The organism is Amycolatopsis rubida (genome assembly GCF_900115345.1).
Classification (GTDB): domain Bacteria; phylum Actinomycetota; class Actinomycetes; order Mycobacteriales; family Pseudonocardiaceae; genus Amycolatopsis; species Amycolatopsis rubida.
The window spans coordinates 960,289-1,017,775 of the sequence record NZ_FOWC01000001.1 but is presented as its reverse complement, the minus strand read 5'-3'; the positions used below and the strand labels follow the sequence as shown (position 1 = coordinate 1,017,775).

Annotated in this window: 53 protein-coding genes and 1 pseudogene (2 of these 54 running past the window's edge); 33 read left to right on the top strand and 21 right to left on the bottom strand. The window is 69.5% G+C overall.

Annotated features, from left to right (window positions below; all coding sequences use genetic code 11):
- Together BM362_RS05005 and BM362_RS05000 are read right to left on the bottom strand one after the other, a co-directional pair.
- Window positions 1-1,115 carry the 5' portion of an MFS transporter gene (locus BM362_RS05005; RefSeq protein WP_093572322.1) on the bottom strand. 106 nt of this gene lie to the left of the window's left edge, so only the first 1,115 of its 1,221 coding nucleotides appear in the window; its start codon is at window positions 1,113-1,115; the stop codon falls past the left edge of the window.
- Window positions 1,112-1,597: a MarR family winged helix-turn-helix transcriptional regulator gene (locus BM362_RS05000; RefSeq protein ID WP_067578209.1), complete on the bottom strand. Its 486-nt coding sequence runs from the start codon at window positions 1,595-1,597 to the stop codon at window positions 1,112-1,114. The genes BM362_RS05005 and BM362_RS05000 overlap by 4 nt, the downstream gene beginning before the upstream one ends.
- Window positions 1,598-1,682: 85 nt before the next feature.
- Between BM362_RS05000 and BM362_RS04995 the strand changes: the two genes are divergently transcribed.
- Window positions 1,683-2,321 carry an HAD family hydrolase gene (locus BM362_RS04995; RefSeq protein ID WP_093572321.1) on the top strand — a complete coding sequence of 213 codons (639 nt, stop codon included), beginning with the start codon at window positions 1,683-1,685 and terminating at the stop codon, window positions 2,319-2,321.
- A gap of 107 nt (window positions 2,322-2,428) precedes the next feature.
- A complete protein-coding gene (locus BM362_RS04990) occupies window positions 2,429-3,286 on the top strand; it encodes an SAM-dependent methyltransferase (protein ID WP_093572320.1) in 858 nt (285 codons plus the stop codon).
- A gap of 70 nt (window positions 3,287-3,356) precedes the next feature.
- Here the strand turns inward: BM362_RS04990 and BM362_RS04985 are convergent, their stop codons facing one another.
- Window positions 3,357-4,445 (bottom strand): inositol-3-phosphate synthase, encoded by a 1,089-nt coding sequence (locus BM362_RS04985; protein WP_067578213.1) that lies wholly within the window; start codon window positions 4,443-4,445, stop codon window positions 3,357-3,359.
- A 65-nt stretch (window positions 4,446-4,510) separates the two neighbouring features.
- Window positions 4,511-5,068, bottom strand: coding sequence for a PadR family transcriptional regulator (locus BM362_RS04980; protein WP_067578215.1), 558 nt, complete (start codon window positions 5,066-5,068; stop codon window positions 4,511-4,513).
- Between the two features lie 247 nt (window positions 5,069-5,315).
- Between BM362_RS04980 and BM362_RS04975 the strand changes: the two genes are divergently transcribed.
- The 3 genes from BM362_RS04975 to BM362_RS04965 all read left to right on the top strand — a co-directional run bounded on the left by BM362_RS04975 (window position 5,316) and on the right by BM362_RS04965 (window position 11,428).
- On the top strand, window positions 5,316-5,717 hold the full coding sequence (locus BM362_RS04975) for a DUF5318 domain-containing protein (protein ID WP_037809062.1): 402 nt from the start codon (window positions 5,316-5,318) through the stop codon (window positions 5,715-5,717).
- Between the two features lie 319 nt (window positions 5,718-6,036).
- Window positions 6,037-8,685: a transglycosylase domain-containing protein gene (locus tag BM362_RS04970; protein WP_093572319.1), complete on the top strand. Its 2,649-nt coding sequence runs from the start codon at window positions 6,037-6,039 to the stop codon at window positions 8,683-8,685.
- A gap of 442 nt (window positions 8,686-9,127) precedes the next feature.
- On the top strand, window positions 9,128-11,428 hold the full coding sequence (locus tag BM362_RS04965) for a transglycosylase domain-containing protein (protein ID WP_067578707.1): 2,301 nt from the start codon (window positions 9,128-9,130) through the stop codon (window positions 11,426-11,428).
- Between the two features lie 65 nt (window positions 11,429-11,493).
- Here BM362_RS04965 and BM362_RS04960 read toward each other — a convergent pair whose 3' ends face one another.
- On the bottom strand, window positions 11,494-12,552 hold the full coding sequence (locus BM362_RS04960; protein ID WP_093572318.1) for a Gfo/Idh/MocA family oxidoreductase: 1,059 nt from the start codon (window positions 12,550-12,552) through the stop codon (window positions 11,494-11,496).
- A gap of 57 nt (window positions 12,553-12,609) precedes the next feature.
- On the opposite strand from BM362_RS04960, the gene BM362_RS04955 reads away from it, so the two are divergent.
- Together BM362_RS04955 and BM362_RS04950 are read left to right on the top strand one after the other, a co-directional pair.
- Entirely contained in the window at window positions 12,610-13,677 is a 1,068-nt protein-coding gene (locus BM362_RS04955) for an ROK family transcriptional regulator (protein WP_067578218.1), read from the top strand.
- A gap of 35 nt (window positions 13,678-13,712) precedes the next feature.
- The gene (locus BM362_RS04950; RefSeq protein ID WP_067578220.1) at window positions 13,713-15,275 is read left to right on the top strand and encodes a glycosyltransferase family 87 protein; all 1,563 of its coding nucleotides are present in this window, start codon (window positions 13,713-13,715) and stop codon (window positions 15,273-15,275) included.
- Window positions 15,276-15,334: 59 nt separating this feature from the next.
- Here the strand turns inward: BM362_RS04950 and BM362_RS04945 are convergent, their stop codons facing one another.
- A complete protein-coding gene (locus tag BM362_RS04945; RefSeq protein WP_093572317.1) occupies window positions 15,335-16,108 on the bottom strand; it encodes a deoxyribonuclease IV in 774 nt (257 codons plus the stop codon).
- 103 nt (window positions 16,109-16,211) lie between these two features.
- On the opposite strand from BM362_RS04945, the gene BM362_RS04940 reads away from it, so the two are divergent.
- The 13 genes from BM362_RS04940 (at window position 16,212) to dnaB (ending at window position 26,932) form a co-directional block, all read left to right on the top strand.
- On the top strand, window positions 16,212-17,045 hold the full coding sequence (locus BM362_RS04940; RefSeq protein ID WP_093572316.1) for a hypothetical protein: 834 nt from the start codon (window positions 16,212-16,214) through the stop codon (window positions 17,043-17,045).
- Window positions 17,046-17,178: 133 nt separating this feature from the next.
- Window positions 17,179-18,120, top strand: coding sequence for a hypothetical protein (locus BM362_RS04935; protein ID WP_202506400.1), 942 nt, complete (start codon window positions 17,179-17,181; stop codon window positions 18,118-18,120).
- Window positions 18,121-18,249: 129 nt separating this feature from the next.
- Window positions 18,250-19,170 carry a hypothetical protein gene (locus BM362_RS04930; protein ID WP_093572315.1) on the top strand — a complete coding sequence of 307 codons (921 nt, stop codon included), beginning with the start codon at window positions 18,250-18,252 and terminating at the stop codon, window positions 19,168-19,170.
- A 101-nt stretch (window positions 19,171-19,271) separates the two neighbouring features.
- Window positions 19,272-19,595 (top strand): 30S ribosomal protein S6, encoded by a 324-nt coding sequence (gene rpsF, locus BM362_RS04925; protein ID WP_093572314.1) that lies wholly within the window; start codon window positions 19,272-19,274, stop codon window positions 19,593-19,595.
- 29 nt (window positions 19,596-19,624) lie between these two features.
- Complete coding sequence (locus tag BM362_RS04920) at window positions 19,625-20,152, top strand: single-stranded DNA-binding protein (protein ID WP_009085240.1); 528 nt, start codon at window positions 19,625-19,627, stop codon at window positions 20,150-20,152.
- 34 nt (window positions 20,153-20,186) lie between these two features.
- Window positions 20,187-20,435 carry a 30S ribosomal protein S18 gene (rpsR, locus tag BM362_RS04915; RefSeq protein ID WP_009085242.1) on the top strand — a complete coding sequence of 83 codons (249 nt, stop codon included), beginning with the start codon at window positions 20,187-20,189 and terminating at the stop codon, window positions 20,433-20,435.
- 14 nt (window positions 20,436-20,449) lie between these two features.
- Complete coding sequence (rplI, locus tag BM362_RS04910) at window positions 20,450-20,914, top strand: 50S ribosomal protein L9 (protein WP_009085244.1); 465 nt, start codon at window positions 20,450-20,452, stop codon at window positions 20,912-20,914.
- Window positions 20,915-21,304: 390 nt separating this feature from the next.
- Window positions 21,305-21,487 carry a hypothetical protein gene (locus BM362_RS04905; protein WP_093572313.1) on the top strand — a complete coding sequence of 61 codons (183 nt, stop codon included), beginning with the start codon at window positions 21,305-21,307 and terminating at the stop codon, window positions 21,485-21,487.
- A 157-nt stretch (window positions 21,488-21,644) separates the two neighbouring features.
- Window positions 21,645-22,016 (top strand): hypothetical protein, encoded by a 372-nt coding sequence (locus BM362_RS04900; protein WP_093572312.1) that lies wholly within the window; start codon window positions 21,645-21,647, stop codon window positions 22,014-22,016.
- An 8-nt stretch (window positions 22,017-22,024) separates the two neighbouring features.
- On the top strand, window positions 22,025-22,627 hold the full coding sequence (locus tag BM362_RS04895; RefSeq protein WP_093572311.1) for a DUF3558 domain-containing protein: 603 nt from the start codon (window positions 22,025-22,027) through the stop codon (window positions 22,625-22,627).
- Window positions 22,628-22,669: 42 nt separating this feature from the next.
- Window positions 22,670-24,007: a hypothetical protein gene (locus tag BM362_RS04890; protein WP_093572310.1), complete on the top strand. Its 1,338-nt coding sequence runs from the start codon at window positions 22,670-22,672 to the stop codon at window positions 24,005-24,007.
- 11 nt (window positions 24,008-24,018) lie between these two features.
- On the top strand, window positions 24,019-24,813 hold the full coding sequence (locus BM362_RS04885) for an ESX secretion-associated protein EspG (RefSeq protein WP_244287044.1): 795 nt from the start codon (window positions 24,019-24,021) through the stop codon (window positions 24,811-24,813).
- A 715-nt stretch (window positions 24,814-25,528) separates the two neighbouring features.
- Window positions 25,529-26,932, top strand: coding sequence for a replicative DNA helicase (gene dnaB / locus BM362_RS04880; protein WP_093572309.1), 1,404 nt, complete (start codon window positions 25,529-25,531; stop codon window positions 26,930-26,932).
- 263 nt (window positions 26,933-27,195) lie between these two features.
- Here the strand turns inward: dnaB and BM362_RS04875 are convergent, their stop codons facing one another.
- Entirely contained in the window at window positions 27,196-27,681 is a 486-nt protein-coding gene (locus BM362_RS04875) for a MarR family winged helix-turn-helix transcriptional regulator (protein ID WP_167545205.1), read from the bottom strand.
- 47 nt (window positions 27,682-27,728) lie between these two features.
- Here BM362_RS04875 and BM362_RS04870 point away from each other — a divergent pair, with 47 nt between their 5' ends.
- Window positions 27,729-28,757 (top strand): zinc-binding dehydrogenase, encoded by a 1,029-nt coding sequence (locus BM362_RS04870; RefSeq protein ID WP_342029780.1) that lies wholly within the window; start codon window positions 27,729-27,731, stop codon window positions 28,755-28,757.
- 356 nt (window positions 28,758-29,113) lie between these two features.
- On the opposite strand, the gene BM362_RS04865 is transcribed toward BM362_RS04870, so the two are convergent.
- Together BM362_RS04865 and BM362_RS04860 are read right to left on the bottom strand one after the other, a co-directional pair.
- Window positions 29,114-29,416 carry a helix-turn-helix domain-containing protein gene (locus tag BM362_RS04865; protein ID WP_093572306.1) on the bottom strand — a complete coding sequence of 101 codons (303 nt, stop codon included), beginning with the start codon at window positions 29,414-29,416 and terminating at the stop codon, window positions 29,114-29,116.
- Window positions 29,417-29,476: 60 nt separating this feature from the next.
- A complete protein-coding gene (locus BM362_RS04860; protein WP_093572737.1) occupies window positions 29,477-30,070 on the bottom strand; it encodes a TetR/AcrR family transcriptional regulator in 594 nt (197 codons plus the stop codon).
- 52 nt (window positions 30,071-30,122) lie between these two features.
- Between BM362_RS04860 and BM362_RS04855 the strand changes: the two genes are divergently transcribed.
- A complete protein-coding gene (locus tag BM362_RS04855) occupies window positions 30,123-31,019 on the top strand; it encodes an SDR family oxidoreductase (RefSeq protein ID WP_232791544.1) in 897 nt (298 codons plus the stop codon).
- Here the strand turns inward: BM362_RS04855 and BM362_RS04850 are convergent.
- On the bottom strand, window positions 30,991-31,350 hold the full coding sequence (locus tag BM362_RS04850; protein WP_067578246.1) for an ArsR/SmtB family transcription factor: 360 nt from the start codon (window positions 31,348-31,350) through the stop codon (window positions 30,991-30,993). The two genes, BM362_RS04855 and BM362_RS04850, sit on opposite strands and share 29 nt — an antisense overlap.
- Before the next feature lie 88 nt (window positions 31,351-31,438).
- Here BM362_RS04850 and BM362_RS04845 point away from each other — a divergent pair, with 88 nt between their 5' ends.
- Complete coding sequence (locus tag BM362_RS04845; RefSeq protein ID WP_067578248.1) at window positions 31,439-32,671, top strand: MFS transporter; 1,233 nt, start codon at window positions 31,439-31,441, stop codon at window positions 32,669-32,671.
- Here BM362_RS04845 and BM362_RS04840 read toward each other — a convergent pair.
- Entirely contained in the window at window positions 32,610-33,149 is a 540-nt protein-coding gene (locus BM362_RS04840) for a YciI family protein (RefSeq protein WP_067578712.1), read from the bottom strand. The genes BM362_RS04845 and BM362_RS04840 overlap by 62 nt on opposite strands.
- Window positions 33,150-33,252: 103 nt before the next feature.
- On the opposite strand from BM362_RS04840, the gene BM362_RS04835 reads away from it, so the two are divergent.
- Entirely contained in the window at window positions 33,253-34,032 is a 780-nt protein-coding gene (locus BM362_RS04835) for a dioxygenase family protein (protein WP_067578250.1), read from the top strand.
- An 82-nt stretch (window positions 34,033-34,114) separates the two neighbouring features.
- Here BM362_RS04835 and BM362_RS04830 read toward each other — a convergent pair whose 3' ends face one another.
- Both BM362_RS04830 and BM362_RS04825 read right to left on the bottom strand, forming a co-directional pair.
- On the bottom strand, window positions 34,115-37,243 hold the full coding sequence (locus tag BM362_RS04830) for a beta strand repeat-containing protein (RefSeq protein ID WP_244287043.1): 3,129 nt from the start codon (window positions 37,241-37,243) through the stop codon (window positions 34,115-34,117).
- A gap of 192 nt (window positions 37,244-37,435) precedes the next feature.
- Complete coding sequence (locus tag BM362_RS04825; protein WP_093572303.1) at window positions 37,436-38,464, bottom strand: hypothetical protein; 1,029 nt, start codon at window positions 38,462-38,464, stop codon at window positions 37,436-37,438.
- Window positions 38,465-38,762: 298 nt separating this feature from the next.
- On the opposite strand from BM362_RS04825, the gene BM362_RS04820 reads away from it, so the two are divergent.
- The 3 genes from BM362_RS04820 to BM362_RS04810 are packed head-to-tail and all read left to right on the top strand — an operon-like array spanning window position 38,763 to window position 41,754.
- Window positions 38,763-39,968 (top strand): AI-2E family transporter, encoded by a 1,206-nt coding sequence (locus BM362_RS04820; RefSeq protein WP_067578255.1) that lies wholly within the window; start codon window positions 38,763-38,765, stop codon window positions 39,966-39,968.
- Window positions 39,965-41,101, top strand: coding sequence for a MacS family sensor histidine kinase (macS, locus tag BM362_RS04815; RefSeq protein WP_093572302.1), 1,137 nt, complete (start codon window positions 39,965-39,967; stop codon window positions 41,099-41,101). Before BM362_RS04820 ends, macS begins: the two co-directional genes overlap by 4 nt.
- Entirely contained in the window at window positions 41,098-41,754 is a 657-nt protein-coding gene (locus tag BM362_RS04810; RefSeq protein WP_067578257.1) for a response regulator, read from the top strand. The genes macS and BM362_RS04810 overlap by 4 nt, the downstream gene beginning before the upstream one ends.
- Before the next feature lie 2 nt (window positions 41,755-41,756).
- Here BM362_RS04810 and BM362_RS04805 read toward each other — a convergent pair whose 3' ends face one another.
- Entirely contained in the window at window positions 41,757-42,806 is a 1,050-nt protein-coding gene (locus tag BM362_RS04805) for a hypothetical protein (protein ID WP_244287042.1), read from the bottom strand.
- Between the two features lie 72 nt (window positions 42,807-42,878).
- Between BM362_RS04805 and BM362_RS04800 the strand changes: the two genes are divergently transcribed.
- A complete protein-coding gene (locus tag BM362_RS04800; RefSeq protein ID WP_067578261.1) occupies window positions 42,879-43,541 on the top strand; it encodes a DUF1707 SHOCT-like domain-containing protein in 663 nt (220 codons plus the stop codon).
- Window positions 43,542-43,598: 57 nt separating this feature from the next.
- Here BM362_RS04800 and ptsP read toward each other — a convergent pair whose 3' ends face one another.
- From ptsP to BM362_RS04785, 3 genes are read right to left on the bottom strand one after another with little or no spacing between them, the layout of a single operon-like run.
- Complete coding sequence (gene ptsP / locus BM362_RS04795) at window positions 43,599-45,272, bottom strand: phosphoenolpyruvate--protein phosphotransferase (RefSeq protein ID WP_093572300.1); 1,674 nt, start codon at window positions 45,270-45,272, stop codon at window positions 43,599-43,601.
- Complete coding sequence (locus BM362_RS04790; protein WP_067578265.1) at window positions 45,265-45,996, bottom strand: hypothetical protein; 732 nt, start codon at window positions 45,994-45,996, stop codon at window positions 45,265-45,267. The genes ptsP and BM362_RS04790 overlap by 8 nt, the downstream gene beginning before the upstream one ends.
- Window positions 45,997-46,024: 28 nt before the next feature.
- Window positions 46,025-46,897 (bottom strand): ribokinase, encoded by an 873-nt coding sequence (locus BM362_RS04785; RefSeq protein WP_093572299.1) that lies wholly within the window; start codon window positions 46,895-46,897, stop codon window positions 46,025-46,027.
- A 343-nt stretch (window positions 46,898-47,240) separates the two neighbouring features.
- Here BM362_RS04785 and BM362_RS04780 point away from each other — a divergent pair, with 343 nt between their 5' ends.
- Window positions 47,241-47,978 carry a TetR/AcrR family transcriptional regulator gene (locus BM362_RS04780; protein ID WP_067578266.1) on the top strand — a complete coding sequence of 246 codons (738 nt, stop codon included), beginning with the start codon at window positions 47,241-47,243 and terminating at the stop codon, window positions 47,976-47,978.
- Here BM362_RS04780 and BM362_RS04775 read toward each other — a convergent pair.
- The 3 genes from BM362_RS04775 to BM362_RS04765 form a co-directional block, all read right to left on the bottom strand.
- Entirely contained in the window at window positions 47,975-48,712 is a 738-nt protein-coding gene (locus BM362_RS04775) for a 3-oxoacyl-ACP reductase family protein (RefSeq protein WP_067578268.1), read from the bottom strand. The genes BM362_RS04780 and BM362_RS04775 overlap by 4 nt on opposite strands.
- Before the next feature lie 142 nt (window positions 48,713-48,854).
- Window positions 48,855-51,755, bottom strand: coding sequence for a leucine--tRNA ligase (leuS, locus tag BM362_RS04770; RefSeq protein WP_244287041.1), 2,901 nt, complete (start codon window positions 51,753-51,755; stop codon window positions 48,855-48,857).
- 158 nt (window positions 51,756-51,913) lie between these two features.
- Window positions 51,914-53,074 (bottom strand): esterase-like activity of phytase family protein, encoded by a 1,161-nt coding sequence (locus BM362_RS04765; protein ID WP_093572298.1) that lies wholly within the window; start codon window positions 53,072-53,074, stop codon window positions 51,914-51,916.
- Window positions 53,075-53,139: 65 nt separating this feature from the next.
- Here BM362_RS04765 and BM362_RS04760 point away from each other — a divergent pair, with 65 nt between their 5' ends.
- Window positions 53,140-53,559: an SdpI family protein gene (locus tag BM362_RS04760; protein WP_067578274.1), complete on the top strand. Its 420-nt coding sequence runs from the start codon at window positions 53,140-53,142 to the stop codon at window positions 53,557-53,559.
- 1 nt (window position 53,560) lies between these two features.
- Here the strand turns inward: BM362_RS04760 and BM362_RS04755 are convergent, their stop codons facing one another.
- Window positions 53,561-54,142, bottom strand: coding sequence for a YqgE/AlgH family protein (locus tag BM362_RS04755; RefSeq protein ID WP_037809108.1), 582 nt, complete (start codon window positions 54,140-54,142; stop codon window positions 53,561-53,563).
- A gap of 794 nt (window positions 54,143-54,936) precedes the next feature.
- Here BM362_RS04755 and BM362_RS04750 point away from each other — a divergent pair.
- From BM362_RS04750 to BM362_RS04740, 3 genes and pseudogenes are all read left to right on the top strand, one after another.
- A pseudogene (locus BM362_RS04750) lies at window positions 54,937-56,234 on the top strand (MFS transporter).
- 80 nt (window positions 56,235-56,314) lie between these two features.
- Window positions 56,315-56,617, top strand: coding sequence for a hypothetical protein (locus BM362_RS04745; protein ID WP_067578276.1), 303 nt, complete (start codon window positions 56,315-56,317; stop codon window positions 56,615-56,617).
- A 20-nt stretch (window positions 56,618-56,637) separates the two neighbouring features.
- On the top strand, window positions 56,638-57,487 hold the 5' portion of the coding sequence (locus BM362_RS04740) for a TNT domain-containing protein (RefSeq protein WP_167545204.1). It continues 521 nt past the right edge of the window; the window shows 850 of its 1,371 coding nt (coding positions 1-850); its start codon is at window positions 56,638-56,640; the stop codon falls past the right edge of the window.

The following is a 57,487-nucleotide window of genomic DNA, read 5'->3' as shown; positions in this document are numbered from 1 at the left end:
GCGGCGACCAGGAACGGGCCCTGCTCCCAGCCCATCCACTCGGCGATGTGGCCGACGAGCGTGGCCGCGACCGCGCCGCCGAACCAGCGGCAGAAGTTGTACCCGGCGCTCGCGACCGGCCGCGGCGCGTCGCTGATCGACATCGCGGTCCCGGTGAAGAGCGTGTTCAGCAGCCCGGAAACCAGCCCGGACACGATGATCCCGACGACCACCACCGGCTTGCTCGGAATGGCGAGCACCAGCATCAGCACTGTGTAACCGGTCACCGCCAGCGCGGCCGCGTGCCGTTCGCCGAAACGGGCGGCCATCTTCGGCGCGAGGACCACGCCGGCGATCGCCACGCACAGGCCCCAGCCGCAGAAGATCAGGCCGACCGCGATGGCGTTCCAGCCGAGCACGAACGGGGACCAGGCGAGCACGGCGAAGAAAGCGGCGGTGTAGAGCGCCGAGGCGATCGACGTCCGGAGCAGACCGGGGTGCTTGAGCGCGCGGATCGGGTCGAGCAGCTTGATCGGTTCGCGTTTCTCGGCCGAGTCGCTCTTCAGGAAGATCGAGCACAACACCAGCGCGGCGACCATCAGCACGGCGGTGCCGAGGAACGGACCGCGCCACGAGATCGTGCCCAGCAGCGCGCCGAGCAGCGGCCCGACGGCGAGTCCCACGCCGAGCGCGGCCTCGTAAAGCAGGATCGCACCGGATTGGCCGCCGGTCGCCGCGCCGACGATCACCGACAGCGCGGTGGCGATGAAGAAAGCGTTGCCCAGCCCCCACACCGCACGCAGGCCGACGAGCTGTTCGATCGAACCCGCCGCGGCGCACAGCGCGGTCGCGGCAACGATCAGGGTCAGCCCGACCAGCACGGTCCGCTTGGCCCCGAACCGGGCGGACATCGCGCCGGTGAAGAGCATCGCGATCACCTGCACGCCGAGATACGACGTGAACAGCAGTGTGACCTGCGACGGCGAAGCGTTCAGCCCCTTGGCGATGGACAGCAGGATCGGGTCGACGAGACCGATGCCCATGAACGCGATGACCGCGGCGAACGCGGTGATCCACACCTGTTTGGGCTGGCCCTTGACCGCGTCCAGCAGGCTCGAGTGGTGCTCAGCGCTCATCGCGGATCAGTTCCTCCTTCGGACATAACAGCGAGTTCCGCGGCGGGGTCGTCACGGTGGAAGTCGGCGATCAGCTTGGTGAGCGCGGGAAGCGCGGCGTCGATGGCGGCGCGCTCGTCCGGGTCGAGACGGTCGAGCCGCGCCCGCAGCTCCGCCTCCCGGCCCGCGATCATCTCGGCGTAGAACCGCTCGCCTTCCGGCGTGGCTTCCACGAGCACGGCGCGCCCGTCGTCGGGGTCGGGACGGCGGGTCACCATGCCGAGCCGTTCGAGCCTGCGCACGACGTCGGTCATCGACGGCATCCGCACGCGCTCAAGACGGGAAAGCCGGTTCATCCGGCTCGGGCCCCGGCCGACCAGCTCCGACAGCACCGACCCCTGAGTCAGGGTCAGCAGCTGCGCGGTTTCGCGGCGCACCAGGTAGTACAGCCGGAACACCACCGGCCGCAGCCGATGCGCCAGATCGCCCTTCGAGGAAGTCACTTAGCTAGGCTAACAAAAATTAGTTAGGGTGGCGAAGTAATTCGGCTCACAAGGTGGTCCAGTCCAAGACCCCTAGGCTGGACCAGTGGATGCGGTGATCTTCGACCTCGACGGCGTACTGGTGGATTCCGAGACGACGTGGGACGAGGTGCGCCGCGCCGTGGTCGCCGAGCACGGCGGGGCCTGGCGGCCCGAGGCGACCCGCGCCCAGCAGGGGATGAGCACGCCGGAATGGGCGAACTACCTGGTGGAAACCCTGGGCGCACGGCTCACCCCGGACGAGATCGCGAGCAAAGTGGTCGGCGAGATGGCCGCCCGCTACGCCGACCGTCCGCCGGTGATCGACGGCGCGGACCAGGTCGTCCGCGAGATCTCCCGGCACTGGCCGGTCGCGATCGCCAGTTCGTCGCCGCCGGTGCTGATCCACTCGTTCCTGACCGCGTGCGACCTGACGTCGCTGGTCCCGGTCGCGGTGTCGAGCGAGGAGGTGGCAGCGGGCAAGCCGGCGCCGGACGTCTACTTGCGCGCGGCGATGCTGCTGAACGTCGAAGCGTCCCGCTGCGCCGCGGTGGAAGACTCGACCAACGGCCTGCGCGCGGCGTTCGCGGCGGATATGACGGTGTTCGCGGTGCCGAACCCGCACTTCCCGCCGGACCCGGCGGTGCTGCGGGACGCCACCGTGCTGCCGAATCTGGCCGCATTGCCCGCCGCACTCAGTGAGTGACGCAGCCCACAGCGGCAAATAACCCCAAATCGGTCGCAGCCGGTATCCGTGCGGTCGCACAGTGCCATCCTGAACGCTTGCCAACGATATCGGCGCAAGGGGTGGAAATGGCTGCACCGGAACAGGATTGGGACATCGTCAGCAGCGTCGGACTGACCGCGCTCGGGGTGGCGGCGGGCCGGGCGATCGCGACCGTGTCCCCGGATCCGCTCATCGAAGACCGGTTCGCCGCGGAGTTCGTCCGCGCCGCGAATCCGCCCCGGCCGATGCCGGTCGAACCGGTCGACGACCCGCTCTGGACGGCCATGGCCGAGTACCTCGCGGTGCGGTCCCGGTTCTTCGACGAGGTGGTCACCGGCACGGACGCGCCGCAGGTCGTGATCCTCGCGGCCGGGCTCGACGCACGCGCCTTCCGGCTGGACCTCTCCGGCCGCGACGTCTTCGAAGTGGACCAGCCGCGAGTGCTCGAGTTCAAACAGGACGTCCTGGAGGGACTCGGCGCGGCCCCGCGCTGCCGCCGTCATCCGATCGGAGCCGACCTGCGCGAGGACTGGCCAGCCGCCTTGGAAAACGCCGGGTTCGACCGCACGCGGCCGTCAGTGTGGATCGCCGAAGGGCTGCTGCCGTATCTGCCCGCGCGGGCGGAGGAACTGCTGTTCGACCTCGTGCACGCCCGTTGCGTAGCGGGCAGCCGGATCAGGATCGAGCACATGCCCGATCTCGGCGGAGCCGAATTGCGCGACGCTCTTCAGGCCGCGGACGCCGAACAGCGGTTCGGCCTGGACATGAACGACCTGGTCTCGACCGAGCCGCGCCGAAACCCGGTCGACTGGCTGGCCGGACAGGGCTGGAAGACAACGGTGAACCGCTCGGGCGAACTCGCCGCCCGGTACGGCAAACAGCTGTCCGACCCGTTCGGCGACCTGATGACGAAAACCGAACTGGTCTCCGCCGACCTGCCCTGAACAGCCGTGCGGGGAATCCTGAGGGACTCGGCGTCCCCCAGGATTCCCCGCACGGACAGTGGAGCTGGGCTCAGCGCTCCAGTTCGCCGCGGATGAAGGCGTCGACCGAGTCGCGCGCGGTCGAGTCGTCGTACTGCTCCGGCGGCGACTTCATGAAGTAGGACGAAGCGGACAGGATCGGGCCGCCGATGCCGCGGTCCTTGGCGATCTTCGCCGCGCGCACCGCGTCGATGATGATGCCCGCCGAGTTGGGGGAGTCCCACACCTCGAGCTTGTACTCCAGGTTCAGCGGCACGTCGCCGAACGCGCGGCCCTCAAGGCGGACGTAGGCCCACTTGCGGTCGTCGAGCCACTGCACGTAGTCCGACGGTCCGATGTGGACATTGCCCTTGCCGAGCTCGCGGTCCACCTGCGAGGTGACCGACTGGGTCTTCGAGATCTTCTTCGACTCGAGCCGCTCCAGCTCCTTCATGTTCAGGAAGTCCATGTTCCCGCCCACGTTGAGCTGCATCGTGCGGTCGAGCTGCACGCCGCGGTCCTCGAACAGCTTCGCCAGCACGCGGTGCGTGATGGTGGCGCCGACCTGGGACTTGATGTCGTCGCCGACGATCGGGACGCCCGCGTCCTCGAACTTCTTCGCCCACTCCGGGTCGGAGGCGATGAACACCGGCAGCGCGTTGACGAACGCGACATTCGCGTCGATCGCGGCTTGGGCGTAGAACTTGTCGGCTTCTTCGGACCCGACGGGAAGGTAGGACACGAGCACGTCGACCTGCGCGTCGCGCAGCGCGCCGACCAGGTCGACTGGAGCCTCGTCGGACTCCTCGATGGTCTCGCGGTAGAAGCGGCCGAGGCCGTCGTAGGTGTGCCCGCGCTGGACGGTGACGCCGAGCGGCGGCACGTCGGCGATCTTGATCGTGTTGTTCTCGCTGGCGGAGATCGCCTCCGAGAGGTCCCGGCCGACCTTCTTCGCGTCGACGTCGAACGCGGCGACGAACTCGATGTCGCGCACGTGGTAGTCGCCGAACTGGACGTGCATCAAACCGGGGACGCGCGTACCGGGATCCGCGTCACGGTAGTACTGCACACCCTGGACCAGCGACGAGGCGCAGTTGCCGACGCCCACGATGGCCACCCGAACGCGGCGGTTCTCGCCCATGCCGGTTTCTCCTTCAATCTCATTCACTTGCATCTGCAGGTCTGCCGCCCCGTTGCGGCCGCCGATCAACCGCGTCCCGGCTGCTGCGGGCCGCGCTGCTCGGCTTGTTCGTGCGCGATCAGCTCGTTGAGCCAGCGCACCTCCCGCTCGCTCGACTCCAGCCCCAGCCGGTGCAGCTCGCGGGTGTAGCGGTCGATCTTCTCCTCGGCCCTGGCCAGCGCGTCCCGCAAACCTTCGCGCCGCTCCTCGACGCGGCGGCGGCGGCCTTCCAGGATTCGCATCCTGACGTCGGCCGGTGTCCGCGAGAAGAACGCCAGGTGGACGCCGAATCCCTCGTCGTCCCACGTCTGCGGTCCCGCGTCGCCGAGCAGTTCGGCGAAGCGTTCCTTGCCCTCGGCGGTGAGCTTGTAGACGCGGCGGCCGCGCCGGGACCACGCCCGGTCGTCCGCCTCGTCGAACTCCTCGACGAGGTAGCCGGCCCGCAGCAGCCGGCGCAAGGTCGGATACAACGAGCCGTACGAGAACGTCCGGAACATCCCGAGCGTCTCGTGCAAACGTTTGCGCAGCACGTACCCGTGCATGGGCGCCTCGTGCAGCAATCCGAGGATCGCGAGTTCGAGCACACCACACCCCATTCCGGGAATACGCCGCGGCCAGCCTCGTTGATCACCCGGGACCGGCTCAGCCAACCTACTCGCCGAGTATATCGCGCCGATACATCGAAGTGGCGGAAGTAACCCGCGACCAGCAGCCGCCCCCTCTGATCCGTGATCAGAGCGTTAGCTAACTTTCGGCGTGTCCGAACGGTCGCCCTGGGTACGGGGAAGCAGGGGGCACCGCGGACACAGAAAGAGCCCGTACTCTGTCCTCGTGCGAAACCAGCGGCAGGTTGTGGATTACGCCTTGCAGCGCCGTGCGCTGCTGGCCGGCGTCCGCTCCGGACGCGTCGGAGACCACGAGGTCTGCGACGCGAGCCCGTACCTGCTCCGCGCGGCGAAATTCCACGGCAGACCCGAGGACCGGGCCTGTCCGATGTGCCGCCGGGCTCCGCTGCACCTCGTCTCCTGGGTCTACGGCGACGAGCTGAAGCACGTCTCGGGATCGGCCCGCACCCCCGCCGAACTGACCCGGATGTCGGGGATTTTCGGGGAGTTCACCGTCTATGACGTAGAGGTGTGCCGGACGTGCCATTGGAACCATCTGGTCCTGTCCTATGTCCTCGGCACGGGAGAGCCCCAGCCGACCCGGCCGCGAAGGACTGCCGGGCAGTGACGAGTACCACAACCGCTGCAGAACGCGGGGCGGCACCAGTGCAGACAGTGCAGCCCTCGGAGGCCCATTCGTGAACGACGACCGCAACCGCTCCTGGCCGAGCCAGGAGCCAGATGCACCTCGCCGTGCCCGGCGACCGCAGGAGGACCCCGGTCCCGCCTGGCCATCCGATGACGCCCCCCGGCGCCCCGCACCGCCCCGCCGTCCTCCCGCGGGCGGCCCGCGCCCGCCACGCGCCCCGCAAGCCGGCCCCGAATGGCCGAGCGGCGACGAAGGCGGTCCGCAGTGGCCCGCCGACGAGCCGCGCCGTCCGCAGCGGATGCCGCAGAACCGCGCTCCGCAAGGCCGCGCTCCCCAGGGCCCCGGCCCGCAGGACCGCGGTTCGGGCACCCGTGCGTCGCAGATCCTCGACGGACAGGGCGCGCCGCCGCCGCGCCGCCAGCCGCCGGGCGGACGTCCCGGTCCCAACGGCGGTCCTAACGGGAACGCCACCCAGGGCTTCCGGCAGCCGCCGCCCGGCGGACGGCCGCCCCAGGGCCGCCGGGTCCCGCCGCCGCCTCCGCCGTCCTATCCGGAGGCAGAGCGCGAACCGGACCTGATCACGCACGCCGCGCACAACGGCTACGCCCCCTACGACGACCGGTACGACGACGGCTACGACCCCTACGACGAGGAAACCCGCCTCGCCCAGTACTCCGACGACGAGGACTTCGAGGACGACCCGGAAGGCGACCAGGACGGCAAGAAGAGCAAGGCCGACCTCACGCCGAAGCAGCGCCGCAAACGCCGGTGGAAGATCGTCCGGCGGGTGCTGTACGCGATGTTCGGGCTGTTCGTCGTGGTGCCCGCGATCGCGTTCGTGATCACCTACTTCACGGTCGACGTGCCCTCGCCGCAGGAAGTGCTCGCGCAGCAAAGCCAGCCGATCACCTTCTACTACGGCGACAAATCGGTGATGGGCCGCTCGGTCCCGCAGGGCGGCAACCGGGAACTGCTGCAGCCCAACCAGGTGCCCGAGGTCGTCAAACACGCGGTGTACTCGGCCGAAGACGCGACGTTCGAGACGAACTCCGGCTTCAACGTGATGGCGATCCTGCGGTCGGTCTTCAACCAGGCGACCGGCGGCACCGGCGGCGGTTCGACCATTTCGCAGCAGTACATCAAGCAGGCGACCAAGAACGACGCCCCGACGCTGACCCGTAAGTGGACCGAGCTGGCGAAGTCGTTCAAGCTGAACAACGAGACGTCCAAATCGGACATCATCACCGGCTATCTGAACATCGTCTTCTTCGGCCGCCGCGCGAACGGCATCGCCGCCGCCTCGAAGGCGTACTTCGGCAAGGACGTCGGGCAGCTCAACGCGTCCGAGGCGGCGCTGCTCGCCGGGATGATCCAGGGACCGGGCAAGGACCAGGACACCGCGTACGTCAAGAAGCGCTGGACCTACGTGATGGACCAGATGGTGGCCAACCACTGGCTCTCGCCCGCCGACCGCAAGGCCGCGCAGTTCCCCACGCTGGTCCCGCGCGACTCGCAGCAGAAGCAGGACGCCGGAACGCTGGACTACTTCATCCAGAGGCGCATTCTCGACGAGCTGAAGGACAAGGGCTACGACGAGGACAAGCTGTACTCCACCGGCGCGAAGATCTACACCACGATCGACCCGAACGCGCAGAAACTCGCGGTGCAGTCCGTCCAGGACAACATGAAGGGCCAGACCGACGAGAATCTCCGGGGAGCGCTGGTCGCCGTCGACCCGAGAACCGGGGGCGTGCTCGCCTATTACGGCGGGCCGACCACGATGAAGAACGACGAGGGCAAGGACGTGCTCGCCACGGACTGGGCGAATGTGCCGCAGAACCCGGGCTCGTCGATGAAGGCCTACGACCTCACCGCCTGGCTCAAGATGGGCAAGGGGCTCGGCGAAACCTTCGACGGCACCGACCGGCGGGAACTCGGTGGCCGGGTGGTCCGCAACGCGGGCGAAAGCTCCAGTTGCGGTCCGCAGTGCACGGTCAAGAAGGCCATGGAGGTCTCGGCGAACACCGTGTTCTACGACATGGTGCTGAACTGGACGAAACCGGCCAGGGTCGCGGAGGCCGCGAAGGAGGCGGGCGTGCAGTCCGCGCCGAAGGGCAAGGCCAAGCTCGGCACGAGCGACGCCAACATCGCCCTCGGCGGTGGCGCCACCGTGGTCACCCCGGAGGACATGGCCGCCGGGTACGCCTCGTTCGCCTCCGGCGGCGTCCGGCGCGACCAGCACTTCGTCGCGAAGCTCACCAACTCCCAGGACGAGGTCGTCTTCGACGACACCAACGGACAGGGCAAACCCGCGTTCGACGACAACGCGGACAAGAGCAAGCAGATCGCGGGCAACGTGACCGAGGCGCTCGGTCCGGTCATCGCCGAGTCGCACCTGAAGTGCCCGAGCGGCCACGATTGCGCGGGCAAGACCGGCACCCAGCAGTACGACCCGCGAGACAGCGACCCGAGTTCGTACAAGGACCGCAACGCCCAGACCTGGATGGTCGGGTACACGCCCTCGGTGTCGACCGCGGTCTGGATCGGCGGCGACGGCAACAAGCCGCTGCACGACAAGAACGGCAAGCCGATCTACGGGAAGACCGTCGCGGGCCCGACCTGGCAGGACTTCACGACGAACTACCTCAAGGACAAGCCGGGCGAGAAGTTCGACAAGGTGCAGCCGATCGGCAAGGACGCGGACGAGGTCGTCACCTCGAGCAAGGCGCCCCCGCCGCCGCGCGAAACGTCCAGCGAGCAGGCGCCGCCGCCGTCCACGACGTCTTCGTCGTCGGAGCCGCCGACCAGTTCGTCGCATCCGCCGTCCTCGACGACGACCAGCCCGACCAAACCGGGCGGCATCTTCGGCGGCGGCACCGAAGGCGGCAACCCCGGCAGCGGGGGCGGTCCCGTGGTGAACGGCGAACCGCCCCGCCGCGGCGGCTGATCCGCGCCCGGCCCGGCAAAGAGGCTCCTCTCCACCCCGGAGAGGAGCCTCTTTTCGCCGGTACCGCCCGGCTGGGGGTGCGGTAGGTTCACCGACGGTCTCCTCCCCCGCGAAGGGGATCGGCCAGCGGAGTGAACCTCGACCGGGGTTGCCGCGTCTGGTCATCAGAGGGCCTTCTGCGTCCGCAGGCTGCCCGTGTCCGAGAAGAGGATCCGCAGTGAACGACGACCGCAGCCGCTCCTGGCCCGACCGGGATCCCGACCCGCGGCGTCAACCACCTCCGTCCCAGCCCGGTCCGCCGCCGTGGGCCCGCGGTCCGCGGCGTCCCGCCGCTGGTCCGACCGGTCCGGCGGGTTCTCCGCCGCCGGGCCGCCGTCCGCCGCCTCCCGGCCGCCGCCCGGTTCCGCCGCCGCAGCGCGAGCCGGAACTGATGACCCACCGGATGATCGAGGATGATTACCGCGATCCGGGCTACCGGGACGCTGGCTACCGGGACGAGGGACCGCTCGATCCGGACGACGGGTACCCGTCGGAAGACCTGGACAAGAAGGGCCGCACGCCCGAGCAGCGCAAGAAGAGACGCTGGAAGATCATCCGGCGCTGTGCGTACGCGTTCGTCGGCCTCTTCATCGTGATCCCGGCGATCGCGTTCGTGATCACCTACTTCACGGTCGACGTGCCCTCGCCGCAGAGCATCGCGCAGGGCCAGAACCAGGCCGTCACCTACCTCTACGCCGACGGCAGCCCGATGGGCAAGGATGTGCCCTCCGGCGGCAACCGGCAGATCCTCACCCCGCAGCAGATCCCCGACGTGGTGAAGCACGCGGTGATCGCGACCGAGGACTCGACGTTCGAGACCAACTCCGGCTTCGACGTCACCGGTCTGCTCCGCGCGGCGTTCAACCAGCTCACCGGCAAGGCGGGCGGCGGGTCCACGATCTCGCAGCAGTACATCAAGAAGGCCACCGACAACGACGCCCCGACGCTCACCCGTAAATGGACCGAGCTGGCGAAGTCCTTCAAGATGAACCAGACGTACGAGAAACAGGACATCATCACCGCGTACCTGAACATCATTTACTTCGGGCGCGGGGCGTACGGCATCGGCGCGGCGTCGCAGGCCTTCTTCCACAAGGACGTTTCGAAGCTGGACTACTCCGAGGCGGCGCTGCTCGCCGGGCTGATCCAGCAGCCGGGCCGTTCGGAGAACCCGAAGGTGGCGCAGGGCCGCTGGAACACCGCGCTCGACCGGATGCTCGAAAACAAGTACATCACCGCGCAGCAGCGGCAGTCGGCACAGTTCCCGGCCGTGATCCCGCTGGAGGAATCGAAGGACGACTCGAACGCCCCGTACCGGTTCATTCGCGACCAGGTGAAGGCCGAGCTGGCGCAGCACGGCATCGACGACGACAAGTACTTCGCGGGCGGCTACACGGTCCAGACCACCATCGACAAGCACGCCCAGGACATCGCGGCCCAGGCGGCGACCGACGTGCTGAAGGACCAGTCCGACGACCGGCTGCTCGATTCGCTGGTGGCAGTCGACCCGAAGACCGGCGGGGTGCTCGCGTACTACGGCGGGCCGGGGCTGGTCGAGGTGAACGGGAAGAAGCAGGCCGCCCGAGACTGGGCGAACACGCCGCAGAACCCCGGTTCGTCGATGAAGGCGTTCGACCTCACCGCGTTCCTCAAGATGGGCAAGGGCATCAACTCGACCTTCGACGGCAGCAACAACCGGGTCTTCGACGGCCGGGTCGTGCGCAACGCGGGTCCCAGCTCCAGCTGCGCCGGGCAGTGCACGGTCGCCGAGGCGATGAAGCGGTCGGCGAACACGGTGTTCTACGACATGGTGCTGAACGACACGCACCCGGGCCCGGTCGGGCAGGCCGCTCAGGAAGCGGGCGTGAAGACCAAGGACGACGGCGGCCAGTCGCTGATCTCCACCGCGGACGCGAACATCGCGCTCGGCGGTGGAAACACCCGGATCACGCCCGCGGACATGGCCAGCGCGTACGCGACCTTCGCCGCCAACGGCCTCCAGCGCGACCGGCATTTCGTGCTGAAGGTGACCAACGCGCAGAAGGAAGTCGCCTACGAGGCACAGCCGAGCGCGGGGAAACCGGTGTTCGACAGCAGCGCGGACAAGGCCAAGCAGATCGCCGGCAACGTGACCATGGCACTGGGTCCGGTGATCGACTTCTCGCATCTGAAGTGCCCGTCCGGCCACGAATGCGCCGGCAAGACCGGTACCCAGCAGCACACGAAGCGCTCCGGCGAACCGGCGTGGGCGGCGAACGCGAACGCGCAGACCTGGATGGTCGGCTACACGCCGTCGGTCTCGGTGGCCGCGTGGGTGGGCGCGGACGGCGACCAGGCCTTGCACGGCAAGGGAACGTCGCCGATCTACGGTTCGACGATCGCGGGTCCGTTGTGGCAGAAGTTCCTCGACGGGTACCTGAAGGGCAAGCCCGCCGAGAAGTTCGACCAGGTGCAGTTGATCGGCGCGCAGGCCCCGCCGCCGCAGGGGGACCAGAACGCGGGCGACGAGCATCCGCCGCAGCAGACCACCGGCAACGAACCGGACGATCCCGGCGACGGGAACGAGCACGGCGGGCCGATCACCGGCGGACCCAGTCAGCCGCACTGGCCGAGCGGGCTCCCGCACTGGCCCTCGGGCAAGCCGTCCTCGCACAATCCGCCGACTGGCGGCCCGCCGACTGACGAGGATCCGCCGCAGGAGTGACGAAAAGGCCGTGGCCGCGACGGTGGGGGGAGTCCGTCGCGGCCACGGCCGTTCAGAGGGCGGCCTCAGCCGCCGAGCGTGATCACGCGGCCTTCGGCACCCGAGCGGTGCGCGGCTTCGATCACGCGCAATGTCTCGACCGCGCTCGCCGGGTCCACCGGGAAGTCCGCCTCGCCGCGCAGCGCGTCCCGGACCTGGGCGTAAAACGCTTCGTAGCAACCGGTTTCGGTCGGCACCGCTTCGGTGTCGTCATTCACTCCGAGCAGGCCGGCGTCGCTTTCCGGCTCCACGCCCCAGCCGTCGTCGCCGGGGCGGAGACCAGCTTTGATCTGTGGTTCCTGGACGTCGAGGCCGTATTTCGTGAACGTCGCCTGATCGCCGAGCACGCGGAACCGCGGATTGCGGGTGCCGGCGAGCGCGGACGACCACAGGTGCGACCGCACACCGTTCGCGTGGTGCAGGGCCACGAACATGTCGTCGTCCACCGCCGCGCCGGGGCGGCGACGGTCGACCTCCGCGTAAATCTGGGTAACCGGCCCGAACAGTTGCAGCGCCTGGTCGACGATGTGCGCGCCGAGGTCGTAGAGCAGGCCGCCCGCCTCGGCGGGGTCGCCGAACTCGCGCCAGTTGTCCTTGATCTTCGGCACCCAGCGGTCGTAGCGGGATTCGAAGCGGAAGACGGTACCGAGGCGACCGGATTCGAGCACCTTGCCGACGGTCCGGAAATCCGAGTCCCAGCGGCGGTTCTGAAAGACCGTGAGGCCGACGCCCTTGGCTTTCGCCGCGTCGACGACCTGCTGCGCATCGGCCGCGGTCGGCGCGAACGGCTTGTCCACGACCACCGGCAGCCCGGCGTCGATCGCGCGGAGGGCGAGCGGCACGTGCGTGCGGTTCGGCGTGGTCACCACGATCAGGTCGAGATCACCCGCGCGGGCGAAAAGCGCGTCCGCGTCCGGGACCACTTCGGCACCCGGATGCTCGGCGCGCGCCTGCGCGGCCCGGTCCGGGTTCGCGGTCACCAGCACGGCCGGGACCAGGCCGGGGGTCGCCGCGACCAGCGGCGCGTGGAAAACCCGGCCGCCGATCCCGTACCCGAGAATGCCGACCCGCGCGTCATCAGCCATGACCCCCATTAAACAACACTGTTGCGTAATAGGCCACCCGTCCGAGATGATCGGCCGATGGCGGAAACCGGCGTCAACCTGCGCGGGCTGCGACGCCACAACCGCGCGCTGCTGCTCGGGCACATCCTGCGCGCGGGCGGGCTGAGCCGGGTCGAGCTGGCGCAGCGGTCCGGGCTGACCCAGCAGGCCGTGTCGAAAATCGTGTCCGACCTGCTCCCGGCAGGGCTGCTGGACGTCGAACGCGCACCCGCGGCCGGGGTCGGCAAACCGCGCACGATGCTGCGGCTGCGCGCGGGAGCCCGCTGCGCACTCGGCGCACAACTCGACCGCGACGGCTTTCTCGTGCTGCGCACCGGGCTGACCGGCGAGGTCGAGGAGATCGTGGAGGGCCCGCTGCCGATCGGCTTCGGCCCGGAAGCCGCGGTGACCGCGATCGCCGACGGCGTGCGCAAACTGCTTTCCGACGTCGATCCGGCGCGCGTGCTCGGGCTCGGCGTCGGCTCGGTGGGACCGCTCGACCACCGCGCAGGCCGCGTCCGTGACGCCACGAACATGCCCGGCTGGCACGACGTCCCGCTGCGCGATCTGCTCGCCGAACGCACCGGCCTGCAGGTCACCCTGGACAAAAACACCAACTCCGCCGCCTTCGCGCACGCTTGGCCGGAGGAAACCTCGGCCGCGACCGCGGTGGTCCTGGTCGGCACCGGAATCGGGGTCGGCCTGCTGATCGACGGGCGCGTCTACCGGGGCCCGCGCACCAACGCGGGTGAGTTCGGCCACACCACCATCGCCTACGCCGGACCGCGCTGCGCCTGCGGCCGCCGCGGCTGCGTCGAGGTCATGCACCGCGCCGCCGGCACTCCGCACGACGCCGCCCGGCTGCTCGGCATCGGGCTCGCCGACCTGGTGCAGGTGCTCGATTTGGAACGGATCGTCCTGTTCGGACGGACTGTCCGCGGCGCGCCCGAGGTCTACCGCGAAACGGTCTCGCAGCAGCTGCGCGACCTGCTGCCGGTGCCGTACTGGCAGCGCATCGACGTCGAACTGAGCGATCTCGACGAGGAAGCGGTGGCCCTCGGTGCCGCTTTCGAGGTGCTTGCCGGGTTTTACGAGGATCCGAAATGACCGGCAGCCCACCCGCGGACCGATAGCATCCCGACGTGTCCCGCGCCTCCCAGCCCGCCGCCGAAGAGCCGGATTCGGCTCCCCGCACGCTCACCCCGGCGGAGCGGATCGCCCCCAGCCGGCACGACCCGCTGGTGGCCGCGGCGACGAGACCCGTCGGCGGTCCGATCGGCACGCACGCGGCGGTCGGCAGGCAGTGGTTCTGGTCGCCGCAGCGCGTCGGGCTCGCGATGGCCGTGCTCGCGCTCGTGGTGTGCTGGTTCGGCAAGGCCTCGTGCATTCAGCAGTACAGCGACTCAGGCGGCGTGCACCAGCTCGACTGGCGCTCCGGCCGTCCGTTCGTCGCCATGTGCTACTCCGACATCGTCCCGCTCTACAGCTCGGAAAAGCTCGACGACGCGCGCACCTTCCCCTACGTCACGTCGTGGCAGGAGGATTCGCAGACCGCGGAGAACCAGACCCGGTACATGGAGTACCCGGTGGTCACCGGCCTGTTCCAGTGGACCAACGCGAAACTCGCGGCGGGCTGGACCTCGGTCGCGAACGCGGGCTGGCTGCCCGGCGCGCTGCCGGTGGCGATCTACTTCAACATCTCCGCGTTCTGGCTCGCACTCGCCTGGCTGGTCACCGTGTGGGCCACCGGGCGGACCACGAAACGCAGGCCGTGGGACGCGGTGCTCGTCGCGATCTCACCGCTGGTACTGGTCCATACCTTTACGAACTTCGACGCACTCGCCACCGCGGCGACCGCCGCCGGGATCCTGGCGTGGTCGCGAAAACGCCCGGAGGTCGCCGGAGTCCTGTTCGGACTCGGCGTCGCCACCAAGCTGTATCCGCTGCTGCTGCTCGGGGTGCTGTTCCTGTTGTGCCTGCGCGCCGGGAAACTGCGCGCGTGGAGCCGGACCGCGGCGTTCACCGTGCTGGCCTGGCTGGTGGTGAACGTCCCGTTCATCGTGGCCGCGCCGCGCGGCTGGTGGGAGTTCTTCCGGCTCAACACGTTGCGCCCGATGGACCCGGATTCGCTCTACAACGTCGTCTCTTACGCCACCGGCTGGGCGGGCTTCGACGGCGTGCTCCAAAAAGGACAGTCGCCGACCGTGCTGAACATCGTGGTCGCGGTGCTGTTCCTGGCCTGCTGCGCGGGTATCGCGTACGTCGCGCTCACCGCGCCGCGGCGGCCTCGGTTCGGGCAGCTGGCTTTCCTTGTCGTGGCGGCGTTCCTGCTGACGAACAAGGTGTGGAGCCCGCAGTACTCGCTGTGGCTCGTCCCGCTGGCCGTGCTGGCGATCCCGCGCTGGCGGCTGCTGCTGGGCTGGATGGTCATCGACGCGGCGGTGTGGGCGCCCCGGATGTTCTATTACCTCGGCGTCGACCACAAAGGACTGCCGGCCGGCTGGTTCCTCGGCGGGGTGGTCATCCGCGACCTCGCCGTCGTCGGGCTGTGCGTGCTGGTGCTCCGCGAGATCTACCGGCCGCGCACCGACCTGGTCCGGCTTTCCGGCGACGACGACCCGGCGGGCGGCGTGCTGGAGCGGGCCCGCGACAAGGTCGTCTTCGCGTCCTTCCGCCGCTCCCGCACCGAACAACCCGTCTCCTGAAGTCCGTGAAGGACTCCTTGCGGGAATCCGATCCCCCGCAAGGAGTCCTTCACGGCTTCTCAGGCGAGCTGTTTGCGCAGGTACGCGATGTCGGCGGCCTGGCCATCGCCCGGCGTCTCGACGACCACCGGCGCACCCGCCTGGCGCACGACCTCGGCGAGCAGCTCCGGTTCGATCGTGCCGTCTCCGTCGACCACCGATGCGTGCCGGTCGCGGTTGGAACCGTGCTCGTCGCGGGAGTTGTTGCAGTGCACCAGGTCGATCCGGCCGGTGATGGCCTTGACCTTCTCCACCGCGGTCGCGAGATCCCAGCCCGCCGCGTAGGCGTGGCAGGTGTCGAGGCAGAAGCCAGCGCCGAACTCGCCGACCTTGTCCCACAGCCGGGCGATCACGTCGAGTTCGCGGGTCATCGCGTTGTCGCCGCCCGCGGTGTTCTCGATCAGGATCGGCACCGCGAAGCCGCCTTTCTCCGCTTCGCGCTCGAAAAGCTTGCGCCAGTTGACCAAGCCCTCCTCGATGTCGTCGCCCGCGGCGACGTGCCCGCCGTGCACGATCAGGCCCTTCGCGCCGATCGCGGCGGCCCCGTCGGCGTGCTGGGTGACGTTCTTGCGGGACGGGATGCGGATCCGGTTGTTCTTGGACGCGACGTTGATCAGGTACGGCGCGTGGATGAACACCTCGACCAGGGAGGCCTTGATCTCCTCGCCGTGCGGATGCGGCTTCGGTGCCTTCCACCCCTGCGGGTCGGAGAGGAAGAACTGGACGACGTCGGCTTCTCGCTCGGCGACGGCGGCCAGCGGATCGTCGTCGCGGACATGGGCGCCAATCTGCATGCCCTGACGCTACTACCGGGCGAATCTCCCCCTTCCGCCCGAGTTGGTGACGCTCGTGGAGTACCGTGAGCGCGTTCCGTGATCCAGTCGGGGGAGGAAAGACATGCGGAAACGCGCTGGACGGACGGTCGCGCTGGGAGTCGCGCTCGCGGCGCCGCTGCTGTCAGCGGTCCTGGCCTTTCCCGCCACCGCGGCCGCGGACCCGAGCCCGACGGTGCCCGGCGACTGCGAATCCACGCTGCAAAACGGCAAGAACGGCACCGGCCTCGCGCTCGACGCGGGCGCTCCGCTCAACGCGCCGAACCGGGTGACCGTCGGCCTCGATTCGAAGGCGAAGCAGACCGACGGCAACAACACGTTGCTCACCGTCCCGGTCGGCGACACCATCCGCGCGCTGGGCGTCGGCGAGGTCCCGGTTGTTGGCGAAACGGCCGCGAAGGACACTTGCCCGCTGGTACAGGCCGCGGCGAATGGCGTCGGCAACGCGACCCAGGCAGTGGTCGGCGGAGTACCGCCACTCGTCCCGCAACCGAGCCCCACACCGCCGAACCCCACGCCCAACCCGCCAGTCCCGCCAGCTCCGCCGTCCCCGGCTCCCGGCCCCGGCGGCACTGGCCAGCCCGTCCCCGGCGGCGACACGCTCGGCCCGGTGACCTCGGGCGGCGGACTGTCCGGCCTCGACTCGGTGTCCGGCATCTTCACCGGAGCCGCGATGCTCCCGGCGAGCTTCGTACAGGCCCCGATCGTCACCCAGGTCGTGCCCGGCCAGCTGCCGCAGGACCAGGTGCCGACGGTCGACGCGAAGAAGTCCGGCACCGCCGAGGCGCTGCCCGCGGCCAACCCGCCCGCCCGGCTGCCGCTGCTGATCGCCGTGCTCGCGCTCGCGATGGTGGCCGCCGCGCTGGTGCGCGCGTGGCTGCGCCGCAAACCCGCCTGACTCTCACCCTGAGTAGCGCCCGCTTCCACCCGAATGCCTGACCTCGGAGGGGAGGCGGGCGTTACTCGTCTTCGTTACCGTCGTTGTCCTCAGCAACGCAGGTACAACGGATGCGGCGAAAGGGTCGACGGCCATGCAGCAGCACCGGGCACGGAAGGCCACCGCGGTGGGCGCCGCCGCTTTCGTCCTGGCCGGCTCGGCCGCGCTCGCCGCACCAGGCACCGCTTCAGCGGACACCCTGACGCCGAAATGCGGATCCACCATCACCGCCAAGCCGGGCGACCACGTCAAGGCCACGACTCTGCTCGGCATCCCGATCGACCTCGGCATCGTCGGCCAGGCCTCCGGCGTGCTCACCGGCACCGTCAACGCCGTCCTCGGCACGCTCTGCCAGGTCACGGTGAACGTGGTCAACACCGTCGTCGCTCCGGTCCCGGTGGTCGGCGCGCCCGCCGCGAGCGCGGTCAACGGCGCGGTCGCGGGCGGCACGAACGCGGTACAGCAGGGCGTCTCCGCCGTCGGCCAGGGCCTCACCGGCAGCCAGCCGGGCAAGCAGAACCCGGGCCCGAACCCGCAGCAACCGCCGTCCGGCAGCAACGGCGGTGCTCCGCAGCAAGGCGGCTCGCCGGGCCAGCAGCCCCAGATGCCGGGCTCGACCAGCCCGGTCCTCGGCGATTTCGGCGGTGCGGGCGGCGGGGCCGCACCGTTCTCGGCGTTCCTGCCGAACTTCGGCAATTTGTCGTACGGCTACAACACCGGATACGCGCCGATGCGCGATTACAGCGGCATCCCGATGGCGATGGCCGGACTGTTCAGCCCGTCGCCCTCGCTGCGCTACGGCAGCCAGATCCCGGGTTACGCGCCGCAGTACGGCATTTCGAACCCGGACAGCTCGGCAGCAGGCGGCGACCGCACGATCCAGAACGCCGGTAACGCCGAAGCATTGCCAGGCACCGGCGGAAACCACGCGAACGGGTTGGACTGGCCGGTTCTGGTGGCAGTTTTGGCACTCTCCGGAGTCAGCGCGGGTCTGGTCCGCACCTGGGTGCTCCGCCGAATGGTCGCTACGAGTTAGCCCGCCCCGCCCCGCCACCACCCTGGGTCGAGCGGCTTCGCCGCACTGTTGTCACAGCGCCAGTATCTTTACCGGAGTCCATTCGTTGTCCTGGATGCGACGAACCATGCCCGCGGACCCCGGAGGATAGTGCTCGTGCGGAACATCCCCACCTGGAAGCGAACCCGTCGAGCACTCACCGTCACCGCTCTCGCCGCCCTCTTCACCGGCGGCGCGTTCCTGGGCACCGGCACCGCGTCCGCGGCGACCACGCTCGCGAACCAGTGCAAGGGCTCGGTCACCGGCGGCATGGGCGATTCGGTCGTCGTGCCCGGCTCGGCGGTCAAGGAGATCGTCCGCCAGTCGGCCAAGAACCAGGTCGACTTCTGGCGGCTGCTCACCGTGTGGCCGGATTCGCTGGCGAACGCCATCGGGAACAAGGGCAACCTTCAGGTCGGCGCGATCCCGGACGCCGCGGGCGGCACGATCAGCGGCGACGCGATCGGCCAGGTCGTCTCGAACGCACTGAAGAACGAGTGGGGGCTCGGCGTCCTGCCGGACACCAAGACCAAGGTGCTGAACGGGATCCGCTCCGGCGTCGCGTCCGCGTGCGGGCTCACCACGATGGCGAACAACTACCAGGCACCGGCGTCCTCAAGCTCCCCGTCGAACGGCGGCACCCAGTCGAACGGCAACGCACCCGCCCAGAACGGCGGCGGCAACCCGCTCGGCAACTACCAGCCGGGTTCGACCGGGATCGCCCCGCCGCGCGACTACGGCACCATCCCGACCGCGACCCCGGGCAACCCCGGCGTGCTGGGCACCGCGATCGCGCCCGGCGCGCGTTACGGCTCGCTGCCCGGTTCCGGCGCGCTGCCGCAGCAGCCCTCCGCCGGGCAGGACCCGCAGGGCCAGCAGGGCCCGGACATCCGCAACGCGGGCAACGCCGAAGCACTGGCGAGCCAGGGCGGAGCCTCGGACGTCCAGCTGCCGATGCTGCTCGCGGTGATCGTGCTGGCCGGCGTCACCGCCGGGCTCGTCCGCACCTGGGTGCTGCGCCGCGTCAGCTGACCCGCCGCACCGGGCTGTCGGACCCGCCGGGTACGCTTACCTGGACAAACCCTCCTGTCACGGATCCCCCGTGACCGCGAGCCCATAGGAGGTGAGTGGTTATGTCACGCCATTACGAGGTAATGGTCATCCTGGACCCGACGCTCGACGAGCGTACGGTCGCGCCCACGCTGGACAACTTCCTCAACGTGATCCGCACTTCGGGCGGAAGCGTCGAGAAGGTCGACGTCTGGGGCCGCCGTCGCTTGGCGTACGAGATCAAGAAGAACGCCGAGGGCATCTACGCGCTGCTGGACCTGAACTCGACGGCCGAGGCCGTCAAGGAACTGGACCGCCAGCTGTCGCTGCAGGAAACCGTGCTGCGCACCAAGGTCATGCGCCGCGAGGTCAAGGCCGCGGCCAAGCCCGCGCCCGCCAAGGCCTGATCCGAGCCCGATCCGAAGGGACGCCATCCGTGGCTGGAGACACCGTCATCACCGTGGTCGGGAACCTGACGTCCGACCCGGAGCTGCGCTTCACCCCGTCCGGTGCGGCGGTCGCGAACTTCACCGTCGCGTCCACCCCGCGCACGCTCGACCGCCAGAGCGGCGAGTGGAAGGACGGTGAGGCGCTGTTCCTGCGCTGCAACATCTGGCGGCAGGCGGCGGAGAACGTCGCCGAGTCGCTCACACGGGGTGCCCGCGTGGTGGTGCAGGGACGGCTGAAGCAGCGGTCTTTCGAGACCAAGGAAGGCGAGAAGCGCACCGTCGTCGAGCTCGAGGTCGACGAGATCGGCCCCTCGCTGCGCTACGCGACGGCGAAGGTCAACAAGGTCAGCCGCGGTGGCGGCGGCGGTGGTGACTTCGGCGGCGGAGGCGGCTTCAACGGAGGCGGCGGCAACCGCGGCGGCGGCGGCAACAGCGCGCCCGCCGACGACCCGTGGGGCTCGGCCCCGCCCGCGGGCGGTGGCGGCGGAGGCTTCTCCGACGAACCCCCGTTCTGATCTCATCTCTTTCTAGAATTCCAGGAGTGCACCAGTGGCCAAGCCACCCATTCGCAAGCCCAAGAAGAAGGTCTGCGTGTTCTGCAAGGCCGAGAAGAAGGGCCGCCCGGAAACGATCGACTACAAGGACACCAACCTGCTGCGGAAGTACATTTCCGACCGCGGCAAGATCCGTGCCCGTCGCGTCACCGGCAACTGCAGCCAGCACCAGCGCGACATCGCCATCGCGGTGAAGAACTCGCGCGAGATGGCTCTGCTGCCCTACACGTCCACCGCGCGCTGAGGGGAGCACTAGTCATGGCGAAGATCATTCTCACCACCGACGTGGCGAACCTCGGCGGCCCCGGCGACATCGTCGAGGTCAAGGACGGCTATGCCCGCAACTACCTGCTGCCGCGCGGTTACGCGATCGTGGCCAGCAAGGGCGCGGAGAAGAACGTGCGCACGATCCAGCGCGCACAGGAATCCCGCCGCATCCGCGACCTCGACCACGCCAAGGAAATCAAGGCGACCCTTGAGGGCCTCGGCGCGATCCAGCTGACCGGCAAGGCCGCGGCGGGCTCGAAGAAGCTCTTCGGCTCGATCACCGCCGGCGAGATCGTCGACGCGATCAAGGCACAGGGCGGCCCGCTGCTCGACAAGCGCGTCCTGGACCTGCGCGACCACATCAAGACGGTCGGCAAGCACTCGGTCAACGCCCGCCTGCACCCGAACGTGAAGGTGGACCTCCGCCTCGAGGTCAAGGCTGTGGCCGCGAACTGACGGTTTGTCCGTGAAACCGCCCCCGGGAGATTCTCCCGGGGGCGGTTTTGTTTCGGCGAACCGCGCCTCCGGTCGATTACGGCGCGTTACGCGCTTGCTCCCATCGGAAGCAAGCGCCGCACGGCAAAGGGGGCATGGGCGCCGGATGGCACGCCGCTGCCCATCAAGCAGCTGCGCGCGGATCCGCGCAGCGTGCTCAACACAGCCGAAGCGACGACGTCGGCCTCCGTTATCCAGGCGAGAAGAGCAGCGGATCGCTTAACGCCTGCCGGTGGATCTCCTTGAGCAGCAACCTGAACTACGTCAACAACACTCCACTCGTGCAGCACAAAGCGACATCTACGCGCAAACAGGCCTGCTCCATCCCGATCACCGTGGACGGGTAGCTGGTTGCCCGCGGCCGCGGCCGAGGACAGCCGTTCGTCCGGCAACTGCGTTCTCTGGGCGGGTGTCACCGATCAACTCGCCGTTTCCGTCAACCCGCAGATCGGCATCGGCACCACCCGGGACGGATACGGAGTCGCGCAGGAAGCCACGGCCGCGATGTCCGGACATCCACAGCACGCCTCGTAACCTCTCCGAGACCCGGGAAAGAACCCTAAGTTCCCAGCTCGGCCCCACTCTCCCCGATTCGCGAACACCGAGCGGGAACCAATTGGCGTGCGTTACCATCCAACTTGCTGATCTCGCCGCTTGGGGAGCGAGAACTGTGCCAAAGGGGGTCACCAGGATGTCCAGCGATGTGCCACCAACGCCTCCGATCATGGTCGGCGGGTACGGAACGGCCGGCGGCTACAAGTTCAGCGAAGACGAGATCGACTCGGTGATCAAGCAGTGGGAAGACCTGCATGATCACTTGCACCAGGATCTCACCGACGCCCACAGGATCAAAGAGGTCAAGCCGCCAGCCGATGAGTTCGCCAGCCACGACTTCGTCGACCAGGGCGCGAATCCGTCCGGCGCGACCCTCCTTGAACAGCACCAGCGCATGTTCGATTACGTAGGCAACTTCATCACAGCTCTGCGAGCCGCCAAGAACAAGATCAAGGTCACCGAGCAGCAACAACGTGACGAGCTGGCCGCGAAGTCGAAGGGATACTGAGTACCGCAATGTCGCACCGCACAGTCCAGCTCGCCGCAGCTGCCGTCGCCGCGTTCGGTCTGCTGACCGCGTGCAGCGGCGGAACCGGCGGTACTCAGCAGCCTTCGCCGACCGCAGGGCCAACAAGCGCTCCGTCCGACAGCGGCGGCTCCGGCCCCAAGGTCCCCTCCCCGCTGCCCACCAACGACCTGCTCGCGGACCCGTGCAGTGTGTACAACGCCGCGGAAGCCGAGAACCTCGGCGTCCGTTATCCGGGCGAGAAGAGCAGTGGTGTCACGGGCGGCTGCGTCTGGAAGTCGGCCGCGATCAACACGAACTACATCGACATCGGCGCGTTCCCGCAGAACAAGAACGGGATCAGCGATATTTACGCGCAGAAGGACAAGCAGGCTTACTTCACGCCCACCAGCGTCGACGGCTACCCGGCGGTCTTCGCCGACACCATGGACAGCCGTCCGTCCGGCAGCTGCAGTCTCTGGGTCGGAGTCACTGACCAGCTCGCCGTCTCAGTCATCCCGAACATCAGCATCGGCGACGCGAAGAAAGACCCGTGCAGCCTCGCGAAGAAGGCCGCTACCGCGATGATCGGACATCTCAAGGGGGCATCGTGACCGACTCGCGGCCGACGCCTGTCTCGGAAGGAGTGGCTCATCATGGGGAATGACGCCAACACTGCAGGAAAGGCGCTGCAAGGCGCTGCGGTCGGTGCGGCTGCCGGGTCTGTCGCAGGCCCGGTCGGGGCAGTAGTCGGCGGTGCCGTCGGCGGTCTGGTCGGGCTGATGAGCGGAGGCCCGGAGGCGCAGCAGCAGTCCGCTGACCTCGGCGGCCGCTCGATCGACGCGTACACGATCTACGAGAAGATCAATGCCGGCGACACGTCGTCGCTCGAGAGCGGGGTGGGCTCGGCCAAGAATCTCGAGAAGATCCACAGCGACCGGGCCACCGAGATCGACAACCTGAACAAGAAGATGGACGGTGCCTGGCAGGGCGGCGGGGCCACCGCCGCTCAGGCCGGTGCCCACCCGCTCAAGACCTGGCTCGAGGATTCCGTCAGCAACCTCGGCAAGAGCCACACCTTCCTCAACACCCAGGCCGAGTGCTTCCACACGGTCAAGGGCAAGGTGCAGAGCCTGCCCAAGGATCCGCCGTCCGCTGGGTTTCTCGACGGGCTCAACCCGATGAGCGACAAAGACGACGAGATCAACAAGTACAACGACAACTCCAAAGCCAACGTCCAGGCGTACACGAACTACTTCAACGCCAGCGGGCAGAACGCGAGCAAGCTGCCGCAGTACAGCGCTTGGCAAGGCAACAACCTCTCCAACGGCCCTGACGGCCCCGGCAAGTTCGGCGGCGGTCCCAGCGGCGGACCGGGCGGCTTCAGCGGCGGACCCGGCGGCGGTGGCGGCAGCTTCTCCCCGCCCAAGGTGGACACGCCCAAGTTCGACCCGAACGGGCCGAACGGGCCGCACACCAATGTGCCGACCCCGAGCGGTCCTGGCCAGTTCAACGACCCGAACGGTCCTGGCCACTACACCGGCCCGAACGACAGCACGTCGACCTCCGGCTGGACGCCTCCGACGACCGATCCGTCGAAGTTCAGCCCGAGCACCTTCGGTCCCGGCGGTGGAGCCAGCCAGTTCGGCCCCGGCGGCGGGGGCGGAGGCGCCGGTACGGGCGCGGGTACGGGTGCGGGTGCGGCATTCGGTCCCGGCGCGTTCGGCGGCGCGGGATTCGGTCCCGGCGGCTCCGGCTCTGGAGCCGCGGCAGGCGGTGCCGGTGCTGGTGCCGGCGCAGGTGGCATGAGCGGAATGCGCGGCGGTGCGGCCGGCAAGGCAGGCGCGGCCGGAATGGGCGGCATGGGCGCCGGAGCCAAGGGCGGCAAGGGCCAGGAAGACGAGGAGCACCAGACGAAGTACCTGGTGGAAGAAGACGCCAACGAACTCTTCGGCTCGGACCAGATGACCGTTCCTCCGGTCATCGGTGAATGAGGCCCAGCACAGTGGTCTCTCTTGACGCACCGACGAAGTTCACCGTCTTCACCTTGTGCAACCTGATCAAGCGGCGGGGCGGGGAACCGCACCAGGTCATCGCCGAGACGGCGGCGTTCTACGACCCGACGGCCGAGCGGAAGCTCGACCAGCAGGTCAACGCCGCGTTGACCGCGGCGGGGCTCATGGGACCCCGGGGGATGGATCGCGACCTTCTCGCGCTGGTCGAGTCCATCTCGCACCCGCAGCTTGAGTACTACGGCTGGTTCGACGGAACGTTCGAGGACAGTCCCTCGAACTTCGGCGCACTGGTCGGCAGCGGCAACGGCGGCGGCTTCGGCTTGATCCGGGTCCACGGCGAGCAGATGCTCACCGTGCTCCGTCAGCGTCCGGATCTGCTGCTGCAGACGTTCCTCGACCTCATCCCGGCGGGCAAGCCTGCGGCCGGGCAGCCGCTGATCACCACCAAGAGCGAGTACGAGAGCGGGCGGTCCTTCGGGTCCGACGAGGTGCCCCGGGCCTCGATCATGCAAACCGGGCAGCGCACCGCGCAGGTGGAACCGCTCAAGGAGATCCAGCGGATCCTGAAGCTGCCACGCACCGGGAGCGGCGCGTTGTACGTCGCGTCCCGGCCGCAGGGCGGACGTCGGCGGCGGGTGCCCAAGCCGGTCAACTTCATCGACACCAGCGAAGGCCGGTGGCTGATGGAGGAGCGGCCGGGGAAGGAGTCGCTCATCGTGTTCACCCCCGGCACTCAGCAGGCGATCTCCGAACGGCTCCGCCAAGCGCAAAGCGCCCTGGGCTGAGCGCCCCGAGCGTTACTCCGGGTGGGGTTCCCGGCACGGCACCGCGAGGTGTCCGGCCGGTGAACCTCACCCGGTTTCGCGTTCGCGCGCGGTTAACCTGCGCTTTTGCCTGATCGCTCACTGTGCGCAGCCGTCGGCTGGGTCGCGTGGGGAATTCTCCTTCGTTCAGCCCATCGGGTCGGTGATCTACCGTGCGTAGCAACCATCCACAGGGCAGGGGACCGACGCGGGTGCGACACGCCGAAGAACCAGTTCGACACGACACGCCGGACGAGTTTTCGCGAAGTTCTCCACAGTCTCTGCACAGGGCTTGACCTGCGGTTTTACTGGAGCCGATCTGCACTGTCCCCACTTTGTCCACAGGCTCACGGATACCTGTGATTCGTTGCCCCCGGTCATCCACAGGTTGTCCACAGCACGGTCAACACCCGGAATTGCACTCGTCCGTCCGAGGGATCTAGCGTGCGTTCGCGCCCAGTACTCCCGGTCGCTCCGCGTGGCGGTCACCGGCGCGGGGAACCGTCCGGTCCATCATCGAAGCGGACCGGACGGACGGGTGGGAAAGCCGGGCCGACTCCGGCATACTCGAACAGGTGTTCGCCTGGACTGACCGCCACGCCAGGCGGCGGGCGGACGCGGTTCAGCACAGGACAGGCGCACGCGAGACGACGGGGACGGCCGGAACGAACGGCTGGGCAAGGGAGGTGTCCGGGCAGTGGCGGTGACCGATGACCGCGGTCCGGCGTACGCGGAGTCCGATCCGGGTCCCAGCGAACCCGGCCCTGGCGGGTTCGACCGCCAGCCGCCGCAGGACATCGCGGCGGAGCAGTCAGTGCTCGGCGGCATGCTGCTGTCGAAGGACGCGGTCGCCGACGTCATCGAGGCGCTCGGCCCCGGCGATTTCTACCGGCCCGCGCACCAGGCCGTGTACGACTGCATCCTCGACCTTTACGGCCGCGGCGAACCGGCCGACCCGATCACCGTGGCGGCCGAGCTCGAGCGGCGCGGCGAACTCGGCCGCGTCGGCGGCGCGCCGTACCTGCACACCCTCATCGCGACCGTGCCCACCGCGGCCAACGCGGGGTACTACGCCGAGATCGTGTCCGAGAAGGCGGTGCTGCGCCGTCTCGTGGAGGCGGGCACGCGCATCGTGCAGTACGGCTACGGCGCGGCCGCGGCCGACGGCGCGAACATCGACGAGGTCGTCGACCGCGCACAGGCCGCGATCTACGACGTCACCGAGCGCCGCACGAGCGAGGACTACGTCGCGCTGGAGGACCTGCTCCAGCCGACCATGGACGAGATCGACGCGATCGCCTCGCGCGGCGGCCAGTCCCAGGGCATCCCGACCGGCTTCGCCGACTTCGACGAGCTGACCAACGGCCTGCACCCCGGCCAGATGATCATCGTCGCGGCCCGTCCCGGTGTCGGCAAGTCGACTCTCGGACTGGACTTCGTCCGTTCGGCCTCCATCAAGCACGGCCTGACCAGCGTCATCTTCTCGCTGGAAATGAGCCGGACCGAGATCGTGATGCGCATGCTGTCGGCCGAGGCGAAAATCCGCCTCGCCGACATGCGCGGCGGCAAGATGTCCGACGACGACTGGACGCGGCTGGCCCGGCGGATGAGCGAGGTGTCGGAAGCCCCGCTGTTCGTCGACGACTCGCCGAACATGACGATGATGGAGATCCGCGCGAAGGCGCGCCGGCTCAAGCAGCGGCATGACCTGAAGCTCGTGGTCGTCGACTATCTGCAGCTGATGACGTCCGGCAAGCGCGTCGAATCGCGGCAGCAGGAGGTCTCGGAGTTCTCCCGTCAGCTCAAGCTGCTGGCGAAGGAGATCGAAGTGCCGGTGATCGCGATCTCCCAGCTGAACCGTGGTCCAGAACAGCGCACCGACAAGAAGCCGATGCTGTCGGACCTGCGTGAATCCGGCTCCCTGGAGCAGGACGCGGACATCGTCATCCTGATCAACCGCCCGGACGCCTGGGAACGTGACGACCCGCGCGCCGGGGAGGCCGACCTGATCCTGGCGAAGCATCGTGCGGGCCCGACGAGCACGATCGTGGTCGCGCACCAGCTGCACTACAGCCGGTTCGCCGACCTGGCCCACGACTGACGCGAGCCGCGTAGGATCTCAAAACCGGTGGCACTTTCTCAACCAGCCGCGTCGGTACCCGGCCCAATCTCACGCAGTTGGCACTCCGGCGGCGGCTCCTTCACCCTTCGGGTGCTGGCTGCCTCATCCGAGGTGGCCCGTCATCACCGAACCTGTCCGAGAACGCCGCCCTGGACGCACGGTCATAGCCGATGAGCGACTTGCCGCCACCTGTCACGCTCCCGTCGAAGCTGTCGCTCGTCGAACTCCATGCCGGGCCGGACTCAGGGGTGCGGGTCGGACGCGTCGAGCAGAGCGCGCAGCGTTCGTTGCAGGGTCACGCGATCGGCAGGATCGAGCGGCCCCAGTAGCTCTTCCTCGATGTCGGCGCTCAGTGATCGGAGCTTCTTGGCGAATCGTCGGCCGGTGGGCGCGAGTTCCAGCACCCGTCGGCGCCGATCGGCGGGGTCGACCTGACGAATCAGCAGTCCCTGCTCGACCGAGGTCTCGATGATCGGCACCGCGTTGCGGGGGTCAATGCCGACCAATTCGGCCAGTCGCTGCTGGCCGAGTGGACCGGTCTCGTCGAGGGTCAGCAGGAGCTTGTACTGACTTGAGGTCAGCTCGAGCCCGGCGAGCATGCCGGTCCACCGTTGCAGGACAAGCTTGCCGGCGCCGGCCAGCAGCCAGGAGGTCGTGCGCTGGAACCGGAGAGCGCCGGGCGTGTCTGGTGGAGGGGGGCCGTGGCCGAGGTGCTGGTCCGAGTTCACCATGCCGAGTCTAGCGAGACCCACATTCACCATGATAGACATGACTCATGTTCGAACATGAGTCATGTCTATACGTCGGCGGGAGCCGGCGCGATCATGGGAGGTTGAGGATGAAAGCGGTTCGCTTCGACCACTACGGCGATGTCGACGTGCTCGACGTGCGCGACGTCGACGACCCGGTGGCCGCACCTGGACAGGTGGTGGTCAAGGTCCGGGCGGCCGCGGCCAACCCCGGGGACATCTATGTGCGGGAAGGCCTCGCCGAGCAGGCGTGGGCACTGCGGGCGCGGCTGTCTGGACGGGCCTCGGATACGCCTTTGCCGTCGATGACCTTCCCCGCCGGACAGGGTACAGACCTGGCCGGGCAGATCGTCGCCGTCGGCGCGGGGGTCGAGCGTTGGCATGTCGGCGATGACGTGCTTGGTTGGTCCGACGAGCGGGTCAGCCACGCGGAGCTCGTCGCCGTGGCTGCCGATCATCTCGTCGCCAAGCCCGCCGGCATGAGCTGGGAGGTCGCCGGCTCGATGTACGTCGCGCCGATGGCCGCACTCGCCAGCGTCGAGACGGTCTCCCCGGTGCCCGGCGAGACGATCGTCGTGTCCGGTGCGGCCGGTGCGGTCGGCGTCGTGGCCGTCCAACTCGCGCGCCGCACCGGTGCGGCTGTCATCGGCCTGACCAGCCAGGCCAACCACGCGTGGATGCGTGACCACGGCATCACCCCCGTCACCTACGGCGACGGCCAAGCGGCAAGGATCCGGTCGGCCGCCGGTGGTCGAGTCGACGCGTTCATCGACACCTTCGGCGCCGACTACGTCGATCTCGCGCACGAGCTGGGTGTCCCCGCCAAGCGCGTCAACACCGTCGTCGACTTTCACGCCGCACTGGACGGCCGCGCCGGCATCGCCGGCACGAACGACGCCGGTGGGGCCGCGGGGCTGCAACGCCTCGTCGATCTCGTCGCCACCGGCGAGCTTGACATCCCCATCGCCGCCACCTATCCGCTCACCAACGTCCGCAAGGCCTACCAACTGGTCGCTGAGCGGCGGACCCACGGAAAGATCGTGTTGGTTCCATGATCGCGAGCTGGCCGGGCTGCCAGCAAGCCCGGCAGCCTCCGCTGCTGCCGCAGACCGGAGGTTGATCGCGGGGAGCGCTCACGAAAATATGAGCCCACCGAACCGCCTGAGGAAATGCCACAAAACTGAGACCGATCTCAGATGACATCACAGTGAGACAACCGCGAAACCGCAGGTCAACCAAGATCAACATGTCACACGCGATGAGACCCTCCAGAGCCGCTCAAAGCTGTCCGCATTTTCTCACCGGCCACTTCATCTCGCTTCAGGTGTGAAGCAAGGAGGAGATGGGGCCCATCCGGTTGTCGTCGTGGACAGGCCGAGGCAGGTCCGTTTCGGTGCGCACCTGCAGCGGGTCACTGCTCGGACGAGTCCGGCACGCCGCCGCGGAGGAAGGCGTGCAGTGTGTCGAGAAGTTCCGTGACGCGGTCGAGTCCGATGGCATCGAATCGGTGTTGCAGTTCCGGTCGAATGCGCCGCGCGATGTGGCCGACGATCCGGCGTCCCTCGTCGGTCAGGCTGACCGTGAGTCGTCGCGCATCGGCCGTGGTGCCGGAGCGAACGAGGCGGGTGCTGGTGCGAGTGGTTGCGCTCGGGTGCGTGCTCAGCTCCGTGGGTGACACCGCTCCCCGGGAAGCGGCACGCAGCACCATGAACACGCTCGCGTCCAGATCCGCGATCCCGGCGATGTGCTGCCGGGCGTCATCGACGATCAGCCGCTACCCGAGCCGGGCTTGCCGGTCGATCATCGACACCAGCGTCGAGACCAGGTCCTCGGCCGTGACCTGCCATTTGTCCTCCGCCAGGTGGCCGCTGACCGCCATGTCCGTGATCCCGTGCGCGCTGGTCAGCAGCAGCGCCCCGAACCGCCGGGCGTGCTCGGCGCCGACCAGGTCGCCGACGATGGCGAGGAACTCGCCCATCGCGCGATCGCCCGCCTGTTCCGCTGCTTCGATCGCGGCCGAGTCCCCGGCTGGTGCGGCGAACATCAGCTGGTAGAGGTGCGGCTGACGGCGGCCGATCGTCATCAGGGCGGCCAGCCCACGGTGCACCGTGTCGTCCGCGGCCACCTTCGGATCGGTGCGCACCGCGTGGACCTCGTCCGCGAGCCGCTCCAAGGCTTCGGCCGCGACTGTGGTCAGCAGACTGTCCTTGTCGGGAAAGTGCCGGTACGGCGCGCCGCGGCTGACCCCCGCCCGCGCCCCGACCTCGCGCAAGGTCACCGCTTCCGGGCCGCCGACGTCCAGCAGTCCGGCGGCGGCGTCCAGCAGGGCGCGGCGTGTCGCGGCAGCGGATTCCGCACGGCTGACCATGCCGCCCAGCATACAGTTGACATCGTCATCTGAACTACCTACCCTCGCTGGGGTGACAGTGTCATCTGAAAGCGGCGTAGCAGTCATCACGGGAGCTTCGACCGGGATCGGCGCGGCGACCGCGCGCGAACTCGCCCACCGGGGATTCCACGTTCTCGCTGGCGTCCGCCGCGAGCGGGACGCCGACGCACTGCGCGCCGACGGCATCGAGCCGGTCATCCTCGACATCACTCAGCCCGAGCACATCGCCGAACTGACCCGGCGCGTCGACGCGCAGGCAGGTCCGCTGCGGGCGCTCGTGAACAATGCCGCGATCCAGATCAACGCACCGGTCGAAACTCTGCCGCTGAGCGAATGGCGACGGCAGTTCGAGGTCAACCTCTTCGGCCACGTTGCCGTCACCCAGGCATTGCTGCCCGCACTGCTGCGCGAATCCGGCCGGGTGGTCAACATCAGCTCGGTCGGCGGCCGAGTCGCGCTGCCTGCCTACGGCCCCTACGCGGGCACGAAGTTCGCGCTCGAAGCGGTCAGTGATTCGTTGCGCCGTGAGCTGGCACCGCTGGGCGTGCGAGTGGTCGTCGTCGAGCCCGGCGCGGTCCGCACGCAAATGCCCGATCGGGTCATCGCCGCCACAAACCAGCAGGCCGGCACCATGTCACCGGAACAGCGCGACCGGTACGGAAGGCTGCTCGAAGCGGTCAACACCCACGCCGCCGCGCATCTGCCCAACGGCAGACCCGCGGAAGACGCGGCTCGGGTGATCGCGAAGGCGGTGACTGCCCGGAAACCGCGCACCCGCTACACCGTCGGCCGGGACGCGGCGCTGATCACCCGCCTGTCGCGCGTCGTGCCGGATCGGATGCTCGACCGGGTCCTCGCGGCCAGCCTTCGTCCGCACTATCCAGAACCGGCCGCGGCAATCAAGGCTGCCAGTCCGCGACGAGGTTGAGCAACCCGGGGAAGCGGGCGTTGAGATCCTCCGCGCGCACCCGGCTGCGTCGTTCCAGCCCGTATTGCCGCTGCCGCAGGACGCCCGCCTCTCGCAGCGCCTTGAAGTGGTGGGTCAGCGACGACTTCGGGCGGTCGAACCCGAACCAGCCGCACGGATGGTCGTAGGCCTCGCGTTCCAGCAGCAGTTTTCGCACGATCGTCAGCCGCAGCGGGTCGCTCAGCGCGCCGAGGACGACTTCCAGCCGCAGGTCTTCTCGCGCCGGTTCGGGCAGGGGCGGCGGAAGTTCGGCGGGCGGGGTATCCAGACCTGTCACCGAGGACGAGCGCATGCCGTCATTCAACCACTCCAGTACGAGATTAGTCGAACTACTGCTAGGTTCGAGTCGATAGTTCGAACAAATTCGTACTGGAGGATCCATGGCCGTCGTCGCACCCTCGCGGGCCGGCAGTCCCTGGCTCGCCGCGTGGCCCGTCACGGCGGTGTTCGTGCTTTCGAACGCGCCCACTCCGCTGTACGTGCTGTGGCAGCATCGGCTCGGCTTCTCCGCTGGCACGCTCACGGTGATCTTCGCGGCCTACATCGCTGGATTGCTGGCCGCGTTGCTGGTGGCGGGTCGCGCGTCCGATCGGCTCGGGCGCAAACCCGTTGTGCTGCCTGGGGTTTTGCTCGCCCTGATCGCTTGCGGGTTGTTCGCCGTCGCGACGTCGGTGCTCGCGCTGGTGGCCGCTCGGTTGCTGGCGGGGATCGCGGTCGGCATCACGGTGTCGGCGGGGATGGCGGCGGTTGTCGACGTCGGCGGGCCTGGACGCGCTCGCACCGCCACGCTCGCCGCGTCGACCGCGATGGTGTTCGGGGCCGGACTGGGACCGCTGCTAGCCGGCGCGTTGTCGGAAAATCTCCCCGGCCCGACGGTGACGATCTTCGCACTTTCGGCGGTGCTGCTGCTCAGCGCGGTCGTCGTGGTTGTTCGGTTGCCGCTTCAGCGTCCGGTCGATCCCGACGCAGCCGGCTGGGTCCGGATCCCGGCGGTGCCGCGAGCGCAGCGCAAGTACGTCGCGCTCGGGATCGCGGTTTTCGCGCCGGGAATCACGTCGACGTCGTTCGTGCTTTCCCTCGGACCGGCGCTGCTGGCCAACGTGCTCGGCACCAGCAACCGCCTGCTCGCCGGGGTAACGGCGTTCGTCATGTTCGGTGCGGCGACCGCGGTTCAGTTCGCGGCGAAGCGACTTGAGGTGCGCGCCATCCTGCTCACCGGAGCGGCAGTGGGGGTCGCCTGCATGGCCGCGTTGCTGGTCGCCGTGCACGCGCAGTGGATCGTAGCCATCGTCGTGACCGCCGTGCTCGCGGGAGCCGCGCAGGGGCTCGGCCAACTCGGCGGACTCACCCTGATCAGCACCCACGTGTCCGGGCGGCGGCGCGCCGAGGCCAACGCTCTGCTCAACTTCGGCGGCTACCTCCCGGCCGCACTGCTGTCCGTCGGCACCGGCTATCTCAGCGACGCCCTCGGAATCGCTGCTGGATCAACAGTCTTCGCCGCGCTTCTGGCACTCGCCTCACTCACCGCCGGTGGAATCGTGTGGCAGTCGCTCAGGAACGGCCGCCGGGCGCCCAGTCGTGCACCTCGATCGCGGCGTAGTGCTCCGCGGTGAGGAGTCCGCGGGCTGCGTCGGCATCGGCGGCTTGCACCAAGGCTGCCGTGCCGAGCCAGGCGGTGCCGTCGTCGGACCACAGCGGGCCGTAGGCGATCAAGGACTCCGTGGCGGCCGGTTCGAGGTCGGCGGCGGAGCCGGAACCCCAGCCCAGCACCAAATACAGGTTCGCTGCCTCCGGATCGCCGGGGAACTCCCACATGGTGCGGCCGAGAGCGTTGTCCCAGCGGCGGATCAGGACGTCCCGGTAGACGCCGGCCTGGTAATTCGGTTCCGCGAAAGCGAATTCGCGAGCCGCGGCGGCGTCCGGGAGGTCGACGACGTGCACGCTGCCGGTCGGCACTTCGCCCTCCAGGGTCGGGCCGCGGGCGATCAGTTCGGCGGCGAAACCGTCCATATAGGACCAATGCGCTTCGACCAGTTCGGCGCGCAACGCGGCGGAGCCCGGGCGGTCCCGGTGGTAGCAGAAGAACTTCACCAGCCGAGTCTGGCGCACAGAGGCGGCCGCCGAGGACGAATTCGCCAAGTCCGCGCATACGGCGTACCGTGATAGTTGAAGTTTCAAACACTTGGAGGCAGCCATGGCGACCCGCACCCCGGTCCTGTACCTGAGCCACGGTGCGCCGCCGCTCGCCGACGACGCGACGTGGACCCGGCAGCTCGCGGAATGGTCCGCTGACCTGGCGAAGCCTCGCGCGGTCCTGGTCGTTTCGGCGCACTGGGAAGAGGCTCCGCTGACGCTCGGGGCGACCACGACGGTCCCGCTCGTCTACGACTTCTGGGGCTTCCCCGAGCACTACTACCAGGTCAAATACGCCGCGCCGGGTGCGCCGGAGCTCGCCGCGCAGGTGCGCAGGCTGCTGCATTCGACCGCGACCCCGGTGCACGACGCCCCGGACCGCGGCCTCGACCACGGCGCGTACGTCCCGCTCGTCGAGATGTTCCCCGACGCCGACGTCCCGGTGCTGCAGATTTCCATGCCCTCGCTCGACCCTCGGGCGCTCTACGACCTCGGCCGCAAGCTCGCGCCGCTGCGCGACGAGGGCGTGCTGATCATCGGCAGCGGATTCTTCACCCACAACCTCCGCGCGATGCAGGAGGTCAACGGTGCCGACGGAACCCCGCCGGGCTGGTCCGCGGAATTCGACCACTGGGGTGACGAGGTGCTGCGCGCCCGCGACCTCGACGCGTTGCTCGACTTCCAGCACAAGGCACCGGCCGCCGCGATGGCGCACCCGCGGATCGAACACTTCGCGCCGCTGTTCGTATCGCTCGGGGCCAGCTCGGCCGAAGGCGAGGGCCGCACGGTGATCGACGGTTTCTGGCACGGACTGGCGAAGCGGTCGCTCGAATTCTGCTGACCCAGCACGCGAAACGGGCCCGGAAGCACCTGGCTTCCGGGCCCGTCCGGGGTTATCCCCGGCTCGCTTCAGGCGAAGCGGTTCACTTCTTGAAGATGCCGGTCACCTTCGCGGCCAGCTTCTGGAACGCACCCAGCGGGCCGGTCGCGTCACCGATCGCCGGCACGGCCGGAGCGGTCGGCATCGTGGTCGGCAGGGTCGTCGGGATGCCCGGAACGGCGGGCAGCGCCGTGACGGCCGGCAGCTGGTTCAGCGTCGGCAGCGAGGTCTTCACCGGCAGCTGAGCGGGAAGAGCCGGAACGTCCGCACGCTGCGCAGCCGCACCCGGCAGAGCCGGAACGCCCGGCAGAGCCGGAACGGCCGGGGCCGAGGGCAGGTGGATGCCGTTCTTCAGCCCGGACACCGACGGCAGCGCCGAAGCGCCCTTCAGCTGGTTCAGCTGACCCAGCGCGGACAGGCCGCTGACCTGCGGCACGTCGGCACGCTCGGCACCCGGCAGCGCCGGGGCGGGCAGCGTGGTGGCGGTGGGCAGACCCGACAGACCCGACAGGCTCGGCAGCGCCGGAGCCGACGGCAAGGCCGAGGAACCGCCCGGCAGACCCGGCACGGCGGGCAGCGCGGGGAGCTGGTCAGCGCCCATCTCGCCGCCGAACGGCACGTTGATGACGGGCTCGGGGTCGACCTCGGTGGAGTTGGCGGCCTCGGCGGTAGCCACGCCGAGCACCTCCAGCGGCACACCGAAGATCTGCACCAGCGCGCCCAGCGAGTGGTAGTAGTCGAAGCCGGACAGGGCTTCGCCGGTGCCGTCGGTGCTGGTGGCGTCGTCGCCGTCGGTCACGTCGGTGACATTGTCGGCAACCGCGTGCGCCACGCCGCCCACGGCGACGGCGTCGCCGAAGACCTCCACGACCGCCGGGACCGGGAAGTCGAGGATGTCGCCCGAGATCGAGCCCTCGGTGCCCGAGGTGGTGTCCTTGCCGGCGTCGGTGACGACGGTGTTGTTCATGGCGTCGCCCGAGGACACGCCCGCGACCGAAACCGCGTCGCCGAAGACCTGCGCCACCGGCGCGGGGTCCACGCCGACGATGTTGCCCGCGACCGCGCCGCCGTCACCGTTGGTGAGAGCGTCGCCACCCGCGGTCGAGGTGATGTCGTTGGTGGCGGTGCCGTCGCCGATCGCGCCCCCGGCGATCCCGTCGCCGAAGATCGTGCCCGCACCGGCGATCGGAGCCTTGACGATGTTGCCGGCGAGCGCGCCGTCCTTGCCGTCCGCGGTGGCGTTGCCGCCCGCGGTCGAGTCGGTCAGGTTGTCCGACATGCCGGTGCCGATGCCGGCCACCGAGCCGCCGACGCCGTGGCCCTGCACCGGCAGCGAGACCGGGGCCTCGATGAGGTTGCCCGCGCCCGCGCCCTGCGCGCCGGTCGCGTGCACGTCCTGGCCCGCGGTGGAGGTGGTGTCGTTGCTGGCCGTGCCGTGGCCCTGGCCGACGAACGAGCCGCCGATGCCGAACAGCTGCACCGGGGTCGACACCGGAACGGTGCCGAGGTTCGAGCTGAGGAAGCCGTTGTCGTCAGCGGTGTTGCCGCCGCCGCCCGCCTTCACGACCTTGGTCTCGGAGCCGTCGCCCGAGCCCTGCCCGATGAAGGAGCCGCCCACGCCGAACACCTCGGCGGGCGCGGCCACCGGGACCTGCACGATGTTGCCCGAGCCGGACGAGTCGTTACCCTGGGTGCCGTCGTAGTTGCCTGCGGTGACGGTCTTGGTCTCGGTCGAGGTGCCCGAGGCGTTACCGATGTGGCTGCCGCCGATGCCGTGCACCTCGGGGGCGCCCGCGACCTGGGTGTTGGCGATGTTGCCGGTCAGGAACGAGCCGTTGCCGGTGGTGTAGCTGCCGTCACCGGAGGTCGCGGTGGTGGTGTTGTCGCAGTTGGCGACCGCGCGGCCGATGTAGGTGCCGCCCACGCCGCACGCCTCGACCGGGAGCGCCACTGCCGGGTCGACCACGTTGGCCGAGCCGGCGGCGTCGTTGCCGGTGGTCTTCACGAAACCGCCGGAGGTGGCGGTGGTCTCGTGCGTGGAGGAGGAGGCCTGGCGGTCGAGCGCCTGGCCGGTGGTGGCGTTGCCGATCCACGAGCCGGCGACGGACGCGACGTTCGCGACCGGGCTGGCCTGCGCGGCGGCGGCGTTGCCGGACAGGAACGACTGGTCCCCGTCGGTCTCAAGGTAGGTCGGGATGCCCTTGAGGCTGCCCGGACGGGTGTCGCCCGCCTTGGCGTCGGCCGAGGAGTTGGAGGTGGAGTCCGCGTCCGAGCCCCACACGCCGCCTGCGTTGCCGTTGAACTTGACCGGCAGCGCGATCGGCGCGCCGACCACGTTGCCGCTGCCCGCGGCGCCCTTGCCGTTGGACTTCGCCGAACCGCCGGAGGTGGCCGTGGTGTCGGCGTTGTAGTCGCCGCTGTAGGCGTTGCCGAGGATCCAGGACGCGGCGTTGCCGGTCACCTGGACCGGGGTCGCGAACTGGCCGCCGACGACGTTGCCGGACAGGCCGGAGCCCTCGCCGGTGGTGTCGATGTTGCCGGTCTCGCTGGTGCTCTGGTGCGCCGAACCGCCGTGGACCGCGCCGCTGCCGCCGGCCAGGCCGACGCCGTTGCCCGCGATCTGCACCGGCAGCGCCCAGTCGAGCGCCACGACGTTGCCCGCGATGCCGGAGTACTTGCCGTCGGTCGCGACGTCCTGGTTGTGGCTGTAGGTCTGGTCGTGGTCGCCGCCCTGCACGTGGGCGTCGCCGATGACGCCGACCGCGTTGTCCACGATCTGGACCGGGACGACGACGTCACCGTTGACCTTGTTGCCCTTGAACGCGTCGCGGGTCGGCGTGACCTGCCGGGGAGCGTCCGCCTTCGGGAGGCTGTCGGTCAGGCTGCCCGCGGAGCCGCCGGGCGTCTTCGCCGAGGCGAGCGCTCCCTTGACGGCGGAGGTGACGGGCTTGGTGCTGATCTCGTTGTGGTGCGCCGGGAGGTCGACCTGCCCGAGCGGAGTGCCGATCGCGTTGTTGGCCTCGTCGATCGGGACGGTGACGTTGAGATCCAGCGGGGAGGCCGGGGTGTCCGGGTTGACGTTCTCGTCGGCCGAGGCGATGCCGGTGCCCAGCATCAGCAACCCACCCGTGACCAACGCGGTCTGGAGTCCGCGCTTTGCCCAGGTCTGCATGGGATTTTTCTCCTTCATATCGGGGTCCCTTGCGGGTTCGTGACGGTGTTCCTGTGTCTCAGGAATGCACCGGGGAATGCGTGCGCGGAAATTGCGCAGCGCGCGAAAAACCCGCGGGATATGTGTCGATGACGGCGACGGCACACGAAAGTGTGCTCGTGGGTGCGTCAAAGACCCCGCGGGTGAAGTGGATCAGTCAGGAGTGACGCCGGGCTGCTCGCCCGGGGTGCGCGGCGTGTGCGCGAGGCCGGTGCGGGTCGAACCCGCCACGGCGTTGTCGACGGCGGCGACGACCCAGGAGGGAACGCCGAAGTTCAAGCCGTCGAGGTGTCCGCCGGGCGCGGTGCTGCCACCGGCCGGGGAGTTCGGGATGGAAAGCGGCGCGACGGGAAGCTGCGCCGGGGAGAACGGAGCGCCGGGCAGACCACGGTCGCCGTGGTGGCGCTGCGGCAGTTCGGTTCCCTGCACCGGATCGACGGACTGCGCGTCCATCGCCGAGAAGACCGACTGCAATGCGTCGGACGTGGTCATCGTGGCGGCACCGAGGTTTTGCTCCGCCTCGGCGGGATGCTCGGGAATGCCGGGCGTGGGAGCCTGCTCGGATTCGGCGGGCGCGCTCGGCAGTTTCGGCAGGTCGACCAGGTTCGAGGGAGTGCTCGGGTCGAGCAGATCCCACAGCTTCCGGCCGAAATCCTGTGCGGCGGGCGGCGGGGTGGTCGCGTCGGCGATCACCTGGCGGGCGTCCTCCGGCTTGCGCGCGATGTGCTCAAGCGAGCCGAGCGTGCGTTCCACCGGCTTGACGACCGCGTGCTGGCCGAGGCCGCTCACCGCGTCGCTGACCTTTCCGGCGGCCTCCTGGCTTCCGGCGAGGTCGTCGCGGTGCGCGCGGCCGAGCTGGTCGAGCGAGCAGGCGGGCCGCGACGTGCCTGGTTCAGACCACGTGGTGGCTCCCTGACCGCACGACGAAAGCCCTTGCACCGCACCGGTGACCTCGCCCGCGAACCGGCCAACGCCGTCGGTGACGTCGCCGATCCCGGCGGCCGTCGCGTCGGTGACCGGCGTGACGCTCGCGTCGACCGGGTCCGCCGAGGCGGCGGAGGAGGAGACGGCCCACGCGGCCGCGGTGGCCGCGAGCGCGCCGCCAACGACGAACAACGCACGCGACGCGAGACGGCCGAAGCGCGTCACGCCCCGCCTCTCGTGCACAGCGTCGTTCGTCACAGGTGATTTCTCCTCGGGTAAAAAATGATTTCGGTTTTTGCCGGGAACGGCACGGTTCCGCAGTGGTGCAAACCCGAGACAACCAAATTTCCGGTCCGCCGCGCATCCTTGACACGACTTGATGCCACCATCGTGTGAACAACACAGGGTGTGGCCGGGTCTCACGATGGGTCATCCCCGGAGAAGACGGCTGGTTACTCCTGAGTCGGTTCGCGTGACCCCGGCGATGCGGTGATTCGCGCCGGCCGCTGGGGCGATCCGCCCGGTTTTGGTCGGCGGGGCCGATACGGTTGTCCCCGTGAGCCAGCCAGGGCGCGGACAACGCGAACAACCGTCCCTTTCCGATCCAGTCGCCGACGTCACCGGCTTCATCCCGCGCGGCCTGCGCGTGTCCGCCGCGCTGTCGTGGCGGTTCATCGTGGTGATCGCCGCGTTGTACGCGGTGGTGTGGCTGCTGGGCTATCTCGCCTCGGTCGTGGTGCCGGTGTCGATCGCACTGCTGCTTTCGGCGCTGCTGGCCCCCGCGGTGTCGCGGCTCGTGCAGATCCGCTTCCCGCGCGGACTGGCCACGGCGATCGTCCTCGTGGCCGGACTCGCGGTGCTCGGCGGGCTGCTGACCTTCGTGATCACCCAGTTCTCCAGCGGCCTTCCGGAACTGCAGCAGCAACTGACCACGAGCCTCAACCAGATCAAGGACTGGCTGATCAACGGTCCGCTGCACCTGCGCCAGGAGCAGATCCAGGACTTCATCAACCAGGCCATCGGCTTCCTGCAGAACAACCAGGCCTCGATCACCACCACCGCGCTGACCACCGCGGGCACCGTCGGCGAGATCCTCACCGGCTTCGTGCTGACGCTCTTCGTCACGATCTTCTTCCTCGCCGGCGGCGACGGCATCTGGTCGTTCCTGGTGCGCGGCGTGCCGACGCGGGTGCGCAACCGGGTGGACGTGGCGGGACGGCGCGGCTTCGCGTCGCTGGTCAGCTACATCCGCGCGACCGCCGCGGTGGCCGTGGTCGACGCGGTCGGCATCGGCATCGGGCTGTGGATCGTCGGCGTGCCGCTGGTGATCCCGCTGGCGACGCTGGTCTTCCTCGGCGCGTTCATCCCGATCATCGGCGCGCTGCTCACCGGCGGCGTCGCGGTGCTGATCGCGCTCGTGTCGAAGGGCGTCATCGGCGCGGTGGTCGTGCTGGCCATCGTGGTCGGCGTGATGCAGCTGGAAAGCCACGTGCTGCAGCCGTTGCTGCTCGGCCGCGCGGTGCGGCTGCACCCGCTCGCGGTGGTGCTCGCGATCGCCATCGGCCTGGTCGCCGCGGGGATCGCGGGCGCGCTGCTCGCGGTGCCGCTGCTGGCCGTGCTGAATGCCGGGATCCGGTCGCTGCTGCACGAACACGATCCGGATCCGGCGACCGTCGACGCGCTGCACAGCCAAGCCGCCAACCCGAACGACGACCCGGAAGAGGACGCCGGCTCCGAAGAAAACACAGAAGACGAGAAGTGACCGTTCGCTCCGTCCGAGACCCGGCGACACCGCTGTGGCGCGGTGTCGTGGTGCTGCGCGTCGTCACGTGGTTGTTCGCGCTGGCCGTGGTGATCGCGCACTACCCGGGCTTCCAGCGGCCGTGGCTGGGGTGGCTCGTCATCGGAGTGATGGCCGTGTGGTCCGTCGTGTCGAGTCTGGCGTACATGCGCGAGAACGGACGGCACCGCTGGCTGGTGATCTTCGACCTCGTACTCACCACAGCGCTCATGCTCACGTCGCCGTGGATCCTGTCAGACGCGCAGTTCGACAACCCGACTACGCCGTTGATCACCACGGTCTGGGCGGCGGTAGCGCCGATCGCGACGGCAACGCGCTTCGGCGCGCGCAGCGGTGTAGTGGCGGGCCTCGTCGTGGCAGTAGGTACTGGTGTCGCACGCGCGCACGTCGACATCGACGTCATCCGTGATGGGGTGCTGTTGTGCGCGAGCGGTCTCCTTGTCGGTATGGCCGCGACGCTCGCACGTAACTCCGCCGAAGCGCTCGCGCGCGCACTTCGCACCGAAGCAGCGACGGCCGAGCGCGAACGGCTCGCGCGCTCCATTCACGACAGCGTGCTTCAGGTTCTCGCGCGCGTACGGCGTCGCGGCCTCGAAGTAGGCGGTGAAGCAGCGGAGCTGGCGAGGCTCGCGGGAGAACAGGAGATCGCGTTGCGCGCGTTGGTGAGCAGCGAGCCAACCCGGTCCGGCGACACCGCGGACCTCCGTTCGGCATTGCAGCTGCTGGCGACCACGTCGGTGCAGGTCTCGACGCCGGCCGGAACGGTGGACCTGCCCGCGCACGTCACCGAGGAACTCGTCGCGATCACCCGCGAAGCACTGGCTAACGTGGAGAAACACGCTGGTCCGGACGCGCACGCCTGGGTGCTGCTCGAAGACCTCGGCGGCGAGGTCGTGGTGAGCATCCGCGACGACGGCCCGGGAATCGAGGGCGGCAGGCTGGAACGAGCGGCGGCCGAGGGCCGTCTCGGGGTGGTGAAGTCGATTCGCGGCCGGGTGGACGACCTCGGCGGGACCGCGGTGCTGGACAGCGCTCCCGGCCGGGGCACGGAGTGGGAAGTGCGAGTGCCAGCCACGATGAGGGACGGGCGATGACGGAACGGACGATCTCCGTGATGGTGGTCGACGACCACCCGATGTGGCGCGACGGCGTGGCCCGCGACCTCAGCGAGAACGGGTTCGAGGTGGCCGCGACCGCGCCGGACGCCCCGGCGGCGATCCGGATCGCGCGCGCGGTGCGGCCGGACGTGGTGCTGATGGACCTGAACCTCGGCGGCACGTCCGGCGTCGAAGCGACTCGCGAGATCACCGCTGCGGCGCCGGACACGCGGGTGCTGGTGCTCTCGGCCAGCGGCGAACACAGCGACGTGCTGGAAGCGGTCAAAGCGGGCGCGTCGGGTTACCTGGTGAAATCGGCGTCCGCGGCCGAGCTGGTGGACGCGGTGCGCCGCACCGCCGACGGCGACCCGGTGTTCACCGCCGGGCTGGCCGGCCTGGTGCTCGGCGAGTACCGGCGGATGGCCGACGTTCCGGACGGCGCGCCGGAACCGCCGCGGCTCACCGACCGCGAGACCGACGTGCTCCGGCTGGTCGCGAAGGGACTGACCGCGCGGCAGATCGCGGAGCGGCTGGTGCTGTCGCACCGGACGGTGGAAAACCACGTGCAGTCGACGTTGCGGAAGCTTCAGCTGCACAACCGGGTCGAGCTGGCGCGCTACGCGATCGAGCACGGCCTCGACGAGGACTGACCTCAGGAGGTCGCGACCCCGGCGGCCTGCCGCGCCGCGGCGAGTTTCGCCTTCCCCAGCCGCCAGGCCGGTTCGCCCGGATGCCACGCCGCGACCACTCCGTCGTCGATGACCAGGTCGCCCGCTTGCGTCCACTCCAGACCGGAGTGCTTCAGGTTTTCCGTCGAATACGGCATCGACGGCGTTTGCTGCCAGCTGCCGTCGCGCAGGTTCAACAGCCACAGATCCCGGGTCTGCGTGCCGGTTCCAGGGAACGACGGGGTGCCGAAATCGACCGCGGCGACGTCGCCGTCCCGGCTCGGCAGGACATCCGGATTGGGCGAGGGCACCGGCAGGGCCACCGGTTTCCGCGCTCCGCCGCGCAGGTCAAGGATCGTCAGGTCGGTCAGGCCGCCGAGGACGAGCCGATCACCGGCGGCGGCGAGAATGCGCGGCGACTGCTGCACGGTCCGTCCGGTAGCCGGGTCGATCAGGACGTCAACGGTCTCGGCGGTGCCGCTGCCGACGGTGATCAGCAACCCGTGCGCCGTCTCCACCCGGACGAGCGTATGGCACGACGCCACGGTGCCCGGGCCGAACGAGGTGCCGGTGAGCGCGACGTGTTCCAACCGGCAGAGGTCCGGACCGTCCTCCCGGATCAGCCACACGCTGGTGCCGTCCTCGCCCGGGGCCGCGCTCACCGCTTTGCCGAGCGACCGCGGGGGCGAAAGTCCCAGGTAGACGTACACCTCCGCGGGGGCGCAGGCGGCCGGTGAGCAGGTCGGCGCGGTCAGCACGACCGGGGTGTGGCCGACGCGCAGCACCGACACCACCCGCTGCCCGCCGGGAACGCCGGGCAGGGTTCCGCGCACGCCCGAATCGGCGTCGAACACCGTCGGCGGCGACGTGGCCAGCAGCAACTCCACGCCGAGGCCGCCGGTGGCGACGAGCCCGTCGAGGCCGGTCGGCGGCGGGGTGGTCGGAGCCGGGTGCGCCGAACTCACCGGGGCGGGCGCGGGAGTCCCGCTCGTGCAGGAGGTCAGCAGACAGCAGGCCGCGGCCAGGGCGACCAACGCGCGAGGTACGGGTCCGTTCAGGGTTTTTCCCCGATCTGCCAGCGGGAATCGAGTTCTACCATCGAAGCCATGGCCGAGGAAGAGACGACCGCCGCGCAGCCCGCGACCGAGACCAAGCCGTTGACCGCGCGCGACATCCGGGTGTCCGACGACGAACGCGAGCACGTCGTGGGCGTGCTGCAAAAAGCCATCGGGCAGGGGATGCTCACCCTCGACGAGTTCACCGAACGCACTGACCAGGCGCTGGCCGCCAAGACCAGGGGCGATCTCAACACCGTGCTCGCGGACCTGCCCGGGCTGGTGCACCCCGGCGCTGCTCCGCAGTACGCGCCGACGCCCGAACCGCCCGGCTACGGGCCGAATTACGGACTGGGCCAGCGGCTCGAACTCAACGCCAAGTACTCGTCACTGCAGCGCAGCGGCCCGTGGCAGGTCCCGGCCGCGATGGTCGTGCGCAACAAGTACGGCAGCACCAAACTCGACTTCACCGAGGCCCGCGTCGCCACCCCGGTGGTGCAGATCGAACTCGACTCGAAGTGGGGTTCGGTCGAGCTGATCATTCCGCAGCACGCGGCGGTGGACTACAACTCGATCACCGAGATCAAGTTCGGCTCGCTCGACGACAAGACCGGCAGCAACGGCCGCGCGGGCACCCCGCGCTACGTGCTGACCGGCCGCATCCACGGAGGCTCGCTGGTCATCCGCCACCCTCGGCGGGGCATCTTCGGCTGACCAGCGCCCGGCACCGGATCCGTTTACCCATCTCTCGCCCGGATCCGGCGTCCCCTGCTAAGAAACGGCGTCCGCGACCGCCTTGCGCGCCGCGGCCGGGTCGGCGGTGGCCAGCGCCGCCGCCGCGATCTCGCTGGCCTTCTCCCGAGACACGGTCGCCAGGCTCGCGCCGACCGCCCGGATCGCCGGGGCGTTCATCGACAGGCTCGTCAGGCCGAGCCCGGCCAGCACCAGCGCGAGCCGCGGATCGGCCGCCGCCTCGCCGCACACGCCCGCCGGTTTGCCGGTCGCTTCCGCCGCGTCGCCGATCAGCTTCAGCAGGCGCAGCAAACCGGGCTGCCACGGGTCGTTCAGCTTCGCCACCGCGCCGAGCTGGCGGTCGGCGGCGAAGGTGTACTGGGCCAGGTCGTTCGTGCCGACGGACACGAAGTCGACCACGCCGAGAATCTCCCGCGCCAAAACCGCGGCGGCGGGGATCTCGATCATCACACCCGCCCGCGCGATCCCGGCGGCGCGCACGCGCGCGGCGAACCACGCGGCTTCCTCGACGGTGCCGACCATCGGGGCCATCACCGAAACTTCCGCGCCGGAATCCTCCGCCGCGCCCGCGATGGCTTCGAGCTGCCGGTCGAGCACCTCGGGCCGGTCGAACGCGATCCGCACGCCACGTACGCCGAGCGCCGGGTTGGGCTCGTCGTCCGGGGACAGGAACGCGAGCGGTTTGTCCGCGCCCGCGTCCAGCGTGCGCACGATGACCGGCTTGCCGCGGAACGGCGAAAGCACAGCGGCATAAGCTTTTCGCTGCTCTTCGACGGACGGCTCGGCCGGCGCGTCGAGGTAGCAGAACTCCGTGCGGAACAGCCCGACGCCCTCGGCGCCCGCGTCCGCGGCGGCCTGCGCGTCGGCCGGGGAGCCTACGTTGCCGTACACCTTCACCCGGTGCCCGTCGGACAGTTCGCCGACGCCGTTCCACTCAGCAGGCCCGGAAGCGGCGGCGGTGACGATCGGCGCGGACGGGTCGACCGCCTCGATCACGCCGGTGTCGCCGTCGACCGCCAGCGCCTTGGCGTCGGAGGCCAGCAGCCCGCGCACCGCGACGACCGCCGGAATCCCCAGCGCCCGCGCGAGAATCGCGGTGTGGCTCGTCGGTCCGCCCTCCTCGGTGACCAGCGCGAGCACCTTCGCCGGGTCGAGCCCCGCGGTGTCGGCCGGGGCAAGGTCGCGGGCGACGAGAACGCTCGGCGAGGTCAGCTCGGGCACCCCGGGCGGGGCGACGCCGAGCAGTTCGGCGACGAGCCGGTCGCGCACGTCCCGGACGTCGCGGACCCGCTCGGCCATGTACCCGCCGGCGGCCGCCAATGCGTCGGCGAACCCTTCGGCGGCCTGGTAGACGGCGCGGGCCGCGGGTAGGTTCCGCGCCGTCACCAGCTGGTGAGCCTGAGCGGCGAGCGCCGGGTCGGCGGCCATCGCGGCGGTCGTGATCAGGATCGTCGCGGCTTCGCCGGTCGCGGCCTCGGCCTGCGCTTCCAACCGCGCGGCGACCGCCTGCGCGGCGGGTTCGATCCTGGCCGCCTCCGCCGCCGGATCGTCGGGCGCGGGCGTGCTGGCTGGTTCCCCGAGCGGCTCGGCGACCCGTACGACGGGTCCGCTCGCGCGTCCGGGGCTCACCGCGACCCCGGTCAGCGAGGAACCGGCAGCGGACTCGGCCGGAGCGGCGGCACTCTCAGACATGGTCTAGACCATAGCTCACGTAGACGGCGATCTCCCGGGGCACCGCACCCGTTTCCCGATTTCGCACCCGTTCGACCACCGGCCGGACCTCCTCGTGCCACCACGCGCGGGCCAGTTCCGCGCGGTCGCGCAGCACCCGGCCCCGCAAAGTCTGCCGGAAACCCCATGCCTCCGCCGAGTCCGCGAGCCGGAACCAGTCCGCTGGGTCGTCCAGCCACAGGTCGGTCCGGTCGGCGTCGGCGAGCGGGATCCGCTCCAGGAACATCCGTTCGGCCCGCTTCGACGGCAGATCCGCCAGCGTCAGGCAGCGCATCGCGAACGCGACTGTGCAGACTGACCGCACCTCGGCGAGGACCGCCTCCGCCCCGCGCGCCCTGGCCAGTGCGATCCGGTGATGTCCGTCCTCCACGAAGTACATGTCGCCCAACCGCACCAGCCGTACCGGCGGAAGTTCCCCGACGGCGTCGGCGATCGCTCGCCAGCGCACCCGCAGCGCGCGGTTGCGGGGCCGGAACAACCGGTCGAAATCCCCGGCACGCGCGAGAGATCCCACGACACCCTCGACCGGGACCTTGCGGAGCCCCTCGTAGGTTTCCGCTGTCCGCCCCAACGCGGCGAGCGTCTCGTCGAGCGGCATCAACGCGAGCGGATCACGCGCTGCCGCGATCCTCCGCAACCGGGTCGCGTACCCCTGCCACCACGCCGAACCGAACGAATCGCCCACGTGATCTGCAACACGGCCTGGACGTGACTCATTCCAGCTCGGCGGCGGTCGGATACGACGGCTGGGCGCCACGGCGGGTCACCGTGACCGCAGCGACCTTCACCGCCCGCCCAGCGGATTCGACCAGGTCAGCGCCATCAGCGAGGGCCGCCGCCAGCGCACCCGCGAACGCGTCGCCCGCACCCGTCGTGTCGACCGCTTCCACCTTGGGCGACTCGACGGTTGTCGACTTGTCACCTTCAAGCACCGCCGCGCCCTCGGCTCCGAGCGTGACCACGGCCGCGCGCGGGCCGAGTTCGAGCAGCTTGCGCGGGTCAGCGTCTTCCGAATCGAGCAGGTAGGCGGCCTCGTGCTCGTTGACCAGCAGGACGTCCAGCGCGGCCAGCGTTTCCGGCGACACCTCGGCCGCCGGGGAGAGGTTCAGCAGCACCCGCACGCCGTTTTCCCGCGCCCGCACCACCGCGCGTTCGACCGTCGGCAGCGGCACTTCCAGCGAGGCGACGAGCACGCGTACGCCGTCCAGTGCTTCGTCGGTGATGTCGCCGGGTTCCAGCGCGGAGTTCGCGCCGGGGGAGACGAGGATGGAGTTTTCCCCGTCCGGAGTCACGGTGATGTAGGCGATTCCGGTAGGCCGATCGACAGTCCGAACGAATTGCGTATCGACACCCGCATTCGACAACGAATCCCGCAGCAATCGGCCATAGGGGTCGTCGCCGACCGCACCGAGCAGCGCGACGTCCGCACCGAGTTTTCCCGCCGCGACCGCGGTATTCGCGCCCTTGCCGCCGGGGGACAACGCGGTGTCGCCGCCCAGCACGGTCTCGCCGCCGCCAGGACGACGGTCGACCGGCACCACCAAATCAGCATTCGCGGACCCGACCACCAGCACCGCAGCACTCATGGCCGCCACTCTGCCACGACCCGTCCTTTCCGCCATCTGTGCCCGAAAGTGAAAGCGTTTGTAACTTTCTTGGCGCTCAGTGCGACAATCAGGCGGAACAGCGGCTGTCCGTCACTCGATCGGGGGATCCGTATCCCCCAGGCGTCACTTCTGCGGCGGGCTTCGCTCTTCTTCGAGCGTCACCGGACTTGAGCCGATGACGTTGCCCCGACCGGAAGCGCACCGGAGAGGGCATCGGGTCGCCGGCGCCGATCACGTAGCCCCCCGAGTGATCGGCGTCGGCGGCGCCCCGGTTCTCGCGCCAAGTGCCGAAATCGGTGTCCAGACCACCTAGACTGCCCAGATGAGCAGCCCCACACGCAGGGGTCGCGCGCGAGCGGCTACCGAATCCGACATCCGCCGGACCGCGCGGAACCTGCTGGTCGGCCAGGGCCCGGAAGCCGTCACGCTGCGGGCCATCGCCCGGGAGCTGGGGATCACCGCACCGGCTCTCTACCGCTACTACGAATCCCGCGACGACCTGCTGGAAAGCCTCCGCCTCGACGTCTGCACCGACCTCGCCGCCGAAATCGCCGAGGACATCGCGGAGCTGAAGGACGAGGGCCTGCTGCAGCTGTTCCAGATCTGCAAAGGGTTCCGCCGCTGGGCACTGACCCACACCAAGGAATTCACCCTGGTGTTCGCGTCGCCGACCGGGGCCACCGGCACCGCGACCGGCAGCGCGCTGCACAGGCTCGACGAGCCGTTCGGCCGGATCTTCCTCGCCGCGGCCGGGCATGTGCTCGCCCAGCACGACCTGGTCATGCCGCCGAACGACGTGGTCCCGCCCGAACTCCGCGACGACCTCACCGCGTTCCAGCAGGATCTGCTGACGGTGCTCAAGGAGTCCGGGCGGGAAATCCCGCCGGAGAAGCTGGATCTCGGGCTCACCTACCTGATGATCACCTTCTGGGCGCGGCTCTACGGCCACGTCACCCTTGAGGTGTTCGGCAACTACCCGATCCCGGTGTCCAAACCGGACGTCCTGTTCGAGGCCATGCTCACCGACCTCGCCCGCGACGTCGGCCTCTACTCGGACTAGGCCGCGTGCCCGCCGTCGACCGAAAGGGTCGCGGCGGTGATGTAGGCACTGTCCGGCGAGGCCAGGAAGGCCACCGCGGCAGCGACTTCCGCCGGATTGCCGTACCGGCCGGCCGCGGTCATCGACGCCTGGTCCGCGGCGTATGGGCCGTCGGCCGGGTTCATTTCGGTGTCGGTCGGCCCCGGGTGCACCAGGTTCACCGTCACGCCGTTCGCCGCCAGTTCGCGGGCCAGCGCCTTGGTCAGCCCGACCATCGCGGACTTGCTGACCGCGTACAGCACCATCCCCGGCCCCGGCACGCGATCGGTCACGCAGCTGCCGATGGTGATCACCCGGCCGCCCTCGCGCAGATGTTTGGCCGCTGCCTTGGTCGCGGCCAGCACGCCGCGCACGTTCACCGCCAGCACGCGGTCGACATCGTCCATCCCGGTCTGCTCCAGCGGCCCGACGAAACCGACACCCGCGTTGTTGACCAGCACGTCCAGCCGCCCGAACTCGGCGACCGCCGCTTCCACCGCGGCTTCGACCGCCGCCGAATCCGCGCTGTCCGCACCGACCGCGAGCGCGCGCCGGCCGAGCGCCTTGATCCGGTCGACCACGCCCGCTGCCTGCTCGGCGTTCACCGCGTAGGTGAGCACCACGTCCGCCCCAGCCTCGGCGAGCCGCAGTGCCGTCGCCGCACCGATTCCGCGGCTCCCACCAGTCACCAGCGCCACTTTGCCGTCGAGGTCCATGTCCGTCCTTTCGGTGTGTTTCCCTTGCCCCTCAATAGAAGCGGGGTGGGAAGGACGAAGCTGGCGTCTTTCGGCCGTGACGGTCGGGGAGACACGACCGGCCCGGGACTGTGCGGTCCCGGGCCGGGTGTGCGGAGTCAGCTCAGAGCACGATGTTGACCAGCCGGCCCGGCACCACGATCACCTTGCGCGGCGTCTTGTCACCGACCAGCGCGGCGATCTTCTCGTCCGCCAGCGCGGTCGCCCGCACCGCGTCGTTCTTCGCGTCCGCGGCCACCGTGATCCGCGAGCGGACCTTGCCGTTGACCTGGATCGGGTACTCGACCGAGTCCTCGACCAGGTACTTCTCGTCCACGACCGGGAACGGCCCGTGCACCAGCGAGTCGGCGTGGCCCATCCGGTGCCACAGCTCCTCGGCGACGTGCGGGGCCAGCGGAGCCAGCAGCAGCACCAGCGGTTCGGCCAGCTCGCGCGGGGTCGCCGCGGCCGAGCCGTACGCCTTGGTCAGGTGGTTGTTCAGCTCGATCAGCTTCGCGCCCGCGGTGTTGAACCGCATCTCCGCGTAGTCCTCGCGGACCCCGGCGATGGTGCGGTGCAACAGTTTCCGGTCCGCCTCGGTCGCCTCGTCCGCGGAAACCCGCAGCTCGCCGGTCTGCTCGTCGACCAGCAGCCGCCACAGCCGCTGCAGGAACCGGTGCGCGCCGACGACGTCCTTGGTCGCCCACGGCCGCGACATGTCCAGCGGACCCATCGACATCTCGTACAGGCGGAAGGTGTCCGCGCCGTAGGTGTCCGACATTTCGTCCGGCGTCACGGCGTTCTTCAGGCTCTTGCCCATCTTGCCGTATTCCTGCTTGACCTCTTCGTCGCCGAAGAAGAACTTGCCGTCGCGCTCGACGACGTCCTCAGCAGGCACGTACACGCCGCGCTTGTCGGTGTAGGCGAACGCCTCGATGTAGCCCTGGTTGAACAGGCGGCGGTACGGCTCCTTAGAGGACACGTGGCCCAGGTCGTACAGCACCTTGTGCCAGAACCGGGAGTACAGCAGGTGCAGCACCGCGTGCTCGACGCCGCCGACGTACAGGTCGACGCCGCCCGGGTCGTCCCCGCCGTGCTCGGCCGGGCGCGGGCCCAGCCAGTACGCCTCGTTCTCCGGCGCGCAGAACACGTCCTGGCTCGTCGGGTCGACGTAGCGCAGCTGGTACCAGCAGGAACCGGCCCACTGCGGCATGACGTTGGTGTCGCGGCGGTACTTCTTCGGCCCGTCGCCCAGGTCCAGGGTCACCTCGACCCAGTCCTTCGCACGCGACAACGGCGGCGACGGCTCGGAGTCGGCGTCGTCTGGGTCGAAGGTCTTCGGCGAGTAGTCGTCGACCTCCGGCAGCACGACCGGCAGCTGGTCTTCGGGCAGCGCGATCGGCAGGTTGTTCTCGTCGTAGACGATCGGGAACGGCTCGCCCCAGTAGCGCTGGCGGGCGAACAGCCAGTCGCGCAGCTTGTACTGCACGGTGCCCTCGCCCGCGCCGCGGTCCTCCAGCCAGGCGATGATCGTCTTCTTGGCGTCGGCCACGCCCATGCCGTTCAGGTCGACGGTGTCGTTGGCGGAGTTGATCGCCGGGCCGTCGCCGGTGAACGCCTCGCCCTCGAAGCCCTCGCCGGGGTCGACCGTGCGGACGATCTCCAGCTCGAACTTCTTCGCGAAGTCGTAGTCGCGCTGGTCCTGTGCGGGCACCGCCATGATCGCGCCGGTGCCGTAGCCCATCAGCACGTAGTCGCCGACGAAGACCGGGATTTCCTTGTCGTTGACCGGGTTCACCGCATAGCTGCCGGTGAAGACGCCGGTCTTCTCCTTGTTCTCCTGCCGGTCCAGATCGGACTTGCGGGAGGCGGCGGCCCGGTAGGCGGCGACGGCCTCGGCGGGCGTGGCCGCACCGCCGGTCCAGCTTTCCGGGTGCTCGCCCGGCCACTGCGCCGCGGTCAGCTTTTCGACCAGCGGGTGCTCCGGCGCGATCACCATGTAGGTGGCGCCGAACAGCGTGTCCGGACGGGTGGTGAAGACCTCGATCTTCTCAGTCTTTTCCGGTGAGCCCGCGGCGAACGAGACCCGCGCGCCCTGCGAGCGGCCCACCCAGTTGCGCTGCATGGACTTGACCTTGTCCGGCCAGTCCAGCAGGTCCAGGTCGTCGACCAGGCGGTCGGCGTACGCGGTGATCCGCATCATCCACTGGCGCAGGCTCTTGCGGAACACCGGGAAGTTGCCGCGGTCGCTGCGGCCGTCCGAGGTCACCTCCTCGTTCGCGACCACGGTGCCCAGGCCGGGAGCCCAGTTCACCGGTGCCTCGGAGATGTAGACCAGCCGATGGTCGTCGATGATCTTGCGCTGCTCGACGGCGCTCAGCTCGGCCCACGGACGGCCGTCCGGCGTCGCGCGCTCACCCGCCGCGTACGCCTTCTCCAGCTCCTCGATCGGACGCGCCTTGCGGGCGTCGGAGTCGTAGTAGGAGTTGAAGATCTGCAGGAAGATCCACTGGGTCCACTTGTAGTAGTCCGGGTCGATCGTCTCGATCGACCGGCGCTCGTCGTGGCCCAGTCCCAGCCGCTTCAGCTGGCGGCGCATCGTGGCGATGTTCTGCTCGGTCGTGGTGCGCGGATGCGTGCCGGTCTGCACCGCGTACTGCTCGGCGGGCAGGCCGAACGCGTCGTAGCCCAGCGTGTGCAGCACGTTCCGGCCGATCATCCGGTGGTAGCGCGCGTAGACGTCGGTGCCGATGTAGCCCAGCGGGTGCCCGACGTGCAGGCCGGAACCGGACGGGTACGGGAACATGTCCTGCACGAACAGCTTGTCCGAGGGCACCGGCTCGCCCGCTTCCGCGAGCGGGCCGGCCGGGTTCGGCGCGTGGTAGGTGCCGTGGTCGGACCAGTGGTCCTGCCAGCGCTGCTCGATCTGCCCGGCCAGCTCCGCGGTGTAGCGGAACGGCGGGGCGTGCTCAGCGTCCGCGGCACTCTTCGCCGCGGCCCCGGTGGCCTCGTCAGACCCTGTCATCGCCGTCTTCCTCCGTGTCGAGCCACTCCAGAAACAACTCGACCCCCCAAGCCAGAAGGCATGAGGGGTCGCCGCGCCGAGCCGGTCATCGGACCAGGTCAGCGCGGCAGGCCAAGGAGCAGCCGAGCCATGTTCACGCACTCATCGTAACGCGCTGGTCAAAGCCGTTCCGACGGGACCGCCAAAGCGACGACCTGGGTGACTTGCGACTCGGAGAAGTTGTTGTCGCTCACGAGCACGAGACTGCGTTCCCCGGACGGCAGCGCCGGGCCCCAGGTCATCCCCTCGATGTTGTCCACAGTGGAGAGAGGAAGGTCGGAGAGGTCGGCGAGCAGCTTCTTCTTGACCGGCTTGACGTGCTTCGCGGTCGCCAGCGACGAGGTGTGGAGGACGTTCGTCGCACCGGTGGTGTCGATTTCGAAGATGCGCACCTTGTTGCCGACGCCGGTGACGAAGGACCGCTCCATCATCAGGAACTTCGTCGGGTCTGCCTGGTTCACCGCGAGCATCGAGGAAACCCCGGTGTCGGCGAACCCGGTGGCGGGCTTCGGCTCGGCGAAAAGCTTCTCCTGCGGATACGCGTACTGCGCGAGCACCGGCCCGAAGCGGCTCTGCAGGGTGATCCGCGACAACGCGCCCGACGTCGGTGTGGGCGGCGGCCCGTCCTGCAGCAGCGGGGCCTCGACCTCGCTGGCCAGCAGCGTGCCGAACCCGGTGTAGGCGAGACCTTCGAGGACGTAATTGCGGCGCGGACCGGCCTCCGGCGTCATCCGCTCGTTGGCGGGCAACGGCAGGTCGCGGACGTAGTGCCCGTCGCGGGTGGCCTCGCGGATGGACGGCTGGATCAGGTGCTGATCGGCGAGCCGGTCACCTTCCTGCGACCAGACGTAATGCCCGGTCCTCGGGTCGACGCGCAGTTCCTCGGGGTCGATCGTCTGCTCGTTCTGGGGAGCGGCCGGGTCGTTCTTCGCGAGCGGCGGGTACGGCGTGCCGTCCGGGCGCAGCAGCGGATGCGTGCCGGTGAAGGTGACCGGACCCACACCTTTCGCGCTGACGTCGAACTTCGCGGTGTAGAAACGCGCCGGGTTGATCGCGGACCGGTCGTCGCAGACGAAGGCGTAACCGCCGGTGCGCGGATCGAAGTCGATCGACGACAACCCGCCGACGGTGGTGCGCTGGAACTGCAAGTTGTGCGGTACCCGCTGCTCGCCGAGCAGCCGGACCGGCCGCGGCGCGGCGGCCGCGGTTGCGGGGATGAACAAGGACAGCGTGACGATCCCGGCGGCGGCGAGCAGCCGGTGTCGCGTCGACGAAGACATGGCCCGTAGCACAGCCGACGAGGGTATCCGGGACATTGCCGCGAGGTCACGCTTATCCTCAGGAGGTGTTCGCTATCGCGCTCGTTCCGATCGTCCTTGGTGTCGTCGTCGGCTGGGGTGGTTTCCTCGGCGTGCGCGGACGGCTGAGCAGGGCCAGCGGGGCCGGAGTCCGGACCGAAGCCTCGATGCGCAGCGAAGAGGCCTTCAAACTGGCGAACCGGGTGGCAGGCATCCCGACCCTGGCCGGAGGCGCGGCCGCGGTCGTCTGCGGACTCGCCGGACTCGCGATCCCCGCCACCGCGGGCCTGGTCGCCGCCGCGGTCGTCGGACTGCTCGGCCTGCTGGTGATGGTCGTCGCCGGAGCCCGGATGGGTGCGCGAGCCGCCCTGACCGTGCCCGCTCCGTCGCCGGTACCGGCCGGGTGCAGCGGCTGCGCGTGCGGCGCGGGCGGCTGCGGAGTGCTGCGGAGCTCTAGCGAGTCGTGACTCAGTTCCGCTGCAAATCGCCAGGATGGGTTGCCAGCAACGCGAGCGGCACCCCCTGGCGGCGCAGCACCTGCCCCCACAGATCACGGCTGGGCGGCGCGAGAATGTCGCTGGGCAACGCGGGAACGATCACCCAGTCCTCGCGCTCGATCTCGCCCGCGAGCTGCCCCGAATCCCACCCGGCATAACCCGCGAACACGCGCACGCCCCGCACCTTCGGCACGAGCACCTCGGGATCGCTGTCCAGATCGACCAGCGCGACCGGCCCCCGCACCGCGACGACTCCCGGCACGCTGGAAGCGGTCTCCCCAGTCCGCAACGCGGCGAGACAAAGCGCGGTCTTCTTGTCGACCGGCCCGCCGACGAACACCGACTGCGGCTCCGCGACGTGCGCGCCCCACCCCGGCAGGACGTCGTTCACCGGAACATCGGACGGCCGGTTCAAGACCACCCCGAGCGTGCCCTCCGCCCGATGATCGATCACGAACACCACGGTCCGCTTGAAGTTCGGGTCGAACATCGTGGGTGCGGCGACCAGGAGCGTTCCCGGTTCAACCTCGGCGTCCGCTGGCACGCCACCCATGATCCCATCACCCGCCACGGGAAATCCTCCCGGCACGGGAACACCAGCACCACCCGCCCCGTTGAGAACAGTGAGCCGGCGCACTCGTGTCCCCCGGGCTCACTGAAGAACCGCCTTTGTGGAATACCGGTCCGGCCGGAGCCACACTGCGCCAAGCCGCCGAGAGGCGAAACGAGTGCGCCGGTGTTCACTCCTCCTGTTCGGTGCCTTCGGCACCTTTCCCCGTCACCGGCGCCATGTTGCCCGGGGGCCGAGCCCCCGGAGCCCCCGCGGTGCCTTTGGTGCGGTTTTCGGGGTGGGTGGGGGCGGAGCCCCCTTTTGGCTTTCGGGGTGGGCGGGGGGCGGAAGCCCCTTTGGTTGGGGAGCTGGTGCTGGTGGAGGTTTGTTGCGTCGGTTCCGTTGTTGGTTCGGCAGGGCAAATCGGCGGCCAGCGACCTGGCCCGAACGGGTGCGGGTCGGCGTTGGTTGCTTCGGGGCGGCGCTGTTAGCTCGGCGGCCAGCGACCTGACCTGCACGGGCGCGGGTCGGCGTTGGTTGCTTCGGGGCGGCGCTGTTGGCTCGGCGGCCAGCGGCCTGACCTGCACGGGTGCGGGTGGGCGTTGGTTGCTTCGGGGCGCTGCGATTGTCCGGGTCCGCTAGTCAGCAACAACTCACCACATCCGGTGCACTTGCCTGTCGATCTGCGGTCTCGTTGGGGCGCTGTGGTGCGTTCGGGTCTCTTGCGGGTGCAGTTGTCGGCGACTGTGCGGGGGGCTGGTTTTCGGGGATTTGCCGGGGCGGGTCGGTAAAGTTGTGTGGTGGGGGAGCGGGGGCAGGCGCGCGCGGCCGTTCGGGATCCGTTGTTTCGGCGGTTGTTGTTTACGCGGTTCGCGGCGCAGGGGGGACGGGGTCTTTCGGGCTCGGCTGGCTGGGGCCGTTCTGTTCAATCCGGAGCGGGCGGCTGATCCGCTGGCTATCGCGGAGGGGTTTGCTGCGCTGCTGCTGCTGTATTCGCTGGTGGGCCGTTCGCGGGGGCGTTTCTTGATCGATGGGATCGGCGGCGGGTGCTGATGCTCGCCAGTCTGGGGGCGGACGGTGGCGATCTTGGCGTCGGTCGTCGCGGTGGGGGGCTGGAGCAGGCGGGATCGGGTTGTTCTCGCTTGCGTTGCTTGCCGAGGGGATCAGCCGGTTCATCGGGTCTGGGTTGTCTGCTGCCTTGCCGCATGGGGTGAAGCCGTCGGCGGTGGTTTCGGCTAATGCGGTCGCGGCGACGCTCGGGTCGGCGATCGCGGTCGGTGCGCGATCGGGTTGCGAGCGGTGTTCGGGTCCGGGAATGTCGGGTCGGCGGAGACTACGGCGTTCGCGGCGGCAGGGGCGTTGTGGTCGGCGTTTCTCGCGCATCGGTTCGCCAAGGGAGTGCTGGGGCCGGCTGTTGTTGATGAGCCGGTCAATCCGGTGGTGGCGGTTGCGCGGGGGCTTGCTGACGGAGCTCGGCATGCGTGGCGGGCGCCTCGGGTCACGGCTGGGTTTGTGGCGTTGTTCGCGCACCGGGCGGCGTATGGGATTTCGTTGCTGCTCAGCGTGTTGTTGATGCGCAATTACTTCGCCGACGACGGGATCTTCCGCGCGGGGTTGCCTGGGCTTGGGCAACTGGTCGCTTGCGCGGGGGCGGGCATTCTCGTCGCGGGGTTGGTGACGGCTCGGCTGATTCGGTCGGTTGGGCGGACGCGGGCGGTGTTGGCATCGCTGCTCGTTTCGGCGGTCGCGCAGGCCGCGCTGGGGTTGCCGATGCTGCTGCCGTTGGCGTTGATCGCGTCGTTCCTGATCGTGGGGACCGGGCAGGTCGTGAAGCTGTCCGTTGACTCGTCGGTGCAGCTCGATGTCGCGGACGAGACTCCGGGGGCAGGTCTTCGCGCTGTACGACACGCTGTTCAACATCACCCAGGTGGTGGCGGTCTCGCTCGCGGCGCTCTTCGTCAAGGACAACGGGTACTCGCCTGAGCTCCTGGTGGTCGCGACCGCGCTCTATCTGCTGGGCGGGGCCGGATATCTGCTGGCCCGCCGACGTCCCGGCGATTCGCTGCCGCAAACCGTTGAACCCAAACGGGGGTAGTAACTCACCGTCTGGCATTAGGGTGACTTGTGACCCGGTCGAGTTAATCTCGGCACGCGCAACCGACACGGGGGGCCACCGTGAGCACCATCGGCGACGACCGTGCCCGTCTCGACGCCGCTCCAGCTGTCCTGACCTCGCCGGACGGACTCGTCCGCGCGACCGCCGGACCGGCCGGCACGCTCGGGCGGCTCGAATTCGCCCCGGACGCCTTCGAGCGGACGACCCCCGCGCAGCTCGCGTTGACCGTCCAGGCGCTCGTGCAGCACCTGGCCGACGCACCCGAACCGCAGCACAGCTCCTCGATGCCTGCCCCGCGGCCGACCCCGCGCCGCGTCCGTCCGCGCGGAACGGTTCCGCAGAACCGCCGTCGCGGGTCCTGATGTCGTCCGCTCCGGACGAAATGATTCACGTGGAACCAACGGGTACCGGTCAGCGGGTGCTCGTCGAGATCGGTCGGCTGATCAAGGCGCACCGGGCCGATCCGGACGCGCCGGCCGGGATCGGATTCGCCCAGCTCGGCGATCATTTCGAGGTGCAGGCCCGCAATACCGTCGCCAGCACCGAGGTGGTCCAGCGGCTCACCGCGTTGCGCGCCGAGATGTATCAAGCGGGCCGGGGCACCTGGGTTCAGGCGCGCTACGTGCTCACCCCGGACGGCGCGTTCGACTTCGACTACTTCACCGACGATGAGCCCCCGTGGACGACGCCGCCCGATTCGTCCGCTTACCTCGCCGAACTCACCACCTTTCCCCGCGACGACGAGCACCTTCCCGACTGGTGGCGGCTGCACGTCGGACTCCCGCTCGGCGTCGAATTCCGGCACGCCACCTCCGGAACCGGAGAACGGCTGCCGGAGGAAGAACTGCCCCTCGTGTTGCGGTACCTCGAACGCGAGGCTGAGGTCGGCGAACGACACCGCACCGACGGCACCTGGATCTGGCCGGTCGAGGTGGCGGAGCAGCTGCGCGAACACGGGACCGCGCCCGAGCCCGAACTGCTCCAGCACATTCGCGACCTGGGCTTTCACCCGCCGTACGTCAACCATCTGGTGCGCCGCACGGCGGAAGCCGACCTCGCTGGGAAGCCCCGCCCGCGACCGGCCTCGAAGGACCTCCAGCGGACTGCGGGCGACGTCGCCGCGGAGCGGGAGACCAACCCGGACCCAGTCCTGTCCGACACCGACCTCCTGACCCACCTCAGCCACCGGCTCGACTCCTTCGGCATCTGGCCCGACGTCCGCTGCCTCGGCG

Coding starts and splice junctions, on each gene's coding strand:
- BM362_RS04990 (WP_093572320.1), top strand. CDS start 2,429: ATGGCTGCACCGGAACAGGATTGGGACATCGTCAGCAGCGTCGGACTG.
- BM362_RS04985 (WP_067578213.1), bottom strand. CDS start 4,445: ATGGGCGAGAACCGCCGCGTTCGGGTGGCCATCGTGGGCGTCGGCAAC.
- BM362_RS04970 (WP_093572319.1), top strand. CDS start 6,037: ATGCCGCAGAACCGCGCTCCGCAAGGCCGCGCTCCCCAGGGCCCCGGC.
- BM362_RS04965 (WP_067578707.1), top strand. CDS start 9,128: ATGATCGAGGATGATTACCGCGATCCGGGCTACCGGGACGCTGGCTAC.
- BM362_RS04960 (WP_093572318.1), bottom strand. CDS start 12,552: ATGGCTGATGACGCGCGGGTCGGCATTCTCGGGTACGGGATCGGCGGC.
- BM362_RS04955 (WP_067578218.1), top strand. CDS start 12,610: ATGGCGGAAACCGGCGTCAACCTGCGCGGGCTGCGACGCCACAACCGC.
- BM362_RS04945 (WP_093572317.1), bottom strand. CDS start 16,108: ATGCAGATTGGCGCCCATGTCCGCGACGACGATCCGCTGGCCGCCGTC.
- BM362_RS04940 (WP_093572316.1), top strand. CDS start 16,212: ATGCGGAAACGCGCTGGACGGACGGTCGCGCTGGGAGTCGCGCTCGCG.
- BM362_RS04935 (WP_202506400.1), top strand. CDS start 17,179: ATGCAGCAGCACCGGGCACGGAAGGCCACCGCGGTGGGCGCCGCCGCT.
- rpsF (WP_093572314.1), top strand. CDS start 19,272: ATGTCACGCCATTACGAGGTAATGGTCATCCTGGACCCGACGCTCGAC.
- rplI (WP_009085244.1), top strand. CDS start 20,450: ATGGCGAAGATCATTCTCACCACCGACGTGGCGAACCTCGGCGGCCCC.
- BM362_RS04900 (WP_093572312.1), top strand. CDS start 21,645: ATGTCCAGCGATGTGCCACCAACGCCTCCGATCATGGTCGGCGGGTAC.
- BM362_RS04895 (WP_093572311.1), top strand. CDS start 22,025: ATGTCGCACCGCACAGTCCAGCTCGCCGCAGCTGCCGTCGCCGCGTTC.
- BM362_RS04890 (WP_093572310.1), top strand. CDS start 22,670: ATGGGGAATGACGCCAACACTGCAGGAAAGGCGCTGCAAGGCGCTGCG.
- BM362_RS04870 (WP_342029780.1), top strand. CDS start 27,729: ATGTTCGAACATGAGTCATGTCTATACGTCGGCGGGAGCCGGCGCGAT.
- BM362_RS04860 (WP_093572737.1), bottom strand. CDS start 30,070: ATGGTCAGCCGTGCGGAATCCGCTGCCGCGACACGCCGCGCCCTGCTG.
- BM362_RS04850 (WP_067578246.1), bottom strand. CDS start 31,350: ATGCGCTCGTCCTCGGTGACAGGTCTGGATACCCCGCCCGCCGAACTT.
- BM362_RS04845 (WP_067578248.1), top strand. CDS start 31,439: ATGGCCGTCGTCGCACCCTCGCGGGCCGGCAGTCCCTGGCTCGCCGCG.
- BM362_RS04835 (WP_067578250.1), top strand. CDS start 33,253: ATGGCGACCCGCACCCCGGTCCTGTACCTGAGCCACGGTGCGCCGCCG.
- BM362_RS04830 (WP_244287043.1), bottom strand. CDS start 37,243: ATGCAGACCTGGGCAAAGCGCGGACTCCAGACCGCGTTGGTCACGGGT.
- BM362_RS04810 (WP_067578257.1), top strand. CDS start 41,098: ATGACGGAACGGACGATCTCCGTGATGGTGGTCGACGACCACCCGATG.
- BM362_RS04800 (WP_067578261.1), top strand. CDS start 42,879: ATGGCCGAGGAAGAGACGACCGCCGCGCAGCCCGCGACCGAGACCAAG.
- ptsP (WP_093572300.1), bottom strand. CDS start 45,272: ATGTCTGAGAGTGCCGCCGCTCCGGCCGAGTCCGCTGCCGGTTCCTCG.
- BM362_RS04785 (WP_093572299.1), bottom strand. CDS start 46,897: ATGAGTGCTGCGGTGCTGGTGGTCGGGTCCGCGAATGCTGATTTGGTG.
- BM362_RS04780 (WP_067578266.1), top strand. CDS start 47,241: ATGAGCAGCCCCACACGCAGGGGTCGCGCGCGAGCGGCTACCGAATCC.
- BM362_RS04775 (WP_067578268.1), bottom strand. CDS start 48,712: ATGGACCTCGACGGCAAAGTGGCGCTGGTGACTGGTGGGAGCCGCGGA.
- leuS (WP_244287041.1), bottom strand. CDS start 51,755: ATGACAGGGTCTGACGAGGCCACCGGGGCCGCGGCGAAGAGTGCCGCG.
- BM362_RS04765 (WP_093572298.1), bottom strand. CDS start 53,074: ATGTCTTCGTCGACGCGACACCGGCTGCTCGCCGCCGCCGGGATCGTC.
- BM362_RS04755 (WP_037809108.1), bottom strand. CDS start 54,142: ATGGGTGGCGTGCCAGCGGACGCCGAGGTTGAACCGGGAACGCTCCTG.